Source organism: Paenibacillus konkukensis (assembly GCF_023523925.1).
Lineage (GTDB): Bacteria > Bacillota > Bacilli > Paenibacillales > NBRC-103111 > Paenibacillus_S > Paenibacillus_S doosanensis.
Genome location: NZ_CP027059.1, coordinates 7865979 through 7923032 on the forward strand (window position 1 = coordinate 7865979; position 57054 = coordinate 7923032).

The window sequence follows — 57054 nt, forward strand, 5'->3', positions numbered from 1 at the left end:
GTGCTTAACAATCATGGGTTATACCTCTATAAATACTTGGATCATCAATGGACGGACGAATACCGACGACCGTTTATAGTACAAGTCGACGGACAGATTGCCGGCTTTGTTTTAATGATTCTGGATGTACCAAAGGAATATACGAAATTGAGTTCATCCGAGAAAACACATGTGGTAAGCGACTTCTTTATTATGAGGAAGTACAGGCGCAAAGGTGTCGGCAGAAAGGTAGCGTACTCATTGTTCGAGCAGTTTACCGGCACATGGGAGATCAGGCAAACACTGGCCAACAAGCCTGCATATGCATTTTGGAAACAGGTCATTTCCCAGTATAAGCCAAACAACTCTTACCAAGAGAAAATTTTGCAGGATGAGAAATGGAATGGCCCTGTATTTGTATTTGAAATCTAGAAAGGACGGAAATCCCAATGAAAGCGTTCATCCTATCCGATATTCACAGCAATATTCAATCTTTACGCGCCGTATGGGAACGGGAAAGTGATAGCGATATCATATATTGTACAGGGGATTTGGTCGATTGCGGCCCTTTTCCGGGCGAGGTGATCGATTGGGTACGCAAGCATCAAGTGATTTGTACCAAAGGCAATCATGACGAGAGGATTATCGCGCATTATCATTCACGCATCAAAATGGAAGATTTACCGGACAACAAGGGAAATTGGGCCTACCATAATGCAGGCTGTCTCAATGACGAAGAAATTCGCTTTTTGCAGGAATTGCCCGAATCGGTCGAGTGCCGTATGGATGGCTTTCATTATTGCATGAAGCACCAATTTGGCGAAAAATATGAAACCATCGAAAGCATTCATCAGCTCCGGCATTTCTGGTCGAAACACACCGCGGCAGTCGAAACCCACTCTCAAGCTAAAAGAGTCATATTCGGGCATACCCACTGGCAGGCGGTCCAATATCTTAAAGATGACGAGCTGTGGATGAATCCGGGCAGCACTTCTTATCGCCCCACACGCCAGAAGGAAGACCGTTCGCTGGATGCGCATTATATCACCATCACGGACGGCCAAATCCGTATGAAAAGCGTCGACTATGATGTTACGCCGCTCATCCGGGCTTCCGCAGAGGTTCATTTGCCTTCGTATTGGGGGTGAAAAAAGAGGTGTTTAAAGTGTCCGATGTATACTATCCTCCCCAAGAATCGAATGGCGGGTGGAGAATGAATACAGCAATGGTAGCTTATCTAATGATTTGCCTAAAGATGCGTTTGCACTAAGGGGAGCCGGTCTTAATATTATTCTGATCATCCCAAGTATGGACTTGATTGTTATCAGGACGAGCATGATGAAGCGGTGAACCCGCTGTCTATTTCTCTGGGAAGGAGATTAACGAGTTGGAACCTTTTTTTCAGTTTGATACAGCAGAGAACAGGCAAGCCCTGCTTTCACGTGCAAGAGACGTTGTTCTAACAGCGCTGCGACAGTACGAGCTAGAATGGAATTCCATCCGCTTTATTCAATTGTCAGATACCATTACATACAAAATAGAAACGACTGCATCAAAAAGCTATCTGCTCCGCATTCATTCGGAACGAATGAATAAAGAAGAGATTCGCTCTGAGCTCGTATTTCTCGATGAATTAAAAAACGTACATGGTTTACTTGTCCCTACAGGAATTAAGAGCCTTAATGATTCTGATATACTGGAATGTGCTACCAAAGAAGGCTTTAAAGAACCTCTTGTCACCTTAATGAATTGGGTTGATGGAGAACATTTAAACGGAAAATGTACGGATGATCATCTATATAGTATGGGCGCTATGATGGGCAAACTTCATGTAGCTTCAACTCGTTTCGTTGCGCCTCATGATTTTATGCGACCTCATTGGGGCATCAACAGCCTTAGAACCGACATCCAAAAACTAGAACGATATTATCCAAGATTTTTATCAACCAATGCTTGGAGTCTGTATCAATCAGCTTTTGATAAAATTGCATACCAACTTGAAGTTATGCATCCAACGGATCAGAACTATGGGCTTATTCATGCTGATTTACATACTGGAAACATTGTTTTTAATAACGGACAACCTTATCCGATCGATTTCGGAAGATGCGGCTACGGGTACTTTTTGTACGACATGGCAGGGGCTTTGTTAGAACTTTCCCCGAAACAACGGCAGTTATTTATTCAAGGTTATGAAAGCGTTAAGAGTATAGATGGGGATTATATTTACGAGTTGGAATGTTTTTTCATCATGTTCATGATCGAAAATTACTGTCATCATTGCTCCGATCCCAATGAAACTCCGAATTTGATCCAAGAGCAACAATATGCCCAGGCATATATCCAAGAGTACTTGGACGATAATTCATTTCTGTTCAAGATGGTAGAGCCTATAGAAGTTGACGAAGTTAATAAAGGAGAAACACTATGAAAGATCCAAGAGTTGAACAACTCGCTAAAAATCTTATTGAATATTCAGTTAGGCTGCAACCGGGGGAAAAACTATTAATTGAGCTTGAAGGATTAGAGATTCCTTTGGCTAAAGAGTTGATAAGACAAGCTTATGCTGTCGGTGGAATTCCATTTCTGTTAATCAATAATCATGAATTATTAAGAGAACTACTAATGGGCTGCAATGAAGAACAATTAATAGCAATGGCAACCTACGACTTAACTAGGGTAAAAGAAATGCAGGCTTACATCCTCATCAGAGCCGGAGAGAACATGAATGAATTGAGCGGTGTCTCTCCTGAGAAGATGGCGCTATATCGAAAGCTTTATTCTCAAAAAATCATCGGCAGGCGCTACAACCGTACGAAATGGTGTATACTTCGTTACCCTAACCATGCCATGGCACAGCAAGCTAATATGTCCACTGAAGATTTTGAGGATTTTTATTTTAATGTTTGTAATCTTGATTATTCCAAAATGGATAAGGAAATGGATCATTTAGTGGCGTTGATGGATCAAACGGACAAGGTGAGGATTTCCGGCCCCGGGACAGATGTAACATTCTCAATTAAAAATATGCCTTCGTTCAAAGACGCAGGAATCATGAACCTTCCGGATGGCGAAGTATATACAATGCCGGTTAAAGAATCCGTTAACGGGTACATTTCGTATAATACACCGTCGATTAAAGAAGGGTTTACTTACGATAATATTCGCTTTGAAATACAGAATGGTAAAATTATACATGCTACGGCGAATGATTCGGACCAAATAAATAGATTGCTTGATACGGACCAGGGGGCTAGATATTTTGGGGAATTTGGAATCGGGTTGAACCCCTATATTGAAAAACCAATGAAAGATACTCTATTTGACGAAAAAATATGGGGCAGTTACCACTTAACTCCCGGATGTGTACCTGTAGGATCGCCTGGGAATCAGAATTGGTCAGAATTGCACTGGGATATTGTAAATATTCAGCGATCTGATTTCGGTGGCGGAGAAATATGGTTCGATGATATTCTGATCCGTAAGGACGGATTCTTCATTCCAGAAACATTAGTAGGATTAAACCCGGAAAACCTAAAATGAAGCTTAAGAAGAACGTCAGTTAATACATTCATTCGGAACGATTGACTATTTAAATTATAAGCATTTCCATTATCGTTTAAGGGGATGGAAACCATTGGCTCATAAGCTTGCGGCTGGTGTTGTGATTGTAAAAGATGAAACGGTATTGCTGGTAAAAGATAAGTCCGGCTGGAGTTTGCCGAAAGGGTCGACTGAAATGGGCGAAACATTCCTGAAGACGGCAGAGCGGGAAGCATTTGAGGAAACAGGATTGAAAATAGCCGTTGAAGAAGTTGCTTTTATTACGGAGTATACTTCGGAGAAGTATGGACAATATCTCCATGTTTATTATTCAGGAAGCTTACAATCAGAACAAGGTGAGATGAAAGATCCCGATCTTGATGTGATAGAGGTACGGTTTGTGAATGTAAGGGATTTACGCAATTTCATAAAGTTCCGCCCATGGCTCATACCTTTGGAAAAATGGATTCAAAATAGGGAGTTAAAATACCATTCATTCGATTCAGCCGTTGAAGGATTTTATATTTCTGAAATGAATTGCGAGGATTAGACGATGTCTTTTACGGAACTCAAAGGAAACATTCTTGCTTGCGATGATTGTACAGAAAAGTTCGGGTTTACCCCCGTTCCGATAGTTCATGGAAATGAACGATCTAAAATTATCCAAATCAGCCAAGCCCCTTCGAATAATGTTCATCTCACAAAAAAGCCGTTTAACGATCCTTCGGGAGCGAAGCTGAAATACAAATGGTATCAAATAACCGACGATGTTTTTTACAATGAAGATCATTTTTATATCACTGCATTATCTCATTGCTTTCCCGGTAAAAATGCAAAAGGAGGGGACAATCCTCCACCGTTAGCTTGTGCTCGAAAATGGCTCAGGAAGGAATTGGAAGCCGTTAACAATGAATTATTTGTAATTATCGGATCGAAAGCCGCGAAATTTTTGTTTCCAAATGAAAGTTTTGACGGCCTCGTTTTTAAAAATAATACGTTGAACGATAAACCTGCGATAGTGCTGCCGCATCCTTCGCCGCTGAATAGGAAATGGTTTAAGGATCATCCGCTATTCGAAGAAAAAAGATTACCGGAGATAAGGGAAATCGTCCGAAAAGTTCTTTGGGAAATTTCAGGTTAGCGCTGCGGGCAGGAAATTTTCATTAAAATCAAATTTGCTAAAGATATTGCTGACGGTTAAAGTTATACTGTTCGATACATAGAGACAGAAAGGGAAGGTTACTTTGAAACAAAATAAATATGACGACTTGGGATTTTTTGAGAAATACAGTCAGATGCCTCGCTCGGTCGGCGGCTTGGACGCTGCCGGGGAATGGAGCACCTTTCGGGCATTGATTCCAGATTTGCGCGATAAAAGAGTGCTTGATCTTGGCTGCGGTTTCGGCTGGCATTGCCGTTATGCGCGCGAACACCAGGCTAGGTCGGTTGTAGGCGTCGACCTTTCCGAGAATATGCTGGAACGCGCCAGAACGATGACCGACGATCCGCATATCGAGTATCGGCGCCTTGCGATCGAAGATATCGATTTTGGAGCGGGGGAGTTCGATGTGGTCATCAGCTCTCTTGCGCTCCACTATGTCCAAGACTTCGATAACATCTGCCGTAAAATTTATCATTGCCTCGCAGCGGGAGGAAGCTTCGTGCTCTCGGTTGAGCATCCGATCTTCACCGCGCTGGCGGCGCAAGACTGGTACTACGGCCAACAAGGCGAGAAATTGCATTGGCCTGTCGACGACTACCATAAGGAAGGTCCGCGGCAGGCAAGATTTTTGGAGGATGACGTCATCAAATATCATCGTACCGTTACCAGCTATATCAATACATTAATCGAATCCGGCTTTCAAATCACGAAGCTTTCCGAGCTTCAGCCGACTCAAGAGATGTTAGACCAAAATCCGGCATGGCAAGAAGAAGTGCGGCGGCCGATGTTTTTGCTTATAGCGGTGGTCAAAAATCCATCGGAGAGCGTAAGCAACTAATAGTGACGGCAGTCTAGGACATGTTGATTTGGTCCAAAGCTGCCGTTGTTTGTATACAAGTTTCCCTGAAGAAGATGCGGTTTTGGATAGTTAACGGACTTGAACAGATATGATCGGAGGGACGACGATGGAGCAAAGATTACAAGGTCATATAGCGGTGGTTACGGGGGCCAGCCGACGAGAGGGGATAGGGACAGCTATTTGCCGAAGTTTGGCGAGTGCGGGGGCTGATATTTTCTTTACCGTTTGGCGGGAATACGATGATTCTATGCCTTGGGGCTCGGAGCGGGAATGGGCTGGTTTATTGCGCAACGAGATTCAAGCGATGGGACGACGCTGCGAAAGCATCGAAATCGATTTATCGGATGCGAATGCTCCGGCCCGCTTGCTCGATTCCGTTTCGGAGAAGCTGGGCTCTCCGACGATTCTTGTCAATAATGCCACTCATGATGCGAGTAACGGGTATATGAACGTTGACGCAAAATCTTTTGACAAACATTATGAAGTGAATGTGAGAGCTACTTGTCTTCTTTGCGTTGAATTTGCCCGCCGTTTTAAGAAAGAGAATTGCAAAGCAGGACGCATCGTCAATCTCACATCCGGTCAAGAGCAAGGTCCAATGATCGGATCTTTGGAGTATGTAGCGACGAAAGGCGCCATATCGGCTTTTACCCGTTCCTTGGCTCCGGAAATCGCTTCGCTGGGCATAACGGTGAATGCGGTTAATCCGGGACCTACCGATACGGGATGGATGACGGACTCCATTAAGCAGCATCTTTTGCCGCGGTTTCCCACGGGACGAATAGGTTTGCCGGAGGATACCGCCCGCTTAATTACGTTTCTTGCCAGCGATGAAGCCGAGTGGATTACAGGTCAAGTTATACACTCTGAGGGCGGATTTATTCGAGCATAGTATTTTTTCGATAGATCTTACATTTTACCGGGAATTGGGGTAAACTAATAAGATGACTAAGAAATGGAGTTGAACCATGAGCAACGAAGAAGTTATTTTAACGGAAGAGGGACTGGCCCAAATCGAGGAGGAGCTCCACGAGCTGAAAACGGTCAAACGCAAGGAGTTGTCGGAGAGACTGAAGGTGGCGATCAGCTACGGAGATCTCAGAGAGAACAGCGAGTATCACTCGGCCAAGGACGATCAAGCCTTTATGGAGACTCGCATCCTGACGTTGGAGCGTATGCTGAAGAATGCCAGAGTCGTGGCGTCAAGCGAATTAAATCTGAGTCAAGTCGGAGTGGGCTCTGTCGTGACTCTCAATGATATCGAGTTTGCCGAGAAGATCGAATACCGGATCGTCGGACCGGCCGAAGCTAATGTAGATGAGAACAAGATTTCTTACGAAAGCCCGCTGGGCAAAGAGTTGATGGGTAAAAAAGTCGGCGATAAGATCAAGGTAAATGCGCCTGTGGGCGTATTGCAGTACGAATTGCTTGAGATCAAGGCGAATTAACGGCGTAAGACGAACATTAAGATAAAGACACCCGCTGGGGTGTCTTTTTTTCGCCGCTTTAAGTTAACTTTGGGAGCGGATGTCTTCATAAAGTGCTTCCAGTACATAGCGAATGTCCGGGTCCTCTTCCGTTTTCAGTTGCTCGGTTACTGCCGGCAGTATGCTGTGCCCAAGCTCCAGAAGGAGCTCGTAAGCTTGGTAGCCCGTTCTCCAAAAGGGGAATAGACTAAAATCACTGAATTCCCCGCCGCTGATGGATGACATCCAGTATTGGTATTGTTCTTCTATCGATTTTTCTTTTACCGAGTCGATCCGCTGTTTCAGCGCGTCATCTTTTTCTTTTAAAAGAGGCATTGCTTCATATAGCCGGTCGGTTGGAACGCATTTTCTGATTAAGGAGCCGAGCGTTAAGTAATCCCCGCCGTCTCCGTCGGCTGAAGATACATAGGCTATGAAGTTGTCCGTTCGATTCAGCCCTTGGAAATCATCCTGTAAACGTCTGATGACCTCCATAGCGATCATATAGAGCTGAGAGTCGACTATGCTTTTGTCGAATATGTAAGGGGTATCGATTCGTAAATTATACGGTTGTTCAAGACTGACACAGTAATAAACGTTTAATATGTTTTCTAATGGTTCAGGTATCCCGTCGTACATAAACGAGTAGTCGCCCTCGGAAAATTGATAATCATGATAAATTTGTTCCATAGTACGATTTCGTTCGGGGTAGTTGCTCCGGCTTTTATCGTAAGCGGCTTGTACGCTTTTGTGTAGTTCGGCTAAATTATTCATGTAGACGATAAAGCCGCCGTGAGTGGCGTCCGTATAGATGGAAAAGGTGTAAACGTCCCGATTATTTTCGGTTTCGGAAAATTCGCGAATGCAATCCAGGCAAAAATGATAGAGCAGGTCCTCGATTTCTTTTGAACTGACGAATCTTCCTCGATAATTGACGATATCATCCGTTTCCACTATTTGCTGGTCTGGCAGGCACACCCAAAACCGTCCCTGACCGTCGTAACCTCTTCTCCCGTTAATAAGTCTTCCAATATGAATGTCGTAAGAACTCAAATCCGTCACATCCTCTAGTATAATGATGATCAGCTGCGTTGCCGAAATCCATCACCCATTATAGACAATATGTCCGTATGAAACCAATGGTGCTTCTGTATCATTTTTCCTGTTTAAAGATATGAGGTCACCCCGCATACCCCGGATAGCTCCGAAAACCAGTTTATGTTAAAATATGTCTAACGACATGCAAAAGGTGGATGGGCCCGGATGAATAACTACGCTAATGTAATGGGCATTCAGTTCCCGAAACATACGCTTGACCGCACGGTGGAAATCCTTAACGAAGTGGTAGAACGGAGGCCGCCGGAATTGTTCCATGTGATCACCGTCAATCCGGAAATCACTATGGCCTGCCGGAAGGACGCCGAGCTGCGCGCCATCGTTGAGGAAGCCGGGCTGATTACGGCCGACGGCATCGGCATTGTGATGGTATCCCGTGTCCGCGGCGGGAATCTACCTGAACGGGTGACCGGTTACGATACATTAATAAGACTGCTGGAATCCGGTAATCGGAAGCGGTGGTCGTTCTATATTTTGGGAGCGGACGCGGCCGTAAACGAACGGGCATGCGAGGTGATTGCGGAGCGCTATTCGTCGCTGTGTATCGCTGGGAACCACCACGGATTTTTCAAGCAGGATGAGGAAGAACGGATTGTGGAAGAGATCGCTTCGCTTGCGCCTGACATCCTAATTGTAGCGCTGGGGGCTCCGTACGCCGAAAGATGGATTTACAAGCATAAATCCAGATTGAATGCAGCGATTGCCATCGGCGTCGGAGGCAGTCTGGACGTCATCGCCGGGAAAGTGAAGGAAACGCCGGAAAGCTGGAAGAAGCTGAACGTCGAATGGCTGTACCGGTTGATCCAGCAGCCGGCCAGATGGAGGCGTCAGCTGATTTTGCCGAAGTTCGCTATCAGGGCGTTATTGTTCAGGGAGCGGCAATAAAGCGCTGGTGAAAAAAGAGCGGAAGGGCCATTTGAATCCGGAAAAGCGGTAGCGTTCGCCTTTGAAAACAGCGATCGGAAGATCAGATGGGTACCGAAGCGGACTTTTTCACCACCCTTCAAAAGCGCCCGTCATTCGGGAGATTTGGGAAACCAAGCCGTTTCGGCTTGCGAAAGAGCTGTTCTTAGGGTTAAAAACACCTTGAGAACGGCTCTTTTTTCTATGCCCAAATGGTTCGTTAACAGCGGTTAGGGGATGCGGTGCCTTGCCGGTCCGAAAATGGATGATGAATGACGGATTGACGGATACCGGAAAGTAAGATATGATGATCTAGTAATTTAGTAAATGAGTAATTTAGTGATTAAGTCCGTCGGCACCCGATAAATAACCAATTCATCTATATAGAAAGAAGGAAACGATATGAAAATACCTACGAGTTTGAAGCATAAGCCCGTCGTCGTGTCGGAAAATTATGAGCAGGTGGACGGTCGGCTCGCCGGCAGCACGGATGCGAAAGGACTTTCCTTGGGATTGGCTCAGTGGAACGACAGAGGGAAGGTCGATATTTCTGCCAAAGTATGGAGATACACGGGGGAAAAATGGTCCAGACAGTCCGAGGAGCTGCCGCTTCATCGCGTGCTGGATTTATCTATTCTCATCTGCCGGACGGTATCGCATTTCCGCGAAGCTTACCGGTACGAGCATCTATACGATCCGCAGCAGCCTGTGATCGACCGGATCGGCCTGCAAGGGGACGCCATGACGGTAGCGGTCTGCACGGATAATGACAAAATCAACGAAGATATTAAGCTGTTCAATCAGGCGCTCAGCGACGACGACGAGATGATCGGGGAACGTCTGCGCACGTTGTCCCGAATTTTAAAGGATATGGGATATTAAGGCTCGCTAGGGGCTTCGGCATAAGTATGCTAATAAGATGTGTTTTGAGGTGAAATATTATGAATGATCGTGAATCCTATCTATTATCCCCTGCAAGATCGTTGACGGAAGAAGAGCGCAAGCTCGTTTGGAAAATGCCGCAATCGCATCAAGTCAGCGAAGAGGAGCGGCGGATTTGTCAAGAAATTAAGCGCAATTGGGACCGCGGGGAATTGAAGATCGCCAATGTTTTGCTGGAGGGCGACGCGGGTTCCGGCAAAACGCAGCTCGCCAAAGCGTTGTCCGCCCATTTCGGGCTGCCGTACACGAAGGTGACTTGTTTTGCCGATATGGACAAATCGGATATTATCGGGGCGATCTTGCCGGTCGTTTCATCCGAGCGATTGGAGAAGCTGGAGCCGGAGGATCGGGCCGCGCTCAAGGCGCTGTACGAAAGCGACGGCTTGCAAAGCGCTGCGGAGCTGCTAATGAACGCGTTGGGGGTGACGCGCGATGTCGCCGCGCTCAAGCTGAAGCAGCTCTTGAAGCTTGCCTCGGAACAATCCGACGGAGAGCCGGTGGAGTACCGGTTTTATCCTTCCGAGATCGTCAGAGCTTTCAAGCAAGGGTATTTGCTGGAAATTCAGGAACCGAACGTGATTCGGGACGCCGCCGTGCTGATGGCGCTGAATTCCGCGTTAGAGCTGGACGGAAGCATCAATCTTCCTACTGAAGTCATTCATCGCCACCCGGATTTCATAGCGGTCATTACGGCCAACCGCAGCTATGCCGGGGCAAGGCCGCTTAACGAAGCGCTCCGTGACAGAGTTCAGCATACGGAGAAGATGGACCTGCCGGTCAAAGAAGTGATGATCGAACGGGCGGCGGCCAAAACCGGTTATGGCGACCGCGAAGTGCTGGACGTTCTGGCGGATATTATCATTAGTTTGGACAAAACCGCCCGGGCTAATGCAATGAAAGGCGTAGCCGGGATGCGCTCGTATTTTTATTGGGCCGACGCGGTCGCCGCAGGCGCTGCGCCGAGGCAATCGCTCTATCATAAAGTCATTTATAAAATTACCACCGATTCCGAAGAAATCAGATTGCTGGAAGAAGCCCTCGAAGCCCGCGGTTTGCTGGCGGCGCTGGAGGAAGCTTCGCAGCAGGTAAAAAAAAACGAAACGGCGAAGCCGTAGAAATCCGAACATGGGGGAGCATCGAGCCTATCGATGAGAACCGTGAAGATAAGGACGACGAACAGGGCATTCGGCTAAAAAAATCGGCGGATAGCGACGACGGCGGCGGAGAACCGGGTGAGCCATCCGACCGCATGGAAAGCTGGGACACGGGAGAGAACGGTTCTCCCGTCATTCACGAGGCTAACCCTGAGCCGATGGCGGCCGAGGCGCGGCGGCAGGAGAAGGAGTTCCGCAAACAACTGAACCGCTTCGCCAGAGACATCGTGTCCGATTCGATTCATAAAGGAGTCAAGCTGATCGTTCACCGCCCGGAATACGATGCGGACAATCAGCGGGAATACGTCCGTTTAAGCTCGGAGCTGCTGCCCATCGTGCGGGAGATTGCCCGAAAGACGCTTCCGCTGCTGGAGCATGAGTCCGCTTCCGAATTTGCGAGAAATCACTACTACGGCGCCAAATTTCAAGCGGATAGCGTCGCTTACCGCGACTTCCGGTATTTTGCCAAGAAACGTCCGCCTGCGGAAACCCCTTCTCTGGCCGTCGGCTTAAGAATCGACGAATCGGCCTCGATGGCGGCCTTTGGGAGACTGGAGGCAGCCAAGCGGGCGGTCATCGCCGTATATGAATTTTGCCGGATGTGCGATATTCCGGTGCTGATCTACGGCGATACGGCCGACGTCTCCCGTTTGGAGCAGATGGCGGTCTATGCCTATGCCGATTTGGAGAAGCCTGACCCGAGCGACCGCTTCCGGCTGACGGGCATTCGGGCCCGAAGCAACAACCGCGACGGTATGGCGCTAAGAATTATGGGGGAACGGCTGGCCGCTTCGCCGAAGCAGACCAAGCTGCTGATTAGCATTAGCGACGGCCAGCCCAAGGCGATGGAAGACTATACCGGAAGCCGCGCCGTTCAAGACATGCGCCAGACGATAGCCGAATATGAACGCAAAGGCGTCTCCTTCTTAGCGGCCGCAATCGGCCAGGACAAGGAGGTCATCAGCGGCATTTACGGGGAGGAGCGGTTTCTGGATATTACCGATCTCCATGAATTCCCTGCGAAGCTGGTTCGCATGATCGCCCGCTATTTGCGCTGACGCCAACAGATCAAGGCCGCTCTTATGAGGAGCGGCTTTTTTCTCATGCGATCCGCAGCCGGACGAGCGGCCTGCCGAAATCCTCGGCCTTCGCCCGACGGTTTGTACCGCAAAACGGCAATATGGCTTATAATAACAATCATAACGAAAGCGTTCACATGCGCGTCATCAGTCTTGACAAGCGAGGCTTGACGGGACGGGAGAGAGGACGGGAAACTATGTTTTATTCGCTAAAAAACCGCTTGATCGCTTTTTTCGTCATCCTGCTGGTCGTTTCCTTCGGCACGATGTTCTATTTGCTCTTTCAAGAATCGCGGTCGATGATCCGCTCCTATATCGAATCGTCGGCATTGGAAAAAATGGACGAGTACGGCTCCTTCGTGCATATGGCGCTATCGCAAATGTATGACTTGTCTTCCGTAGTGTTCAACAGCGAGACGACGAAAAAATGGGACAGCGCTTTATCCGATCCTTCTCTGCCGGAAGGCGAGAAGATGCTCGCTAACATTGCGATGAGCCTGTTTCTGACGCAAACGACGAACAACTATTCTATCGCTTCTTCCGTCTCCATTTACCGCAAGGACGGCACCCGCGTCGGCGACGGCAATGAGGTATCGGCGAACATCGAATTTCAGGATGAGGGCTGGTACCGGAAATTCGTCAATGAAGGCGATCATTGGGAATCGGCTCACTCCGATCCGGTGGAGGCGCTGCGTTCCCGGCCGTATCAGGTGCTCAGCCTGATGCTGCCGATCGGCACGTTCGAGCCTACCTTGGCAAAAAGCGTGCTCAAGGTCAATGTGAGCTCCGATTATTTCCTGGAACCGCTGAACCGGATTCATCTTGGAGAGAACGGTACGATCTTCCTCGTCGATCAGGACGGACGCCCGATTCTGTCGCAAGAGGCCGAGTATGACGCTAATCCGAATCTGGCACCGAATGTAGCGCTGGCGCGTTCGGCAGCGGAAAGCCAAGGCGTTCTGTATGTGCAAAACGCGCGGGGGACGACCGATATTCTCGTTTACAAAAAGCTGCAGATGAATAACTGGATGCTGGTCGGACTCGTGCCGGAGAAGGATTTGTTCTTGAAGCTGTTCAAGCTGCGCGACAGCAGCCTGCTCGTCTCCGCGCTGCTGCTCCTCTTCGCCATTATCGGGGCGTCTTGGATTTCCTACGGGATTACGAAGCCGCTGTCGCGGCTCGCCTCTGCGATGCGGCATGTGTGGGCCAGCTTCGTTAACGGCAGCTATGCGCTGGGCGTATCAACATCTGCAAGCGGGAAGGTAACCGGGCCTTGGGTTCACGAAGCGCAGCCGCTTTATCAGGACGACGGCGGCCACGGCATGCTGTTCCGCACCTTCGACGGCCGGTTGATGCTGACGATTCATACGCCCAATCGTACGCCGGACGAACGGCCTATTTTTCTGGAGGTGGAGGATGCGGGCGGGAAGCTTCGCGTTAAGGGAGAGTATTGTGGATTAGAAGCTTGAAAAGCTGGGCGAGAAATTATCCTGAATTTCGAAAGTACTGCGCATTAAAAACATAAAAAGGGCTCCAAATCTTTGGTAGAATGGTGTTTGTCCAGGACAACATCACCCAAAGAGAGGAGCACCTTTTAGGTGAAGTCTACCACACCGGTCAGCAAAATCAAGAGCGAATTTTCGCTGCAGAACGCCACGAGTTTCGGCGGCGTCAAAATCTTTTTGGCCTATCTCGAAAAAATCAAGCTCGCCGAGGCCATGCAGCGCCTTTCCGGCGGCAAAGCGCACAACGCCATTTTTCCTGTTCATCGCATCCTGCTCTATCTAATGGTTGGCTGGATGCTGGGCTGCGGGCGTATTTTTCATTTCCGCAAGTTACAGCACGATGTGTTGCTTTGTCGTTTTCTGGGAGGCCGTCTGCCGCATCACAGTTTGCTGTACAAGGAGCTCGCGCGTCTGGGCAGATCCTGCCCGCAGCTCCCGACGGAACTGCGCAAGCTGAATATGGAAATCATTCATCTCTGCTTGCCGTCCAAGCCAATCCTTGATCTGGACTCCTCGGTGGAGACGGTATACGGGGAGCAGGCCGGCGCGGCCAAAGGCATCAATCCGCATAAGCCCGGACGAAACAGCTACCATCCGTTGCTGGCTTTTGAAGGGCAAACCCACTTGAATCTGAATGCGAGGCTTCGCCCCGGCAACACGCATTCTTCAACCGACGCAATCGACTTTTTGCAGCAAACCTTCGCACTGCTCGGCGAGCGCCAAGTGGCGTACGCCCGGTTCGACAAAGGCTTTGGCGGCGAGGATTTCTACCAACTGTGGGAAGGCCGCAAGATCGGTTACGTCGGCAAAATGAAATGGACCAAACGCCTCGCAAGCGACGTGGCGGCTTGTCGCTACTGGACGCGCTATGTCGACGAGGACTGGATCATCGAGGGCATCACTTTGATTTACAAAGCTACGTCCTGGAAAAAGCCCCGTCGCGTAGCGGTCATTCGTAAGACGCAAGTCTGCGAAGACGGTCAAGGCCGCATCGTATTCGACGAGGACTGGCAGTATGAAGCGATTGTAACCAACCTGGAGTGGGAACCAATTGACCTATGGCGCTTTTACAACCAGCGTTGCTGCATGGAAAATTACATCAAAGAGGCGAAAGACGGTTTTTCCATGGACCGGATCGCGACCAGTGATTTTGAAGCGAATGAAGTCGATCTGCTGATCAAGTTGCTGGCCTACAATTTGTTCGAACGCTTTAAGCGCGATTGTTGCGAACCGATGCATCAGGGTTATACGATTGCAAGATTCCGACTGGAGTTCTTTCATTGCGCGGCGACGCTTGTTCGGCATAGTCGCGCGGTCGTGCTCAAGCTGATCAAGGATTTCGACGGTCGTCATGCATGGAAACGAATCGAAGCCAAAGTGGTTCAATTGGAGTGACGGCTTCCAACATTTCACATGGAAAACAACAATGCCCCTTTCTGGGGAGGGGGGAGTTATCCCCATGTGGATATTGGTTTCAAAATTTCGCTGGTCCCACTCCCACTTATTCACAGTTGTTGATCCGCTCCTGGATGATCGCCACCGCATTCTTATGCGCTTTCGAAATTCAGGATTATTTCATAAAAAGGGCTGCTTCCAAGTAAATTTGGAAACATCCCTTTTTTGATTCATTCTCAAATCAAGGAAGATTTGACATCATTGCAGGTAAAATGTAATAATAAACCCATCGACTACAAATGTAGTCAAAAGAAGGAGGATGGATATGAGCAACATCCCTCGCATTTCTGAATCAGAATTGGAAATTATGAGGATCTTATGGGCAAAAACGCCTTGCACTGCAAATGATGTAATTGAGGAACTGAATAAGACATGGAAACCTAACACAGTGAAAACATTTATTAGCAGGCTTGTAAAGAAAAATGTAGTCAGTTTTAAAGAGGATGGGCGCTCCTATTATTACTATCCTTTAGTAAGTGAAGAGGAGTACTTAAGGACGGAAAGCGAGTCGTTCTTGAAACGTATTTATGGAGGGGCTCTAAAGCCGATGTTAGTTAACTTTATTCGAGATGACGAAACATTGTCCTCAGAGGATATTGCAGAGCTTAAAAGGCTTCTTGATAAAAAAGAATAATTATTTTGAATTCTCATTAGGAAGGATAGGTGAATGTGACAGACATATTGACTTTTTTTCAGTGGGTGTTATCTACTTCTGTAATGGCTACGGTGTTAGTAGGGTTGATTTTGTTGATGAAGCTGTCCCTGAAGGGTAAATTAAGTCCGAAATGGCATTACATGCTTTGGCTTCTCCTGATCATAAGGTTAATCCTGCCTTGGTCACCGGAGAGCTCGTTCAGTGTATTTAATCTTCTGACATTTACCAATAAACAGGAGTCGAATTTTAATTTCCAAAGTATGGATTTTGCTAAATCTCTGGAAGATAGCGTGCCGGAAGAAATAAAACCGTACGAAACGGATCGGCATATGGACAGTCAACCGAGTAGCGATAAAGCGGATTTAGCCGACATTCACGGTTCAACAAGCTATTTGTCTCTATTCCTCCAATGTTCTGCTTTAGTTTGGCTTATGGGAATTCTGATATTGAGTGCCAAGGTATTTCTTGCGAATCGCAAATTTGAGCTAACTATGCGAAATGAAACAAAAAAGATCAACTCTGAAATCGAAAAAACGTACAATATATGCAAAAAGATTTTATTTATCAAAGCGTCGATCCCGATAGTTTTATCAGACAAAGTTTCTAGTCCGACGTTATGGGGAATCCTTCACCCTAAAATCATCATACCAAAATCAGCTGTAAGCAAGCTTACTTCCGATGAATTACGCTATATTCTCCTTCATGAATTAATTCATCTCAAACGAAAGGATATAGCGATCAATTGGATCATGAATGCACTGCTCATTCTACATTGGTTTAACCCTGTTCTTTGGTATGCGTATTCCCGTATGCGTGAAGACCAGGAGATAGCATGCGATGCAGTAGTGCTGAATTGCATCGAACGGAATGAATCCGAAGAGTACGCCAGAACTATTATTAAGCTGATGGAGCATATCTCACAACCTCTTCAATTCCCGGGACTGGCACGTATTTCCGGAAGCAAAAAACAGCTTAGAAGGAGGATAATCATGATCAAACTGTTTAAAAAAAATACTTTTAAACTATCGCTGCTTGGGGTGGCGGTTGCTGCGCTTTTAAGTGTTGTAGCTTTAACGAATGCGAAAGGGGAATCATTAGAGGCATCTCAATTTTCCGAAGAATCAACAGCTATCAGTAAAGATATGGTTGTGAAAATGCTGGGAAGTTCTTTAGATCATTTTACAACGGTGAAGGGGAAGTTCATTGATTCGGCAAGTAAGGAAAAGAGTGCTGTCGAGTTTCAAGTTCGTGAAGGGGAGCAGCCTGCAAGTTATTTAAAAAGCGGGGCCCATGAGGTCATATTTACGAATGGATATTTGATTAATAAAATTAATGGAAAATATGAGACATTGACTTATATCGGCCCTCCGCCGCAAACTCCTGATGAAAAGAAGCTTCCAAAAACGGAGCAGCCACCAAGACGAGATCCGGCAAATTCGGGAATTGCCGAAACGATTGTCGTTCCGGAGCAACAAGCATCGGAATTTCTCAAAGTTTCTGATCTTTGGCAAATAATTGGCGAGGGTTCGCTATTGGGAAGACCGGTAATTCAAATTAGCGGAGATTTGCCTAGTGAGCTCCAAAGTAAATATGATGCGGAAAAATTTACGATGTGGATTGATAAGGAAACAGGTATGTTGTTAAAAAGAGAGCTATACAACCGTAACGGGGAAGTAACAAGTGATTTGACGGTATTGGAGATTGCTATAAACCCTAAATTAGATGAGAGTCTATTTTATATCTCTAAAACAGACTTTGAGGAGCTGTATGGGAAAAGAAAGTAATTCCTAAGTACGTTTGCCCTAAAAAGTCAAGAGTGTGGCAAAAGTCTGCCACACTCTTATTTACTATTAAACCTGAATTTCGAAAGCGCATAAGAATGCGGTGGCGATCATCCAGGAGCGGATCAACAACTGTGAATAAGTGGGAGTGGGACCAGCGAAATTTTGAAACCAATATCCACATGGGGATAACTCCCCCCTCCCCAGAAAAGGGGCATTGTTGTTTTCCATGTGAAATGTTGGAAGCCGTCACTCCAATTGAACCACTTTGGCTTCGATTCGTTTCCATGCATGACGACCGTCGAAATCCTTGATCAGCTTGAGCACGACCGCGCGACTATGCCGAACAAGCGTCGCCGCGCAATGAAAGAACTCCAGTCGGAATCTTGCAATCGTATAACCCTGATGCATCGGTTCGCAACAATCGCGCTTAAAGCGTTCGAACAAATTGTAGGCCAGCAACTTGATCAGCAGATCGACTTCATTCGCTTCAAAATCACTGGTCGCGATCCGGTCCATGGAAAAACCGTCTTTCGCCTCTTTGATGTAATTTTCCATGCAGCAACGCTGGTTGTAAAAGCGCCATAGGTCAATTGGTTCCCACTCCAGGTTGGTTACAATCGCTTCATACTGCCAGTCCTCGTCGAATACGATGCGGCCTTGACCGTCTTCGCAGACTTGCGTCTTACGAATGACCGCTACGCGACGGGGCTTTTTCCAGGACGTAGCTTTGTAAATCAAAGTGATGCCCTCGATGATCCAGTCCTCGTCGACATAGCGCGTCCAGTAGCGACAAGCCGCCACGTCGCTTGCGAGGCGTTTGGTCCATTTCATTTTGCCGACGTAACCGATCTTGCGGCCTTCCCACAGTTGGTAGAAATCCTCGCCGCCAAAGCCTTTGTCGAACCGGGCGTACGCCACTTGGCGCTCGCCGAGCAGTGCGAAGGTTTGCTGCAAAAAGTCGATTGCGTCGGTTGAAGAATGCGTGTTGCCGGGGCGAAGCCTCGCATTCAGATTCAAGTGGGTTTGCCCTTCAAAAGCCAGCAACGGATGGTAGCTGTTTCGTCCGGGCTTATGCGGATTGGTGCCTTTGGCCGCGCCGGCCTGCTCCCCGTATACCGTCTCCACCGAGGAGTCCAGATCAAGGATTGGCTTGGACGGCAAGCAGAGATGAATGATTTCCATATTCAGCTTGCGCAGTTCCGTCGGGAGCTGCGGGCAGGATCTGCCCAGACGCGCGAGCTCCTTGTACAGCAAACTGTGATGCGGCAGACGGCCTCCCAGAAAACGACAAAGCAACACATCGTGCTGTAACTTGCGGAAATGAAAAATACGCCCGCAGCCCAGCATCCAGCCAACCATTAGATAGAGCAGGATGCGATGAACAGGAAAAATGGCGTTGTGCGCTTTGCCGCCGGAAAGGCGCTGCATGGCCTCGGCGAGCTTGATTTTTTCGAGATAGGCCAAAAAGATTTTGACGCCGCCGAAACTCGTGGCGTTCTGCAGCGAAAATTCGCTCTTGATTTTGCTGACCGGTGTGGTAGACTTCACCTAAAAGGTGCTCCTCTCTTTGGGTGATGTTGTCCTGGACAAACACCATTCTACCAAAGATTTGGAGCCCTTTTTATGTTTTTAATGCGCAGTACTTTCGAAATTCAGGTTAAAATAATATTTCTACCAAACAGCGTTAAATTTGCCTGTTACATCTGGGTAATTGAAATTTCTTGCACTAACAGCGTAGTACCCTGAAACTGAGAAAGTCGCATAGTCCGTGCTCGTAGGGCTCAAACTTTTAAATTGCATTTCGGTATATTGTGATCCATTTTTTTCATATAAGCTGGCGATTGTCCAGTTCAGGCTATCGATTGGGTGGTCATTATTTCCAGGAATAGTCTCGACACCAAGAGCTCCGGGAGAATAGATATCTACAGATCTCTCACCAAAGTTATAAGTTAGGAAAGACATTGGGCTCACAGTATCCTCACTTTTGGATGTCTTTCTTACAATAAAATTCTCATTTTCTCCAACTATATTTTGCATATTTGCTATCTGAGAAGAAGCTAAAGAAGTACCAAGCTCGGCTGCTTGTTTTTCTAAAATTTCCTTTGGGGTAACAACGATATTAGTAGGATCTACTTTCCACTTATCCCCTTCTAATACTACATCATAAGGAATTACAGGGTATTCTTTACCATTCTCTGTTTTTTTGACTTGAACTTCGTATTCAGAATCATTAATTTTTTGGGTTTTTATAATATCAATTTCAATGTTTCCTTCTTTTAAGTGAGAAGATACATATTTTGTACTATCATCCTGAGAATGAGCCACATTATTAAGATACTTAGCAGAATCTTTTTTATTTAAACTATCAAAAAAATCTTTGACAGTTTGCTCCACTTCTAGTTTAATAGGCTGAATTGATTCAGAGATATTTTGCTCATTTGCTCCAGCGGAGTGTCTTTGAAATGGTGCGGCAGAGACTGGATATACGCTAGCAATTAATGTAGACAATGCAATTGTAGAAATGAGTGCTGTTTTTTTCATGGATTAGCTCCTTTTTCTTATATATTTTTATTACAAAATTTATAATATCACATTTTTTTACTTAATTAACCATTATTTATAAAAAAGAGTAAATTAGTCCCTGATTATTCTTTGTTTGTGAATTATTAATGAATAATATAAGTGCAAATGTACTAATTGCTAGACCTATTTCTAACAACATTAGAAGCTTTTGAGTTTATGCAGTATCTATCGATTTTTATTATCGCCTTCACCCCTCCCCAACAGGTTTCATGTAAGGATAACGGCGGATCATTCGGATGAAATTCATGGCGGGGGCGGACAACGGTTCGTGTTTGCGGGTGCAGATGGCTATCGTGTTTTTTAGATGAATTCCTTCTACATACACCCGGCACAGTTCTCCGCGTTCTACATAGTCTCGCACGACGAGGGAAGAGACGAAGTTCGCGCCGTATCCGGCGACGACCGCCGTGATAGCTTCGTGCAGTCCGTTGAACTGCAGAGAGATCGTGGGCTCCGGCGAGTTGAACGTACGGCAAAGCGACAGCAGCCTCTCTCTCGTCGAGCTGCCTTCCTCGCGCATGACGAACGGTTCTTTCATCATGTCGGTCAAGGAAACCCGCCGATTCGCATATTTGTGGGTCGGGGCGACTACAAACCACAGCTCGTCTTGAAACAGCTCCTCGGTGTGAATCGAATCCGGATAGTTCTCGGGAACGCCGCCGTAGACGGCTATATCGGCTTCGACCTGGAGCAGCTGCTTCATCGCATCGCTCGAATTGGTTGTCGTGATGATCATCTCTACTTGCTCGTACTGCTGCTTAAATTTGGCGATCCAGGCGGGAATTAGAAAATGGGCGGGCAAATAAGTGGCCGCAAGCCGAATGCAGCCCTTCGCTCCGCTTTTGTAATCCCGGGCGAATTGTTCGATCTGCTGCTCTACGGCGAACAGCCGCTTGGCTAATAGGGTTAGCTCTTCTCCGGCATCCGTCAATGCGATCCCTCTGCCTTGCGGTTTGAATAAGGTGAGCTCCAGCTCTTTTTCAAACTTTTTCACTTGTGCGGTAATGGCGGGCTGGCTAATATTCAAAAGCTCCGAAGCGCGGGTTACGCTGCCTGTCGAAGCGATAACATGGAATAATCGCAAAGCATGCAAATTCATATGGAGTCCTCCTCATCCTGTCATGAATTAATCATATATTAAAACTATAATTTGTACAAAATTATATATTATATTTATGATTTGGCTTCGAATATAATGATCTCGTAAGGAAGCCAAATCGAAGGAAGAGGAGAAGTGATATCTATGAATTCGGAAAAGATTTGGGAGCAGGTCGATCATTATATTACGGACCGTCTGATACCGCATGATCCGGTTCTGGAGCAGGCGCTTATATCCAACCAACAAGCCGATTTGCCGGCTTACGATGTGACACCGAACCAAGGAAAGCTGCTGCAGCTGTTCGTTCGGATGCAGGGTGCCAAACGTATTCTGGAAATCGGCACTTTGGGCGGATACAGTACAATCTGGATGGCCGGAGCATTGCCTGCCGACGGGCGTGTCGTCTCGCTGGAGCTGAATCCGCATCATGCCGAGGTGGCGAGGGCCAATCTGGCTTTTGCCGGACTGGAAGACAGGGTCGAGCTTCGCGTCGGAGATGCGCTGGAATCGCTGGATCGGCTCTATGCGGAGGGGGAAGCGCCGTTCGATTTGATTTTTATCGACGCCGACAAGCCGAGTAATCCGTCGTATTTGCAGTGGGCGCTGCGCTTCTCCCGCCCGGGGACGGTCATTGTCGGAGATAATGTGATCCGCGACGGGGAAGTGATCGACAAGCATAGCACCGACCCCCGCATCCAAGGGGTGCGAACGTTTTTCGATATGCTGGCCGACGAACCGAGGATTTCGGCTACGGCGATTCAAACGGTGGGCAGCAAAGGCTATGACGGTTTTATGATCGGGATCGTTAACGGCTGACCGCTTTTTGCAGCTTGCCAGCGGCGTTAAGAACATAGGAGATAACGGTTCGACATCATATCATCATATATTCCAGCTAATGGTTGCCGTGCAGGCAGCCATTTTTTGTTGTTTAGGAAATGATGCGCAGCCATATCCTGTGGAAATCCGGGGTCTCCCCCGAAAGGAAAGTCTACCCATAGAACGATCCCAGAGGAATGGTTAGACGCCGATCCAGCTTAGGCTGGATGCGGACGGAATAAGCTTCAGAGCATCACGTCACTACCCTGGAAATTACTCTTGGTACCCCATTTCCATTGTCTGTGGTGCCGCGTAGCGGCATGGATGGCTTTTGGGGATTTGTTCCTGTCGGGTTAAGGACGGGCGAGAACGGATCGTGAAATGTATGGATACAGGATTTGTTCAAGAGTCAGGCAAGCTCTGCGGGGAGCCTGCTTCAAGGGGAAAGAGGCTGCATGGCACAGCGCATCGCTCAATGAACCTATGGGCCAACATTTGCGCTACGAATAAGCAAGTCTACTCTATTGCCAAAACTATGGTACTATATACATAGGGCTTGCTGAACGACCAAAAAATCCAGTAACGACAAGGGTTTGATGCGCATTTCGTCGAATTCATATGCAAGGAAATCGTTTCAAAACGATGAAAAACCGTGCACATGGAGGATGACGATCATGTACCAACCGTACGCCCATGAGGAAAACCAGTTGTTGCTGCCGAGCGAGTTTTTCTTGCCATTCGGTGGCCGTCTAAATCCGGATAATCGCTGGATCAAGCTCGCACAGATGATCCCGTGGGCGCAGGTGGAGCACAAGTATGCAATGTCATTCAAGAAATCGTTCCGCGGCCAAAAGGCGATTTCGGTTCGGATGGCGCTGGGTGCCTTGATCATCCAGGAAAGACTGCAACAGTCCGATCGAGAGACGGTCGAGACGATCATCGAGAACCCGTATCTCCAATACTTCCTCGGCTTGGCGGGCTATCAGGATCGGCCGCCGTTTCATCATTCACTGATGACTCATTTCCGTAAGCGCCTCGGCGAAAAAGTGATCGCGGAAGTGAACGAATGGATCGCTGTAGAAGCTGCGAAGGCAGAACAGCAAGATGATGACGACGACATGAAGCCCTCGGCTTCCGGCGGTCGAGGCGGAAAGTGCAAACGCTCGAAGGCGGACCCTAACCAAGGAACGCTGCTGCTTGATGCGACCTGTGCGCCCGCCGACATCGCGTACCCGACGGATATCACGCTACTGAACGAGGCCCGCGACAAGCTGGAGACAATCATCGACGTGTTACATGCCCCGCATGTGGGACAACGTCCGAAACCGCGCACGTATCGGGAAAAAGCGCGCCGCTCGTATCTCGCACTCGCCAAGCAGCGCCGAATCGGCTATCGGGCGCTGCGCCGTGGAATCGGTAAGCAACTCGCCTTCATCAAACGCGACCTTCGCATCATTGAAGAATTAGCGAAGATCACGTCGCTCACAGCGCTGAGCAGACGGCAATACAAGCAGCTGCTTGTCATTCAGGAGTTGTATCGACAGCAACGACTGATGTATACGAAGCGAGTCCATCATGTGGAAGATCGCATCGTCAGCATTCATCAACCGCATATTCGTCCGATCGTTCGCGGGAAAGCAAAAGCGAAAGTCGAATTCGGGGCGAAGGTGTCCGTCAGCATGGTGCAGGGGTTCGCCTTCTTGGAACGCCGCCAATGGGACAACTTCAATGAAGGCGTCACCTTGATCGAATCGGTAGAGACGTACAAAGCTCGGTTCGGCGTGTACCCGAAAGAAGTGATGGCCGATCAGATCTACCGAAACCGGGAGAACCGCGCGTACTGTAAGGAGCGCGGCGTACGGCTCAGCGGACCTCCGCTCGGCCGACCTTCGAAGCAGGCGGACACGGCGGAGATGAAACGAATCGCCAAGCTGGATGCAGGCGAGCGCAATGCGATCGAAGGCAAGTTTGGCGAAGGAAAACGAAAATATGGGTTGAATCGAATCCGGGCGCGACTCGAGCAAACGAGCGGGGCCGTCATCGCCCTGCAGTTCCTCGTGATGAACCTAGAGCGCCGCTTGCGGCTTCTTTTCGTCTTCATGTTCAACATTATGCTGAATCGTATCGGCTACATTAGATTTGCTCTGTAAAGTTTCGTTCAGCAAGCCCTACATAAATATATAGATTAAGGAAGTGAACCGATGTCTTTTTCCATAATGAGCGCATTTTCTCAAATTATGTTTGTTTTGTACGCCTTATTTCTGCTGCTCGGGCTGTACTGCTTGTATTTATTTATCAAGCTGGCGACTAAAGGCATTGCGGCGCTGGATATTTATCTCGATGAAAAACGGAATGGAAGGCGGCCATGAACGGCCGTCATCCCGCGTTGTCCGATCGGGCTCTAAGATGGGCTGCCGATGCCCTACACCCTGAGGCGGAGGTGCTGTCGGTTCAACAGCTTCACGGCGGGATTTCTTCGTTAGTCCATGGGATAGAGCTAAGCTTCGGGGGGGCGAGGCGGCATGTCGTGCTGCGGCAGTTCGATAACGAGGAGTGGGTGCGGGAGCAGCCCGATCTCGCGCTTCGCGAAGCGGAGAGCTTGCTCCGGGCATCGCAGGCCGAAGGCGTGCAGACGCCGAGGCTTGTCGCCCGCGACGCAACCGGAAACGGCTGCGGCAGACCGGCGGTGCTGATGACGATGCTGGAAGGAAGCGTCGTCCTGGAACCGGCCGATACCGGCTGCTGGGTGGACGGCATGGCCGAAGCGCTGGCGCGGGTTCACAAGATCGAAGCCGGCGATTTCCGGTGGACGTTCGCCCCATATTGCGACGTTTCCTCTCTGGATACGTCGTCATGGTCGGCTATCCCCGACCAATGGCAGTCGGCGGCCGATTGGTTGGCACAATCCCGGCCTTCCTTCACGCCGCGCTTCATTCACCGGGATTATCATCCGGCTAATATACTATGGGATAACGGAGCAGTAAGCGGCATTGTCGATTGGGTTAACGGCTGCGTCGGCCCCGCCGGCATCGATGTCGGCCACTGCCGCGTGAATTTGGCCCAATTGCATGATGTAGAGACGGCGGACGCATTGTTGTCCTCATACCGGCGTTACGCCGGAGCGTCCTTCGATTACGACCCGTATTGGGACCTGGTCGCCATGATCGACTTCGCTTATTGGCCGCCGGAGGTATATGCCGGTTGGACGGCTCTAGGCGTCAGCGGCTTAACGAGAGAGATGATGTGCGAGCGGCTGGATCGTTACTTATTGAGCTTATTGGATCGCATTTCGCTGCATGATGGCGGAAGGAGGGGGTAAAGATGTATGCGCTCGGGAACAAGAACGGAAGAAGAACTGCACAGCAAGCTGGAGGAATTGACGAAACAAGTGGCCGAATTGAAAACATAAGGGAACGCTTAATAGCGTTGCCCAGGGCTTAACGGGAGAGAGGAATGGGAAGTATGGCGGCGCATAACGGAACGGTATTAGTGGCAAGTGTTTCGATCATTCAAGACGGCAAGATGCTCGTGATCCGGGAAGGCAAGCCTGCCGTAAGGTACCAATGGAATTTGCCGTCCGGAAGAATCGAACCGGGAGAAGACATTCCGGATGCCGCCCGCAGAGAAGCGAAGGAAGAGACAGGGTATGAGGTCGAGCTGACGGGTACGACGGGTATTTACCATTTTCAGGCGGCTTCCGGCGCGTATGTGATTTTATTCCATTTTACCGGTGAAATCATCGGCGGCTCTTTGCAGCTGGAAGAGGGGATGCTCGATTGCAAATGGATAACGGCTGCGGATTTGCTTGCTTCGGATTGCCGCGGATATCGCGAGCCTGCATTAATGAAGCAACTATGCGAAAGCCTTCTTCATGGAAAAATGCATTCATTGGATCTGTATTATCCTGTCATCAGGCAGGCTTAGCGGGGAGGCTCTCACATTTCGTTCAAACGGATCGGCCGCTCGATTTCGGCGTAATTTTCTTCAATATCTCTTGTAATGGATTCTAGAATATGCAGCGCTTCCTTCTGCTTCTGTTCATCCGCGATCGCTCGAATCAATGTTTGAAGATGATCGAGCCTTGTTTTGGTGACGAATCTCATTCTATCATCCCTTTGCTTTGTTGAGAGAGGCTGTGCGCCTTTCCGTACTATATCATTCGAATCGGACAAGCTCTTTGAGGGCCGGTTTCCTTGCGGAAGCCGGTCTTTTTGCCGTCGAATTCAATAATGGCTCATGGAACGCAGACAACCCGAATAAATTGAGTATAGGGACGGCCCGCGCAGCTCGCGTCAACACCCTTGGGGCGGAAGCGAAGGAGAGGTGTCACGACCATGAAACGAAACGTCATTATCGGTTTGCCGGCTTACAATGAAGGCCGCGTCTTGCCCGCTTTATTGGCAAAGCTGGAGGCGCTGAGACCGCTGCTGGACGATTCGATGCTCATCCTTGTCGTCGATGACGGGAGCACGGATCATACGGATGCGATTTTGCGGCAGTATTCCCATTATAACCCAGACATGGACTACATAACCCATACGATCAACCGCGGCTTGGGCGAAGCGGTCAATTCGCTGCTGCAGTATGCGGTATTCCGCTATGATCCCTCAGATATTCTCATTACGCTGGATGCGGACAATACGCATAGTCCCGGCATCATTCCCGATTTGATCGGCAAGCTTGTCGGCGAAGAGCTGGATGTGGTCATCGCTTCGCGTTTTGCTTCCGGCGGCCGCGAAGTCGGTTTGGCGCTGCACCGCAAGCTGCTGAGCCGGGGGGCGAGGCTGTTCTTCAGGCTGTTTTTTCCAATTGCGAATGTAAGCGACTACTCCAGCGGCTTTCGCTGCTACAGCATCGGTTTCCTGCAGAGAGCGATGACTCATTATGAGGGAAGCATCATTACGAGCGGCGGCTTCGAATGCATGGCCGAGATGATGGCGCGATTCAGTCAAATCGGCGTGAAGGCGGGGGAATATCCGCTCGTTCTCCAATACGATCTGAAGGAAACGAAGAGCAAGATGCGAATCGGCAGAACGATTCTCGGCTACTTGCGCTTACTTGGCAAAGTGAAGTTCCAAAAAAAATGGAGTAAAGGACATACGGTATGAAAATTTGGATGTTGATCGTCGCCTCGGTGCTGCTCGGTTCCGTAGGACAGGTTATATTAAAGCTCGGAGCGGGCAGATTAGGATCGTTCGGATTAACGGTTCAAACGATGCCTGCGGACATGGTTCGTTTGGCCAAAACGCCCGAAATTTGGATGGGCCTGCTGTTGTTCGGGGCAAGCTTTCTGCTCTGGGTCAAGGTGCTGACGCGAGCGGAGCTTAGCTACGCTTATCCGATGGCAGGGCTTGGCTATGTCAACGTAGCTCTGTTGTCTTACTTTTTATTCGGGGAAACGTTCACGTGGAATAAGCTGCTCGGCATAGCCATTATTGTGCTCGGCATTATGGTCATTAACAAGTGAGGGGGGAGAAGCCATTTCCGCCGAAAAAATGTCCCGCGTTAGCCGCGCGGTCGTTACTATACTGCTGCTTGCCTTCATTACGGCTATTCGCCTGCCTTACATCGCGAATTCTCCTTATGAATACGATTCGTGGCGGCAATCCGATACGGAATCGATCGCCTTGAATTTTATCGAGCACCGTATGAACATCTTTTTCCCGCAGCTTAATTACGACGGGCCGCTGCCGAACTACGTTCAGCTGGAATTTCAAATGACGACCTGGCTGATCGCTTGGCTGTATCGCTGGTTCGGGCATGACTATGCATTGGCGCGGGCGGTGCCTATCGGTTTTTTTGTCATGTCGGCGTATTTTTTGCTGCTTATTGCCAGGAGGTATGTTACGGATCGCACGGCATGGACGGCGGTGCTGCTCTACGGCATCATGCCGGTGACGATCCTGTATTCCAGAGCGATTATGCCGGAATCGGCGGCGCTGTGCTGTATGCTGGGAGCGTATTGGCTGTTCGTCAAAGGAGTGGAAGAGAGCAAACGGGGGCTGGTCGTGCTGTCGGGAGTATTCATGGCGCTGGCCATTGCGGAGAAAATCCCCGCCGTGTTCACAGGCATCCCGCTGATTGCCGTCGCAGTTCAAGCATACAAGCATCGTTTGTTTGTCCGTACGGAGCTATGGATTTTTGCAGCTATTGCGCTGGGGCTCCCGTTCCTTTATTTTCAGTGGTTAAGCACGGTGGCGGAATTTCCGTTTGTGACGGGTATCGCAACGAAGCATATTTGGCCACATTTGCTGGAAAGCTTCCGCTCGAACGAGGCGCTGGAATTTTTCCGTACGAATCTGCCCAGCACGTTCACTTGGTGCGGCATCGGATTATTCGTCATCGGGCTGTTATGCTTGGACTGGCGTCGGCATTGGTCTCTCGGCGTATGGGCGATCGCTATGCTGCTGGAGCTTGCCGTCATCGTGGCGACGATCCGGTTCGACTATTATTTGATTCTGACCGCTCCGGTAGCGGCGCTGCTCGGGGCGCAGGCGCTGGCGCGCATCGGCCGGTGGCGGGTAGGGAAGGCTGCCGCCGCCGCGGTCATTTTGGCGATAGGCTGCCAGAGCTATGCGATTGCCGTCCCTTTATTGCAGGGGCAGCAGACCGTGCTTATGCAGCAGGCCGCATGGGTTCAAAGGTATACGCCCAAGAATGCGCTGGTAGTCGTGGGTACGGACGATCCGTCATTGCTTAATGCCAGCCGCCGCATCGGCTGGAGAACGGGCTCATTGTTGCCCGACGATCCCGTGAAGGAACTGAATGCATTCATCGCGGACGGGGCGCGTTACTTTATTCCGCTACAAGGTCATATTGACGGAGACGACGGAAGGCTCGCCGCCTACTTGAACGAACGATTTCAACGCATTGAAATTCCGGGAGGCTACTCGATCTATAAGCTGCAGTAGCATAGTTGGAAAAAAGAGGGATTGGCGGGCGGAGGTAGAACATGTAAGGACGGGCTTCTCTGAAAGTCCGGTGAAAAAGTGGCCGGAGAGCCGATAGAGCGTTGGAACAGCATGAGCGGTCGCCTTTGCAGATGGATTTTCACCGCTTCAGCGATTCAATATGGAAAAAATTACCATAGACCACGGGCCACGAATCAATCGCCACACCCTCTAAGAAAGGGGGCTTAGCGTGGAAGATTCGGCTGCTTTTCAGCTGGAGGATCATATGCAGGTTCGGCAAATATCGCTCGGCGCGATGATTTTTTTCCTATGAACGGATAATCTGGCGAAGAAGCGGGGGGATGACCAATGGATAAGGACAAGCTGTTTCTAATTACGGAGCTGGAAGGGTTTGCGCCCGAAATCGGCCGGCTGGTCTCCATGATGAATTATGCGAGATATACGACATTGGCTACGGTGCAGGGGTTGTCGATGCGGCAGCTGGATTATGTGCATGATGCGAACAGCAATTCGATCGGAGATCTTCTGCTTCATATGGCTGCGGTAGAGCTGGGGTATCAGCTGGAAACATTTTACGGCCGCGAACCGAACGCAGAGGAAATCGAGAAATGGCAAGCTCCGTTTGATCTGGGAGATTTGGGACGCGAACAGATTCGGGGCAAAGAGCTGGAGTACTATCTCCATGAACTTAGCGAAATGCGCAAGGTGACATTGGAGGAGTTCAGACGTAGGGACGACAGCTGGCTCTACGAGGAGACGCCGTTCTGGCGAGATAAGCCGGCCAACAATTATTTCAAATGGTTTCATGTGTTCGAGGATGAAATAAACCATCGGGGGCAAATCCGGTGGCTGCGTCAAAGGGCCATACAATATGAACCGGAATAGGGGGGGCGTTGCCATGAACGCGATTCGCGCGGTGGTGCTGGATTTGGACGGCACGCTTCTGAATTCGGCAAAAGAAGTATCGGCGCGCAGCAGAAGGGCGGTGTTGGACTGCTGCGCCCGCGGATATGCTATCATCATCGCCACGGCCCGGCCGCCTCGCTCCGTCCGTGAGCTGTTGCCCCGCGAGCTGCAGCAGCTCGGTTATTGGATCTGTTATAACGGCGGAGTGGTGACCGATCGCGGCGCGGTTCCGCTGCATGTCGCATATATTCCGAACGATACCGTTCAATCCGTTTACCGGTATATGGAACTTCATGATAGAGGCAGTTATGTAACCTTCGAATCCGGCGATGAGATGTGGAGCTTCAGGGAGCTAAATGAAGGCGAAGAGAAAACGCTGGGCATTCCGGCAAGCGCTCCCAAACCGAGGGTGATGACGGAAGGGCATATGGCGGAGCGGCCTATAACGAAGCTGCTGATTTCTAACGGGAACGGTATCTATGAAGCGCTCGTCGGACAGTTCGGTTCGGAAGTGAATATGATCTTGACGGATAACCGGCAGCTGATCCAAATTATGCCCGTTTCCGTATCGAAGGCATACGGTTTGCGTATCGTGCTGGATCGGCTCGGAATTACCGCGGATCAGGCGATGGCGTTCGGTGACGATTACAATGATCTGGCGCTGTTCGAGCATTGCGGCTATCCGGTTGCGGTGGGCAACGCCGTCCGCGAGCTGCAAGCCGTCGCCCGTACGGTGACATTAACGAACGACGAAGACGGGGTTGCCGCCGTGCTGGAGCAGCTACCGGGACTAAGCGGTCTGTGTACCCCGGCGGGTTAACCGCAGACGTGTCATGCTGTGTTCGTGGCCTGCGGTCGATAGCGATTTAAGCGGGAAAAATCCGCCTACAAAGGCGTACGCTGACGTTTTTTCCAGATTCAATGACCCCTCCGCTCGTAATTCATCATGCTTCTGGTGCTCTGCCAGGACCCCCGGAAACTGCTGCTCGGCTCTCGCCGCATCTCATTGTCGACCCGTCATTCAAGCGCGTTTCGTTATCCTTGGATGGGGACGGCCTCACAGTCCGGTCGTTACCGAAATTCTGCGAGGTCCGCGCGCTTCCCGGTTGTTTTCGTCCGTTTCCGGCGGCAGCGGGATTGCCGTTAACCTCGCAATGTCTAAAGCATCCGATTGCTGCCCATAATGGATAGTAATACATAATGACTCATAGACAGACGGGAGGAACGGCCGATGCTATCCGTACACTGGAGACTGGCTGAGCTGTGGACGCTTCAACAAAAACGCAAGTTAACCGAGGATGAGGAGTCGGAAATGACGGCATGCTTGCATTACAATGCGATCTACGCGAGGAAGCTGTCCGGCTTGTACAATTTGTCGCTTGCTGCTTCCATGATCAACGACGCCGAATGGCAGCATGAAATTTGTCAACGGATCGAGAAGCTGGAAAGCCAAGGGGTATCCCCCGAATTTAAATAGACTTAATCACAACCGTACGCCGAACGCTCCGGACCGACTTGACTATGATAGCGGGAAAAACGTACAATCAAAATAAAAGGATCCCAAATCATGGAAGAAGGGGCTGATACGGTGAAGAAGACCGTCATTCAGTCGGTGATATTCTCGGTTATCGTCACCGTCTGCTACTATGCGGTACATATCGGAGCAGGCATGTACCAAACCATGACGTATGTTCCCGATATCGTGACGCGATATGAATCCGCTCATACGCTGCAAAGCGAGGTTTCCTTCGGCGTCTCGTCTTCGCTAACGGAAGCGCAGCGGGTTTTGCTGCTGGCGGCCGGGAGTATGCTGGTGTTTGCGGGAGGCAAACTGCTGTATCTTCGTATCAAAATGAGATAACCCCCGCGATATAAGTGGGGGTTATTTTGCCCGGACCTATCTGCCTTTCAGTTCATTTAAAATAGTTCTGAATGGGAATCGGCGGAACGACCAAGCAGTTCCTTTACAATGATACATGTCTAAAATTCTTTCACATCACAAGTTTGGAATGCCAGAACATTTATACAATTTCCCGGTATAGATGCTCTACATCCTTCAGCAGACCAGGTATCCAAGTCTCTGATTCAGGGATTATATCCGTACCTCCGTAAACAAGCCAACGCAATGTCTTAATCAGCCAACATAAACCGCCTGTTCGCAATTGCCAGTTCAGATGATCCATTTGAAGATCAGTTACTTCAAGGTATGCTGAAATCATTTCTTCTCTTGATAGATTACTCCAAGCGCGCGCTTCCGTAATCAAGCAATATAGGTCACCAAGATGAGGACTTAGATATGCTATGGACCAATCAATCGGCATTATCCCATTGTCTTGAATCAAAAGGTTCTTTGCATGATAATCATGATGCACTATTGAGGTTGGTACCATTCGATACAGTCTTTCTAAATGACGAGGCAACACCTTCTTGAGCTTCAATAAAACTTTGGTTTCTGCTAATTTTTTCGATTTCAACAGATCATTAAGCAGTTCCAGGAAGGTTTCCATTGAAACGGAGTAAGTGTCAATGACCTTCTTAGGGAGCCTTTCTAAGCTCGCAGTTGCGCTCACTCTTAGTCTTGCCAGTTCCCTTGACGCCTCAAGAAAATGAGCAGGTTGCGGTTGCTGTTCCAAATTGTTATCACCCGCATCCTCCATGATCATTACTCCGCTGTCCCTCAATTGAACAAATTCAAAAATCTGCGGGGCTTTGATTTGTAAAGGATGCACTAAATTTCGGTAAATCCCGGCCTCTCCCGCCATCTCATTCCCGCCCCATTTAATTATGCGTGTTTCACCTGTTGCGAACGTAACTCTGTAGACTTCTGAAAGAGCCCATTTCCTTAATAGAGTCCATTCTGCAACCTCATTCAGCAACGGAATCTTTGAACAATAATCTGAAAAACGTGTTGGAATCATTCCAGCAGTCCTCCCGCATCTTATTCTTACGATACACATTCTTACATATATGGTGAAAAAGATATAGACTTATAATTCTCCGTTTGGTACGATGTTGAATAAGGTCTTGGAAAATTTCAGGACTCTTTTTTATTTTTACGTAAACAGTGAAGGTCATACCGCAACGGATGGCCTTCAACTTGTCGGTTACAATAGCGAATCGATTTTGTTGATATGTTTCCGAAGGATACCTCTATATTGCGATACAAGTATTCCTTGACTGGAATATTCCTTTTGGGGTATATTTTGAACAGGGTTATACGGAGAAATGGAGGAATGGATATGACAGTGAATTCGGAAGGCAAGGAATTAGTTATAACACGTGTACTCCATGCGCCGCGCGAGCTTGTATTCAAAGCATGGTCCGAGGTCGAGCATTTGAAGCGATGGTGGGGACCGAAAGGATTTGAAATAAGTGTTGCGCAATTGGATTTCCGTCCGGGCGGTTTTTTCCACTACAACATGCAATCTCCTGATGGTAATCAAATGTGGGGTAAAGCTGGAAATACGCAATGCGGTAACCTTTAGCGAAAATAACGGTATTACCACTATGACCTTGCGCAGTGGGCCGATTAACGCAACCGAGGAAGAGAGAAGCTTTTTTGAAGGCATGCTCGAATCAATGCAGGAGGGCTTCGGAGGAACTTTCGATCAGCTCGAAGAATATTTGGCTATGCAGCATTGAAGCGGTAAAGAGTATTGTCACAGAACTCTAAAAGGACATATCCCCGGAGGCCAGGGTTACCGAAAGAGCAGGAGAGCGATATGACCGAAACAAGGATTGAAGAGCTTGCTAAATAAGAGACCCGTAAGTTTTTTCCGGGGTCAGATATACGCAGAGATGAGACGGTAAGAGAGCTTCTTGCAGAGATCTGAAAAATATGTTCGAATCCTGATTCAGCTTTTACCATGACATGATACAATTTATTCACCGAGGAGAGGTCATTATCGACTTCTCTTTCTTTTTGGACGGAAACAGTTATAAATAGCCCGCGAACTCAAGCGTAGTGATGGCGACTATCGGACGGCCTTTGCAAGCTACCAAAGTAAAATTACATATTTTGTCACGGAGTGTCATACCCTCGCTCTGACAACGATGAAAGATATGATCTTGGATTCCGGCTTTAAACTGAAATTTTTTCAACTTATGCTTCGTTTCCCTAGCATACTGTGGGCTTCCATGAAGGGCAGTGTTAAAACGTTCAATGCAAAAGTAGCGTACATAAGTGACGCTGATTCGAACTATTTTACGACACAAACAAGGCGTTTGCCGCTACTAGGTCAAGTGTCCCTACATAAGCTGATGAGAAAGGATTATGCCATGGACAGGGACGGTGTAAAGTGGATGACACAAAATCGGAAAAAGACAGGCACACGATTAACCGGAAGAATCGTATTTCCAGGCAATCCGTCATATAATGCGGCCAGAATGGAGTACAATAGGCGTTTTTCCAAGTTTCCAAAAGTCATTGTTTTTTGCAGACGAACTCAGGATGTGATCAACGCAGTCAAATGGGCTCGTGAGCATGGCGTACGGCTGCGAGCGCGCAGCGGGCGGCACAGCTATGAAGGCTTTTCGACCGTAAACGGCGGTATTATTATCGATGTAAGCGAGATGAATAAGATTAAGGTGGATCGGAAAAATAGGGTGGCCCTCGTACAGACGGGAAATCCACTTGCCCGTGTGTACAAAAAGCTGTGGGATAAGCGTGTAGCACTTCCGGCTGGGACTGCGCCCGACGTAGGCTTAGCCGGGCTTACCCTGGGAGGCGGCATTGGACTGCTGTCCCGCAAATATGGACTTACGTGCGATAACTTGAAGCAAGTGAAAATGGTCGTAGCCTCGGGACGGTATGGGGCAAAGACGATTGTGGCAAACAGGAGGAAACATGCCGATTTATTGTGGGCATCACGAGGTGGCGGGGGAGGAAACTTTGGCATTGCTACAGCCTATACTTTTCGGGTTAGACCGATTTCAACGGTTTCTATATACAGCGTCACCTGGAAATGGGGCGATTTGGAGAAGGTGTTACCGGTTTGGCAGCGCTGGGCCCCGTCTGTCACGAACCGCTTAACCTCAACCATCGAGGTGGCTGCCAAGCAGGTGGGAACAATTGAATCTACCGGGCAATTGCTCGGCAGTGCTAAGGAGCTGCGTCGATTGATTAAACCCCTCTTGCGAGCAGGCACTCCAGTGAAGGTGCTAGTGAAGACGGTGCCTTTTATTGAAGCAACCCAATTTTTTGCCGAATCGGACCTGAATTTAGAGCCGAAATTTAAAATAAGCGGGGCTTACGGGTTCCGCCCTTTGCCTCGTGAAGGAGTACGAATTATACGCGACTTTTTGTCCAAAGCGCCCAACAGGCATTCTACCGTGTGGAGTCAAAGCTTAGGTGGTGCAGGAAGCGCGGTGAGCCTGGTATCGCCTACTGCAACGGCTTATCCTCATCGGAAAGCTGAGACCATCTACGAACTGTCGGCACGCTGGAGGAACAACGGGGAGCAGAGGCGGAATATTCAGTGGGTGAAAAGGTTCCGCAGAGCGTTACGTCCCTTTGTTAAGGGGGATTATGTGAACTTTCCCGATGTGCAGATTAAGAACTGGCCCAAGGCGTATTATGGCGTGAACTTTGGCAGGCTGAAGCAGGTGAAACGAAAGTATGATCCTCATAATGTGTTTCGTTTTGCTCAGAGTATTCCAGTGGGGAAACGGGGCAGAAAAGGATAATACTCGCACCAGTAGTTGAAGCGACGGGGCTGACGGCGGCACTCCCTTGTGGTGATCCCTGCCATAAGTGACGGCGGAATTTTAGGTGAGAAACCCGCAGGAGTCTGCGTTGACTATTGCTAATACGTTGCTCGACGCTTTCAGAAGAGGCAGCGCAAAATCTCTTGGCAAAGCCTCGGTTGCTAAGCGCCGAGCTTCGGTCATGGCATGGTGGTTCTCTAGAAGGGTGGTGAAAAAGTCCGCTGCGGCGTCCATTTGATCCTCCAATCGCTGTTGAAGACGGATTCTTTGGATTGTTTTTTCGTTTTTCTGTGGAGAGAATCCGTGTTCAAAGGCGAACGCTTACGCTTTTCCAGATTCACCAGGCTTCTAGGAGTCTGTCCGACGGAGTTACTTTTGTAGGTCCCTTCGGAGTAAGACTCGGTTTTCAAATGATTTTTCATCACGATTTGAGTATAATCACTGTGTCTTTCTTTGCCTTTGTGGGAGTTACGCCGCTTTTTTACGTTTTTGGGCAGACCTCTCCCGTTTATACACCGTGGATGGTTTGGGATATCTGGCAGAATGAAGCTTTCTTAAATTATAGCTTAAAGCCAAAAGGACGAACTCACCCTCAACCTTATCTTCGCCACGGAGGTGAAACTGACGAAAGCCCTGACATTCTTTCATTTGCCCCCACGCGGGTTCCACGATGGCTTTACGTAACCGGTAAATGTCTTTACCGGCATCGCTTTGCACTTTGGTTCTCATGGCTTCTCGGATCGGATCGCCTTCATTGCGTTTGACCCTTCGTTTACCGGATCCGGACTTAACGCAGTCCTTTTGAAACGGGCAGGTCAGGCAGGCATCGCTCATATACACCCATTGAGTCGCTTTTTGAGGATCCTTTTCATAGTATGTGTACTTGTGGATCAGCGTTTGTCCCGCTGGGCACACATAGGTATCCGTTTCCGGGATATACGTAAAGTTGGTTTTATCGTACGGATTCCCGTGCGGCTTGTTTTCACGGGTTGCCGCGATGTAGGCGTCGGTCTCGGCCTTCGTCGCCGCCTGAATGTTGTCCGCACTAAAGTACCCTGCGTCCGCACTCACTTTCTCGGGCACCTTTCCCGTTATGTTGCGGATGGAACCGAGCACCGGCTGGAATTGGTGTTGGTCGCTGCTGCTAGGGTTCATCTGCAGTCCGACGATGAATCCCTGATCCGCATCTACGGCAATTTGCGGATTATATCCTTGGATGACGCCTTGGGTTTTCGTATCCATGATTTGGGAATCTGGATCGGTAAAGTTGAATTGATCTTTGTCCGGTGTCTTCGATTCCTCTACCGGTTTGCGAGTTTCCAACTGTCTGAGCGCCTCTCTGATTTTTTCAAGTCGGGATTGGCGATTGGTCACCGATTCCGGCAACAGCGAAAGGGGCTCTTCGTTCTCTTGGTCGTCTATCTGGCCGGCTTGCTCGAGAGCTTCGCGGATTTCCTTTTCCAGACGCTCGATTTCCTGGTTCATCCGATCTCGCGACATCGACTTATGCTTCGATGCATGGGCTTTCAGCTTCGAACCATCGATGCTGACATGACCGAGGGACACGTACCCTAGCTGTATGGCGATGTGTACCACTTGTTTGAAAAGTCCCGGTAATGATTCGAGGTGATCCTTTCGAAAATCGCTGAGCGTACGGAAATCCGGTCGATGGCCGCCACATAGCCAACGAAAAGGAATATTTTCATCCATAGCCTGACGAAGGGTCCGGGAGGTGAACACACCCGTAGCATAGCCATAGAACCATAACTTCAAAAGCATGGCGGGGTGATAGGCTTCTTCTCCGCGATGGGAATACCGATTTGTCATGACCGTGAGATCCAACTGATCCACGATGTCGCTAACAAGCCGCACTAAATGATCTTCAGGGATCCAATCGCTCAAATACATCGGAAACAATTCACCTTGTTCCGTGGAGTAAGATTTAAATTTTGCCATAAACCACACACCCTTTTTTACCAGATAAACAGATTACAGTTAAGTTTCGCGACGAAACTATGCTTTTCCTGTTTCGTCGGACAGACTCCTAGGCCGTGTTTGTTTGTAATTTGCTCGCTTTGGTTGGGCCGGCCCTTACCCTTGGTGATCAAGTCGCGAAGGCTGCCGCTTATGTAGATGCCCCAGGAGTCCGTACAGACGGCGTAGCACTCGTACTCGGGAACGAGGCCTATGTGCGTAAAACGAACTTCCGTTTTGCCGTCTTTCTTGTCGATTTCAAAGACAATGTCGGTATCCTTCCACTCGTTCTTGTCTTTTACGAAGTTAAAGTAGTTGTCTGTAATGTGCCAAACGACCTTTTTACCTGGAACAAGCTCGGTGATTTGGATGGTGCAGCGGTGAATATCTTGATAGTGGTGCTTAAATTCACCGAGTTCGTCGGTAGTGCCCTCAATTTCCTCTGACCACCATCCGCGGACGTTATTGATGGCAGCGAAGACTTCTTCAGGGCTTTGGTCTACCATAAAAAAAGTGCTGTAACTTTGATTCATACAAATCATCTCCCTACGTTCATTGTTGATTACACATTGAGTATAAATTATGTACTTGTAAAACACAAGTACAAGCTTGCAAAATGCAAGCACGATTTGTGTAATCATTCTCATGAAAAGCGCCGGGGTATAACAAGTAATTGAAATTTTACACAGATTCAAAAAGTTTAAAAAGACTATGGCAAAAAATTTTATATCATAATATGCTTTTCTTAGACATCGATGTACTTATATTTAAAAGGTGAAAAAGTATGAATAAAAGAATTGCAGATTTCGAAAGTCTTATTACAACCGACTACGGTAATATTGCTGGTATTGTGGTACTGCACGGCGGCGAAAAGGTATATGAAGGCTATTTTGACGGCTACACCGCCGACGATACCGTCCATATTGCATCGGTGACAAAAAGTGTTGTTTCTGCGCTGATTGGTATTGCCATTGATAAAGGCTATATTAAAAGCATAGATCAGAAAGTATTGGATTTTTTTCCCGACTACAAGGTCAAACGCGGCGAGAAGACGATACAGAATGTTACAATAAAAAATATGCTGACAATGACCGCACCGTATAAGTACAAGTCGGAGCCATATACAAAGGTTTATACAAGTGATGATTGGACTAAAGCTGCGCTGGACTTGTTGGGTGGTAAGGGCGGTCTTGGAGGGTTCAAGTATTCCACCATCGGCATACAGGTTATGTCGGGAATTCTCGCTAATGCAACAGGCCAACCGGTACGTGATTTTGCCACAGAAAATTTGTTTGAACCACTTGGCATCAAAACACCCCATAATACGATTATCCATTGCAAAGAGGAGTATTTTGCTTTCATTAAGGATAAATATGCTCGTGGTTGGGTGATAGATCCGAAAGGCACGAACACCGCCGGTTGGGGACTTACCTTAACGCCACGGGATATGACAAAAATTGGACAGCTATACTTAAATGGAGGCTTGTGGAACGGCAAGCAAATTCTATCCTCAAAATGGATTGAGGACAGCACCAAAGAAAACAGCCGAAGGGGAGAGTTGCCGTACGGTTATTTGTGGTGGATTATGGACAACAAGGGACATCGTTGTTACGCAGCTTTGGGTGATGGCGGAAATACGATTTTTGTAAATCTCGACAAGAAAATCGTAGTTGCAATCGCTTCACGATTTATGCGACGTGCGAAGAACAGAATTGAATTGATTGAAAAACATATTATACCGTTATTTATTAACAATAATCAGTGAGACAAAAAATTTTACAGTAAGGACTTCTTCCAAATTTAGAGAGTAAATAAAAAAATTCTTGTAATGTAGAAATCGGAATAGCGGATACGTCATTATAGTGAAACCAAATTCCAATTTAAAAGGAGGAGTTTTTGTATGAATTACACTTTGATGTTTTACGAGAGCCAGGAGGACTTTGCGGCCAGAACGGACCCAGCGCGACAACAACAATACTTGGCAGGCTGGACGCACTATGTGCATGCTTTGCGGCAGGCTGGAATTGTTGTGTTCGGTTCGGGGCTCTATGCTCCTGAGACAGCTGCTACAATGAAGCGGCGCAGCGGTGAGATGGCGGTTCAGGACGGACCGTTTCCCGAGACGAAAGAGCAGCTCGGCGGGATTTTCGTGATTGATGTTCCAGACTTTGACACTGCATTAGAGTGGGCTGCTCGAGGGCCTGTCGATACGGTTGAGGTCAGACAGAACATTCCCACGTTGAAGTGATCATTTCTATGGAAACGAATCAGGTCATTGAAAAAACGGCACGTGATGCTTATGGTCGATTGCTTTCTTATTTGGCTGTACATTGGCGGGATCTGCAGGCTGTTGAGGATGCTATTGGAGATGCTTTTCTCGCCGCGCTAGAAACTTGGCCCAAGGTCGGCGTTCCGGATAAGCCTGAAGCATGGCTAATTACGGCCGCCCGAAGGAGGCTTATCGATCGTGCCCGCCGTACTCGGATTTCCGAAAGTGCGCTGCCGACTCTCCTTGTCATGTCCGAGGATACACAGCGTCTGACTTCTTCAAGCGCTGCTTTTCCGGATGAACGCCTAAGGATGATGTTTCTTTGCACTCATCCGGCAATTGATCCTGTGATGCGCACGCCACTTATGTTGCAGACAGTGCTTGGGATCGATGCAGCCCGAATTGCGGCTGCATTCATCATTAAGCCCTCTACTATGAGCCAGCGTCTTACTCGAGTCAAAGCAAAAATCCGTGCCGAACGCCTTATTTTTGAAATGCCTGATGCAGAAGAGATTCCGAATCGCCTCGATTCCGTTTTGGAAGCTACCTATGCTGCTTACGGGAGCGGGTGGGGAGAGGCAGCTATTGCGGATTCGTCTCGTAAGAGATTGGAGGAGGAGGCAATCTATCTGGGAAAGCTGCTTCTCCAATTCGCTCCCCGCGAGCCGGAGGTTTACGGTCTGTTGGCGCTCATGCTGCACTGTGAGGCACGCCGTGAGGCCCGATATGATGACGAGGGGAACTATGTTCCCCTCTCTGAGCAAAAATGTTCGCGATGGAATCAAAGCTTGATCATGGAAGCGGAGCGTTATCTGCATAACGCTTCGCAAGCCGGTGGAATCGGTCGCTTTCAACTCATGGCCGCGATTCAATCGGTGCATGCTCAGCGTTTATGGACCGGGCGTATCGAGTGGGAGGCGATTGCTCAGTTGTACGAGGGGCTCATTTGCATGTACCCGTCGCTGGGCGCATTAGTCGGCCGAGCCGCCGCGGTCGCGGAGGCTTACGGAGCGGAACGGGGCATTACCTTGCTGGAAGCTATTCCATCTGAAAAAGTGGTGAATTACCAGCCTTATTGGGCGCTTGCCGGACATTTGTACAAGCGGATGAATCGAATAGAAGATGCTCGTTCTGCTTATAGCCATGCTATCGGACTAAGCACAGACGTTTCTGTTCGACAATTTCTAAGCCGCCAAGCTTCAGCGAAATCCATCGGCATCGATAAAAAGATCTCCGGAAGTGCCTTAAACTTGCCGTTACAATAGCGAATCGATTTTTTGATATGCCTAGGAGGTTTAAGAGAGAAGCTTTTTTGAAGGCATGTTCGAATCCATGCAGGAGAGCTTCGGAGGAACTTTCGATCAGCTTGAGGAATATTTGGCAGACCATTCTTAACCGGGATTCGTACGGTGAGCCGTATCGCGACTTCCAATTTTCGAAAAAAACTTAGCGAGGTTGGGAAGCTTCTATGCCGCGCATGGTCTTGGGATGTGTAGAGTATATGAGGAATCGCGTACAGTGGATGGAATCACTTCGGAAAGGAGGATGTAATTATGTACTTTCATGGTTATAGAAAAATTTGTTGAGGAGTTAGGATTTCAAACATTTTTCACTAGCCCTGTTGAATACCCGGCCCTTCAACATCCCCATCCTGGTTTGGATTGTGATGCAAGAACGTCCATAGGCTGATTTAGACAAAGAGCCATCCGCCGCAGGATGGTCTTAAAGCTTGCCGTTACAGACGGTGTAATTGGCGCGGGTCATCTTTTTATTAAAGGTATATTTGAGCATCAATGCGACGCAAAGAATAAAACCCAACAGCACGGAAGCTGCAGCAAGTCCTGAAACTTCAAAGTGGGGAAGACGGCAGCGCAAACAGCCCGGGAAACGGGCTGCACGAAAGCACATATTTTACCGCTTAGATCGGCTTACCCCCTCCGTCCTCGTTTGCGCTTCCCAATCGCCTCGGTGACGACGAAAGCGAGCTCTTCGTTCCCGTACAAAGAAAGCACGCCGAGTACCGTGTCATCCGGCACTTCTCCGGCTTCTTCTTTGGGCACGGTCAATTCCATCGCCTGCTTTAACGCTTCGTTCGCCTCCTGATCAGGATAAGCTTCGGCATACAGAGCGACCGGGTCGAGCCCGTTATTTACGCACCATTGAGCGAAGACAAGGATCATCATCTGCTCATCGCGCTGGTACCCTCGAATAAATTGTTCTTCCATTTCGTTGCGATTCATTGAAAAATCTCCTTCTAGACGGTAAGATAGGTTCATTATAGCGAAAGTTCAGGGGGATTCACAATGATTACGAATGAAAAAATAAAAGCGACCGAAGTGCAGCTGACCGGCTTGAACGGTGAAGATCTTGGGGTCGTCCCTACGGCGGAGGCGCTGGCTATGGCCAAAAAGCTGAAGGTGGATTTGGTATGCACTTCGCTGATGAGCAGTCCTCCGCCGTGCAAGCTGATGGGAGCGGGAGCCGCGAAGCAGGAAGCACAGCAAGCCCGCAGGCAGGAGGCCAAGGAGAACTGCGCTCCGAAAGTGAAGGAGATTCGGCTGACCCCTCACATTGAGGAGCATGATTACGATACGAAGCGGAGCCAGGCGGAGCGAATACTGAAGTCCGGCGATGCCGTCATGCTGGTCGTGCGGATTCAAGGCAAGGAAGGAGCTCAGGCGAAGGAGCTGCTGGAGCGTCTGATCCGGGACTTAAGCGGCGAAGGGAGCAAGAAGACAGGCATCCAGCTTAGCGGGAAACAGGCGGCCGTGCAATTGGACCCGCTGCAATAAATATGAGCTCAAGCCTTGTCTCAGGGATTTTACATGAGGCAAGGCTTTTTTTGGGTTGAACTTGGAGGGCTGTCTAAGGCAAAGAACCCGAGAGCCAACATTGGCCCCAATGGCAGCTTCGGCCGTTCAAGTTGTAACTTGGATGGTTGGATGCGGATCATCTGAATTAAGCGATATTTTCCCGTGACTTTACAGTATACTGTGGTAGTCTGGAAGGAAATGGGGGGGATCGCATTGAATCAGCCGCTTGGTTTTGCCACCGAGTCGTTAAAACTCCGGATGTTTACAGAGGATGATTATGACAAGCTGTTCGCGTTAACGAGACAGACGGAGATTACCGATCTGCTGCCGGATTGGAAGATGACGGAGGAACAGCTGCAGCGCTTTTTGAAGTTTGTTATACGTTCTTATAATACGTTTCAAGCGTCCGATGTGCGGATTTTATTGGCGATGGAAGAGAAGATGAGCGGAGACCTTATCGGCTGGTGCGGCGTTTTTCCGAATGACAAGCTGAAGGTGACTGACAGAGAGATCGCTTATGCGATTTCCAAAGACTTCCGAAACCGCGGATACGCGACAGAGGCGGTTCAAGGGATGGCGGCGTTCATTTGGGGCTGCACGGAGCTTGAGGAGATCGTTGCGATTGTGAAACCGTTCAATAAAGCGTCGCGTAGAGTATTGGAGAAATCCGGTTTTGAACGATTGGATCGGCGCCGGTTGTCCGATGGCCGCGACTATGATTATTTTAAATCGGGACGTCCGTGTGTCCCCAACTGTAAGATTTTGTGATACGATGGATAGAAGGTTATCTCCATGCAAAGGAGAATAAGGAGAGGAGCATAACGATGTGGACACGAAGTGAACTAAAGAGCAGGGCCAAACGGGTGCTCGGCAGAACCTACTGGAAGGCGTTTGTCGTCAGCCTGCTGCTGGCTTTTGTTACGGGGGGAGTGCCCAGTTATTCCTTTAACTCGACGATCGGGGGAGAAGGTCGAAACGGGGCGAGCGCTTCGGCGAGCTGGCCGAATATGGGAAGCGAGTTCAGCGGCGAATTCGGAGGGGCGCTGCTGGCGATCATAGCGATAGCCGTCATTATCGGATTTCTCGTGCTACTGGGCGTGCTGGCGTTCCGCATTTTTTTGAGCGCGCCGCTCGAGGTGGGCTCCCAGCAATATTTTAAGCAGGCGGCTCTGGAAGATGCTAATATGAGCTATATAGGCTACGCCTTTGGCGAAGGAAGATATATCAATATTGTCAAAGGGATGCTGTGGAGACTGTTTTTGAACTTTTTATGGTATTTGTTGCTGATTATTCCCGGCATCGTCAAATCGTACGCCTACAGCATGACGCCGTTTATTTTGGCGGATAATCCGGGAATCGGCACCAAGCGAGCGGTTGAGCTTAGCAATCAGATGACGCAAGGGCATAAATGGAGAATGTTCGTCCTCGACCTCTCGTTCATCGGATGGTATCTGCTCGGCACGCTTGCGTTCTTCGTCGGCGTGTTGTTCGTTCTGCCGTATGTCAATGCCGTCAAGGCGGAGCTGTACCTCGACTTGCGGGAACAGGCGGTCCACGACGGCAGGAGCAGCAGAGCCGAGTTAAACATGCTGTGATGCGAAAAGGAGAGAGATTCGGACTATGATGACGCTGAGATGGAAAGGGATCGTGCTGCTCGCGGCCGTCCTGCTGCTCGGCGGATGCAGAGGGGGCGAAGCGGCGGGAGGGAAGCTTCCGCCGAAGGAGGTGCAGCCCCCGTCCTCTTCGGAGGCGCCGGCGCCTCAGACCCTGGAGGAGGAGCTGCGGCAGGATACGGTCAAGAGCGTGCAAGTGGCGCAAATTCCGATGGGGGAGATAAGGCGGCTGCCGCTGCTGGCGGACCGTCCGGATGACAAGCCTATTATCGCCAAGCTGGCGGAATGGCTGCGCAGCGCAGCCCCGGGCGAGCCCGCGGCGGTCGACGAGAAACGGTATAGCGAAGTCCGTCCGCACGTTCAAGTGGGGATAGAATGGGCCGACGGACGGTCGGCTATTTTGGAGCCGGTATGCACGATGGAACTTGCAACGAACTTGACGGATTGCCACGAGCAAGAGGGGTTCGTGCGCCTGTATCGCGGCGGAGCCGCCGAGCCGGAGACGATCGTATCGCCGGAGCTGGCCGGTTGGCTTAACCGCGACTACCGCTATGAGACCGTCGGCGTGCTGAACGATCCCAATCCCCGTGCGGAGGGAGTATCTGCGCAGGGAACGCTGCGGCTGGTGCCCGCTTCGGAGGAGCGGGTGCAGCAGCTCGGAGCTCCGAGCTGTATCGGACGGGAGGACGATTACCGTATCGCGGGAAGCTATGACCTGACGTTTCAGCCGGCTGGCGGAGAGTCGGCTGCGGTCCGCCATTTTGACGATTTATCCCTCATTCGCCCGGATTTGCAGCCTTTTGCTATGAAAAGGGTTTCATTCGGTTCGTTCGAAGCGTTTGCATTCATTCCTGCCTATGCGGACTGCCACGGCATTGAATTTTATTTGTTCGGCGTCAAGGACGGACAGGCTTTTCCTTTCTCGTTTCAAATCGACGGAGCCGTCCGCCCGACGTTCGACATTGGGCCTGGACGCGATTTTGCCGTCGCAGACGGCCGGTTGCTCGTAGAAGGCGGAATATCCGCGGGTATGGATTACCCGATCCGCTATACGTTTCAGCCGGATTTGCAGGCCCGAACGATGCAGCTTGTCCGCCAGGAGGAGATTAAGCCGTAACCGGAATCGCGCCCGCGCATTTCATAAAGTACAAGGATACCCGCATAAATAATTAGGAGGTGGGGGCGCAAACGGCCCAATATGCTCTGGGGAGTTGATTCGGAATGCTGCAGAAGGTTGCCCGGATGGGAAAAGACGTCAAATACGCGGCCGTATCCGTTTTGTCCGTCATTGCGGTCATTGTGCTGCATCTGATTCATTTTTTATCGGCTCCGGTCATGATGGGGGCGATGGAGATGCAGGGCCATCAGCATGGGGCGCACGGCGCGACGCCGCAGACGATTTTGTTCACGATAGCGCTGCTTGCCGTCAACGGTGCGGGCATGTATTTTGCCGTGCGGCAGCTGCATATGGCCTGGAAGCAGAGAAGAAGAGGCTGGCATACGTATATGTGCTGCACGATTTCGACCGCTGTGCTGATCATCGGCGTATATACGATCGTCTCCTGATATAAGATAAGATCGCAATGCAATGTCTCCAGGGCTGCCCAGGCAGTCTTGTTTGCATTTTGCCGGATGGGGAATATATGTTCCTATTGATTCGGCGCATAAATCATAATAAGATATCGACAGGAGATGATCAGATGAATAAAGGTTCTTTATCTTTTCAAACGGTCAGACGCAAGCAAATCGTCGATGAAGTCGTCGAACAGCTGCAGCGCAAAATTTCGCTCGGCGAGCTGACGCCGGGCATGCAGATTCCTACGGAGCCGGAGCTGATGAGCCAGTTTGCAGTCGGCAGATCGACGATCCGCGAAGCGGTGCGCGTGCTCGTTCATGCCGGATTGCTGGAGAAGAAGCAGGGCCAAGGAACGTTCGTGTGCGGGCAGAAGCCGATCCAGGAGCCGCTCGATTACAGGCTTAGGCGTGCGGAAATTCTTGAGGTGTACGAGGTGCGGCGCATGCTGGAATTAGAGGCGGCCAAGCTCGCAGCCGAGCGGCGCGACGACGAAGACTTGAAGACGATGCGGCAGTATCTCGACCAGCGCCAGGCGGCATTGGACCGCAATGACGTCAAAGGTTATCTGGACGCCGATGTCGCTTATCACAGCGCCGTAGCGACGGCGACCAAGAACGCGGTGCTTGCCGATCTGTACCACAGCTTCACCGACGTCATGAGGTCGGCATTGGAAATTTTGGTCAGCGACCCGGAGTACAAGGGTCATTTTACGCTGCAGCATGAGAAAATCTACGAAGCGATCAGAGACCGGGACGTACATGCCGCTGAAAAATACAGTATTCAGCATTTGGACGAAACCAGTCTGGATTTGAAAAGGCTCGTTAATGAACAGTAATCTGTTCTGCTCAAGCAATCATCCGGAGGATTCGATGCGGGACGGCGATGTTAGAGTGGCTAGGCTGAGAAGCGGACACTCTTTTCATAGCTATAAACATCTGATGATAGGATGAATACTAACCAGAGACGGGCTGCCGGAAAGCAGGGTTTATTTTTTTAAGAAAATTCATCAGATGATAAGATGTAAAACAAAGATTCGGATCGGAGTGAGAACCAATATGAGTCAAGCTGGCACAAGTCAGGCTTCCGTCATCATGCGCCAATCCTCGGCTACGATGTACCCCATATTATTAGCAATCAGCATCGTCCATCTATTGAACGACGCCATCCAATCGATCATCCCGGCCATGTTTCCGGTGCTGCGGGACTCTCTGAGCTTAAGCTTCGCGCAGATCGGCTGGATCGGGTTTACGCTGAACATGACGGCGTCCGTCATCCAGCCGGCGATCGGTCTGTACACGGATGCGCGCCCTAAGCCTTATCTGCTGCCTATCGGCATGCTGTTTTCGCTGGCCGGCGTCATCGGCCTGGCGTTCGCGCCTTCGTTTGTCTGGCTGCTCGTTTTCGTCGTGCTGGTCGGCATCGGTTCCGCCGTGCTGCATCCGGAATCTTCCCGGGTCGCCCATCTGGCTGCCGGCTCGCGCAAAGGGCTGGCTCAGTCGATCTTCCAGCTGGGGGGCAATACGGGGCAGGCGCTCGCTCCGGTATTGGCGGCGCTGATCTTCATTCCGCTCGGTCAAAAAAGCATGCTGTGGTTCACTTTGGCCGCCGGGGCAGCCATCATAGTGCAAATTTCGGTATCCCGCTGGTACGGGAATCATCTAAGCGTAAGCAGGCGGCAGAGCAGCGTGGGGCAGGCGGACGTCAGAAAAGTTGCGTTATCCCGCGGTACGGTAGCGTTGGCGTTAACCGTGCTGGTGTTTATGTTATTTTCCAAATTCGTTTATATGGCGAGCATGACCGGGTATTATGCTTTTTACCTGATGGACCGATTTCATATGACGACGGAGCATGCGCAATATTATTTGTTCGCGCTCCTTATTGCGGGCATGGTCGGGACGTTTGTCGGAGGGCCGCTGGCCGACCGTTTCGGCCGCCGCAACATGATCTGGTTCTCCATACTGGGAACGGCGCCGTTCTCGCTGCTGCTGCCTTACGCCGGGCCGTTATGGTCGCTGATCTTGTGCGTTCTCATCGGCTTGATTCTGTTGTCGGGCTTCTCGGTTATCGTCGTGTACGCCCAAGAGCTGCTTCCCGGCAAAGTGGGCACGATTGCAGGCTTGTTCTTTGGCCTTGCTTTTGGACTCGGAGGCATCGGCTCCGCGCTTCTCGGCTATTTGGCGGACTGGGCGGGGATGGAAATCGTGATCAAGGTCAGCGCCTTCCTGCCGCTGCTCGGCTTGCTTGCCGCCTTGCTGCCTTCCGACGCTATCCTCGCAGGGAAACGTCCGGAGCGCAAATAACCGGAGTCCCGTAAAGCCCGCCGCAGGCAAGCGGAGCCTTTCCTTCATTCGTCTGATCATCTCCGGTTTCACAAGCGAAATCTCGATCCGGTTGGGTCAAAAGCCTATCCTTCCGACCCGATGTGGTTTATAATAGGATTCGGCGCCTTGCTTTGAACGCCAAATTTCGGAAAATGGGCGGATCACCGGAATGCAGAACAAGAACGTTATCATTTTGGCTATCTTTTACGCATTTATTTATATGAGCACCGGCTCCTTCTCCTCCTATATCGGCGTCTATTTCACGGAGAAGGGGATCGGGCATACGGAGATCGGCATCTTGACCTCTATCGGGGCGGTCGTGGGGCTGTTCGCTCAACCCGTGTGGGGGCTGGCCGGAGACCGGTCGAGGACGAAGAACAAGGTGCTGATGGTCTGTACGCTGCTGGCGGGGCTGACCGTATGGCTTGTGCCGTGGGCGGGAACGATGTTTTTGCCGCTGCTGATCGCCATGGCCTTGTTCAGCTTGTTCCAGATTGCGATTAACCCGTTAAGCGATGCGATTACTTTGGAATTGTCTTCCCGGGGCGTCGTCCGCTTCTCGACTATCCGCACCTTCGGTTCGATCGGTTATGCGGTCATTTCGATCGCCGCGGGCTGGCTGTTCGCCGAGCATATCGATACGATCTTTCTGGTGACCTCCGGCATTATGCTGGGCTGTTTTCTGCTTTCCTTGGGCATCCCGCAGGTAGCCGGCCATCAGAGCGGCAAGAACAAGGTGAAGCTCGTCGAAATTTTCAAAAGCAAACCGCTGATCGCGCTCTACGCATATACGCTTGTTTTATCTACGACGATGGGATTTCTATGGTCGTTTCAAGCCATATACAGCAAAGAGCAGGGAATCGGCATGGAGGTTATCGGGATCGGGCTGGCCATAGGCTCGTTCACGCAGTTTCCGTTTATGATCTTTTTTCAGCGCATTTACGATCGGTTCGGCATCCGCAATATTTTGCTGATATCCGGATTGATCCACACGGTGAGATGGTGCTTGTATGCGATGACGCTGACGCCGTTCACGTACTTGCTCAGCTGGATTCTTCACGGCGGCACGTACATCATGTTTTACATGTGTCTGGCGGAATACGTCAACCGGCATGTGCGGAAGGAATTGAAGGCGACCGGACAAATGCTCAATTCCGTCATTCAGCTGAGCATCGGCAAAATTATCGGCGGCATGCTGGGAGGATTGTATGCGGCCCGGTTCGGCTTCCAAAACTCGTTCGTCACGCTGGCGCTGATCGGCGCCGTAGCTACGGCGGGATTTTATATAGCCTGCCGGGTTTTTCGGATATTTCCCGGCAGCAGCAAGCTGGGAGCAGGAACCGGCAGCGATACCGCAAGCTTGTCGGAATGATGGATTCAATGCGGACGTCCGCGCGTCCGCGATTGTACCCGTTCAAGGACGAACGGGTTTTTGCTGCGTTTGAAACGATGCGAAGCTGTGAGCAACGGGCAACCGGGCGGGGCTTGTACAGAGCACGAGGCCGCATCCGCAGCTTATTCACAATACTAAACGGCGAATAAGTTGTTTAGCTGATATTTGCTATAATTTAGTTTATTTTTAATTGACAATGCACAAAACGCGATGTTATCATAAATATCGACCGAGAAATAATAGCGCTTACATTTTGCTTTGCTTATTGTTTTAGCTAAATTCTGACGCGTTTTACTAAATGCTGCAAGGCTGCAACGACAACCAAAGCACGGCGAAAAGGGGAGATGTAGCGTGAGGAAAAAGCATCGGGGAATTCCGGTTATGGTGATGTCCGGTTTATTGGCTATGGCGCTTGGCGGGTGCGGCGGCGGCACCTCTTCCGAATCCGGCGCAGAGGGGAAATCTTCCCAAGAAGCCGGCGGTTCCTCCAAAGGGCCGAGCGACAAGCCGGTCGAGTTGACCGTCTATTCGGCTCCCGGCGACTCCGAGGAGTCGTGGAACGAACGGTTCGGCGATCCGATCAGAAAGAAATTTCCTAATATCTCGTTCAAATTCATCAACCCCCGCAATAACGACGCCCAGAAGCTGCCCAATCTGATCGTAGCGGGAACGACGATCGATTTGTACTACGAGTCGATCGGAGGTTTCTTCGTCAATGTGCCTCAGTACAATCTGCAGTACGATCTGACGCCGCTGATCAAACAAAACAACATCGATCTGGATTCCTTCGAACCGACCTTGATCGAGGCGATGAAGAATAATTCCGGCGGGCAAATTTGGGGGCTGCCCGTCAATAATAACAATATGGTGATGTATTATAACAAGGATATTTTCGATCGTTTCGGCGTTGCCTACCCGAAGGACGGGATGACCTGGGATGAAGCGATAGAGATGTCCCAGCAGTTCAATAAGACCGAGGAAGGGAGAAAGTACGCGGGGCTGGCGGTATCTCCGAATCACATTATCCGGATGAACCCGTTCTCGCTGCCGGTTGTCGATGCCAAAACGAACAAATCGACGTTCGCCGACGAGAAATGGAAGACGCTGCTGCAGACGATGTTCGTGCGCCCGGCGGCCAGCGAAGGATATAAGGACAAAATCCGCTCGTTGGGCAATAAGCTGCCTTATGCGACGGAATTTACCCGGACGCAGGATTTGGCGATGTACGTGCATCAATCCAATCTTCCGTTCATCGACTCCACGTACCAGACGACCAATTTCGATATGGTCTCGTTTCCGACCTTCAAGGACATGCCGGGCATCGGCTCGCAGGCTTACCCGACGTACTTCGCGATTCCGGCAAACAGCGAGCATAAGGAAGAAGCGTTCCAAGCGATTCAATACTTGGTATCCGGCGAATATCAGATGGAATATTCCAAGAAGGGCGTCATGCCGGTATTGAAGGATGAAAGCTATAAGAAGGTGTTTGCGACGGAGACAAGGTATACGAACGTCAACTTCGCCGCTGTATTCCGCAATCAATTCGCTCCTATTCCTAATAAAACAAACTATGACGGCATTGCCGAAGGAGCGCTGACCTCGCAGCTTATCGATCTGTCCTTGAACAATACCGATCTGAACTCGGTGCTCAGAAAGGCCGAGGAAGACGCCAACAATAAGATCGAAACCGAGAAAGCGAAGAAATAGAGGCTCGCTCGACGAGAGACGATACATAGATAACGGCCCGTTCCGGTCAGGACGGGTTTTTTTATTGTTTAGGAAATGATGCGCAGCCATATCCTGAGAAAAACCGGGGGCTCCCCCGAAAGGAATGTCTAACCATAGAACGATCCCAGCGGAATGGTTAGACGCCGATCCAGCTGAAGCTGGATGCGGACGGAATAAGCTTCAGAGCATCACGTCACTTTTGGGGGATTTGTTCCATTGGTTCCCCCACAAGCAAGCTGAATCAGCTTCCAAGCTCAGGCGCCCGCTTTGCGGGGTTATTTTGTGGCGGTCGAGGCTCGTTGGCATAGGGCGATGACTAGCAGGAGCAGCGGATAGATCAATTGGATCGTGAAGGAATAAAAGGGAGCCGTCGTAGAGAAAAACATGGACAGTTGCTGCAAATTGGGGGAGACCCACATCGCGCAAAAGAGGCTGAGCAATCCGAGCGGAGCGACAAGCGGCCGATAATCGGGCAGATTCAGCCACTGTGCGGTGCCGATGGCCAAGGCGTAGAACCATAACGAGATTTGGATAAAACCTCCCAATATCCATGTCATCAAGATGACGACGTCCAGATGCTCTATAAAGTCGGCTACGCTAATGAACGAAGCGGCGACATAAACCGGGAAGATGTAGGACGCGGTGAGATTGCCGAATACGAACAAGCTGGCAATACTGCAAAATACCATCGTCAGCATCATCGCCAGAACGGCCAGCATTCCCCATTTCAAGCCCCGGGCCGATTCTTTGTTGAACGGATACAGGAAGGTAATCAGAAAAAACTCGATGAACCAGGTATGCGGGACGACGGAGCCTTTCAGGGAGGGGCCGATTCCCTTTTCCATTAAAGGAAGAATGTGGCGAGCGTCCATGTCCGGTATAAGCATTAAAAAAATGCTGACAAAGATAATAACGATAAACGGAAAAAACACTTTCGTGCAGCGGGCCAGCACCTCCAGCCCTCCCCGGACGGAAAAAATGCAAACAAAAATTAAACTCCCCATAATGACGAGGATCGGCGTTCTCGACAAAAACGATTCGACTAAAAATTCTCCGTATTCCCGGGTAATAAGTCCGATGCCGTGCAGTAAGAAAAACAAGACGAAAAACCCTCCCGCTTTGCCGATCACCCGTCCGGCGATTTTATCTCCATACTGAATGATGGATTCATGAGGGTACAGACTGTGCAGCTTCCAAGTAATATAGATGATGACAAAACCGCTTACGGAGCCCCAGACTGGGGAGAGCCACATGTCCCGTCCGGCTTCTTTGGCCGTAATGGCGGGCACCATCAAGGTCGCCGTAGCTCCGATCATGAAATACATCAGCATTCCGAGCTGAACTGCGGATATTTTGCCGTTCTCGATCATTCCGTTTCCCCTTCCTCTGCCCATTCCCAGTAAACGATAAAATAAGTGCCGGACAGGCAGCGCGAAGTCCTGGCTGTCCTCTATGCATTGTTGCCGGAAATATCCGGCTGTAAACCCTGCCGTCCGGGAAATGGGGAGGAGCGTGTTATAGCAATGGAAACTCTTTACAAACGATACGGTCCCCCTTATAATAGGTTCAAACAGTCCAGTGGGGGGGTTATCGTTATGAACCGGCGTTCATTCATTCTTATTCATAGCTATAACCATCATCATAGGTAGGCGTTTGTACAGCGGACATTCTTCGCAGGTACAAACGCTTATTGGCGTTCTGCCTGCGGACTAGAGGTTGAAGAGTCATGCGGGTATTCGATATCCGTATGGCTCTTTTTGTTTTTTTAAAATCGAAAAGGAGGCAATGTGCATGCAAAGTATTATCTACCGGCTGCCGGAGCAAAAAGAACTTCTTATGGAGAAATACAAGACTCATAAAACATTGTTCGGCAGAGAAGTGCTAAGCGGGATTTTGAACATTTTCGATGAGGTGGCTTCCCATGGCGATGAAGCGATTCTGGAGCTGACGAAGCGTTATGACGGCGTGGAGATAACAGAGCTTATGCTGACGGACGGTTATATTGCCGACTGCGTGGCATCCTTAACTCCGACGCTCCGAAGCGCCGTCGAGCGGGCAATCCGCAACGTGCGAGAGGTGAACACGGTCCTGCTGCCGCAATCCTGGAGCAGGGAAATCCGGCCGGGCACGATCGTCGGAGAAACCGTAAGCCCGCTGGAATCGGTGGGGATATGGATTCCGGCGAGGAAAGGGCCGCTGCTCTCGACCGCCGTCATGCTGGTAGCGGCGGCCAAGACTGCGGGAGTGAAGCGGATCATCGTCGGCATGCCGCCGCTTCAGGACGGCTGCGGCGATCCGGGGACGGTAGCGGCGGCCAGGCTGGCCGGGGCGGATCAATTCGTGATCGGCAACGGAGTGGCCGTCATTGCCGGATTCGCCCAAGGCACCGCCGCGATCCCCGAAGTAGACGGGATCTTCGGTCCCGGCCCCGGCGGCATCGCTGCGGCGATGAGCGTAGCGATGACCTACGGCAAGCGGAGCGCCCTCGGCATCGGGCCGACCGAGTCGGTCATACTGGCGGACGATACCGCCGATCCGGTGAGGCTAGCCTATGATCTCCTCAACGAAGGGGAACACGGTCCCGACTCGTCCTCCATTCTGGTGACGACTTCATCCCGTGTGGCCCGGGAAACGGAGACGGCTCTTTGGAGATGTATAGGAGAGGTTGAAGAGGGGAGACGGCAAAACGTGCGGCAGGTGTTCGGCCCCGGCGGCAAAGGAGCGATCATTGTTGCGACGGACACCGACCAGGCTTGCGATTGGGTCAACTGGTTCGCTCCGGAGCACTTGATGGTTGTATGCGCCAAGGAAACGGAAGCCCGCGTGTTAAGCAAGATTGCGAATGCGGGAGAAGTTTTGATCGGCCAATATACGCCGTTCTCCGCAGCCAATTACGGAATCGGCATTACCGCCGTACTGCCGACGAATCATTTTGCCAGGGCCTACTCCGGGGTCACGTCCAAGGATATGGTCAAATATACAACCGTAGGTCAACTAAGCAGGGACGCGCTCGCGGATATCGCGCCGGTCATCCGCGAGCTGAGCGCCTACGAGCAGCTGCCGTGCCACAGGAGAGCGGCGGATATTAGGCTGGCGGATCGCGGCTGAGCAGGCGGAAACCACGAAGCGAGGCGATGCGGTTCGTTCTTAAGGGACATTCCCCTGCATGGAACCGTTCCGGAACCCGATGTCTCGCCTCAGGCCGCGGCAAGCTCTATTTTACAATAACAATCAATAACGGCAGAACGATGAACGAGGCGAGCGTCGTCCATAGTATGCATTTGGTGACGACTTGGGGAGCCGCTTGGAACCGTTCGGCCAGTATGCCCGCATTAACGGCCGCAGGCATCGAGGCGAGAATGAGCAGCACCGAGAACAGCATGCCCTGGACATGCAGCATCGTCAGTACCAGACAGGCGATGAGCGGGGACAATATCAGCCTCACGGTCATGCCCGCCCAGAACGCTTTTTGCACGCCGGGGTCGAAAACCGTCTTCTTCACACTTGCCATCTGCGCGCCGAGAATCGCCAGCACGACCGGCGAATACGCTTCCGCGATCATGGCGATGCCTTTTTGCACCCCTGCGGGAAAATGAATGTCGAGGGAGCGGACGATGACGGCGGCGATAGCGGCGTATATCGCGGGCAGCGAGAACACGGATCGAATCGCTTGTTTAATGGAGAATTGCGAGCGCGCCGCGAAATAGATGCCGATCGTATTAACGATGATCATTTGGGCGATCACATAGACCGAGGCTTTGTCCAATCCGAGCTTGCCGAAGGCCAGCAGCACGAGCGGCAGCCCGTAATTGACGCTGTTCGTGAAGGTGGATACGAGCGTCAATCCGGCCGTCTCCGAGGCGGACAGCTTGAGCAATCTGCCGATCAGATTCGCGACGGCCCACAGCATAATCAGATTGACGATCGATACGCCGAAGGTCGTGTATACCTCGCTGAAGGAAATTTCGGCGGTCGTCAGCGTCTGATAAATAATGGCGGGGCTCAAATAGTATAAATACAGCGTGAGCAGAGGTTTGGTTTCCAAGTTTTTGTATTTGGCCAACAGAGCTCCGACAATAACGGGAATCGATAAGGGTACGATCACTTGAAACAGAGTGGTTAGGACGGATTGAATCATGCAGACGGATTCCTTTCATTCAGATAGGGTTATGTTCATTTATCCACTCTACAGCAAACCCGGCTTTTCGTCTAAGAGGGAAAATCTATCATTTCCATAGTTATCCCCTATCAATGCGACATCCGTTATTGCCGGAATCGGCGGACCGTGATAGAATCGAATTCGGCCCAATCGGCGGGCCTGACATGCCGATCGCGGTTCGAGACCATCCCGCGTGATCAAAACTAAGGGGAAATTTGTCTATGTTCAATTTTATTTGGGGCGTTGCTTTTGTCATCGTCAACTTCGGCCTGTTCCTGCTCAGCTACCGGCTGTTCGGGCGCAAGGGGCTGTATGCGTGGGTCGGCTTCGCGACCGTGCTGGCGAACATTCAGGTCATCAAAACCATTGAAATGTTCGGCATTGTCATGACGCTCGGCAATTCCATCTATGCGTCGATCTATATGACGACGGACCTGCTCAACGAGAAGTACGGAGCGAAGGCGGCCAAACAAGCCGTATGGTTCGGCTTCTTCACGCTGTTCGCCTCGGCGATCATCATGCAAATGGTGCTCGTCTTCGTGCCGCAAGAAGGAGATATTTCCCAGGAAGCGCTCCGGACGATCTTCGGGCTGGCGCCGCAAATCGCGCTGGGAAGCTTGTCCGCCTACTTCGTCAGCCAATTTCTCGATGTGCGCGTATTCAGCGCTCTGAAGAAGCGGTATCCCGCTTACAATCAGTTTTGGCTGCGTATTAACGGCAGCATAGGGCTTAGCCAGTTCGTCGATTCGCTCGTCTTTTGCTCTATCGCCTTTTACAAGGTATATCCGCTGAACGTCTGGGTGCAAATCCTGCTAACCACGTATGTGCTGAAATTCGTCATTTCGGCAGCCGGTACGCCGGTGCTGTACTGGGCGCGTTCATTCCGGTTCCGGGAAGAAGAGCAAGACTAACTGCCCGTGCGGAAGGGTGGCTTTATATGGTCTGAAGCTCCTTCCGCAGGATGGCGATCAGCTTTTCGGCGGCCGAGCTCAGCGGCGAACCGCTCGGCTTGCGCAGCAGGCCGGTGACGAGTGCCGTAGCTCCATAAACGGCTCTATTAATATAGTAGGATTTTTTTCAAGGCTCGCGTTCATGGTTATGAATGCGGGCTTTTAGGGTTGTCTAAATTCGTTTTGGAGTTGTTTTGGGTTTCCAGAAAATAGCATTGTTGCTATAATGGATGGTATTAGCCTGTGCGGCCGCGAGAGGATTAGAAGTGCGGCGATCCAAGCGCCGGTATAAGAACTGTGCAGAGGGAGCGTATGTATGATCATTAGGAGCGAAACAGCTGACGATTACAAGGAAGTCTATAACCTGAATTACGAAGCGTTTGGCCGGAGGCATGATGAAGCCGAGTTAGTCGAACGGATACGGCAATCGGAGGAATTCGTGCCTGAATTGTCGATTGTAGCGGAATTGGACGGCAAGCTTGCCGGTCATGTATTGCTGAGCAAAGCCGCAGTATTCAACGAGAACGGTAAGAGGCAAGAGGTGATTGTTTTGGCGCCGATAGCCGTCAGACCGGATATGCAGAAAAAAGGCGTAGGCTCGCAGCTCATAACCGAAGGCTTGAAACGAAGCCGAG

General features: G+C 50.0%; 59 protein-coding genes (1 of these 59 cut by a window edge). 47 read left to right on the top strand and 12 right to left on the bottom strand.

All coding sequences use genetic code 11. From position 1 onward, the window contains the following. The first annotated feature begins 36 nt into the window (after positions 1-36). From SK3146_RS34430 to greA, 9 genes are all read left to right on the top strand, one after another. Positions 37-411 (top strand): GNAT family N-acetyltransferase, encoded by a 375-nt coding sequence (locus SK3146_RS34430; protein WP_249863030.1) that lies wholly within the window; start codon positions 37-39, stop codon positions 409-411. A 17-nt stretch (positions 412-428) separates the two neighbouring features. Then, entirely contained in the window at positions 429-1127 is a 699-nt protein-coding gene (locus SK3146_RS34435; protein ID WP_249863031.1) for a metallophosphoesterase family protein, read from the top strand. 239 nt (positions 1128-1366) lie between these two features. Beyond that, positions 1367-2410, top strand: a complete 1044-nt coding sequence (locus tag SK3146_RS34440; protein ID WP_249863032.1) for a phosphotransferase enzyme family protein — start codon at positions 1367-1369, stop codon at positions 2408-2410. After that, complete coding sequence (locus SK3146_RS34445) at positions 2407-3522, top strand: aminopeptidase (RefSeq protein ID WP_249863033.1); 1116 nt, start codon at positions 2407-2409, stop codon at positions 3520-3522. The genes SK3146_RS34440 and SK3146_RS34445 overlap by 4 nt, the downstream gene beginning before the upstream one ends. Positions 3523-3616: 94 nt before the next feature. Continuing rightward, the gene (locus SK3146_RS34450) at positions 3617-4072 is read left to right on the top strand and encodes an NUDIX domain-containing protein (RefSeq protein ID WP_249863034.1); all 456 of its coding nucleotides are present in this window, start codon (positions 3617-3619) and stop codon (positions 4070-4072) included. Between the two features lie 3 nt (positions 4073-4075). Next, positions 4076-4663, top strand: a complete 588-nt coding sequence (locus tag SK3146_RS34455) for a uracil-DNA glycosylase family protein (RefSeq protein ID WP_249863035.1) — start codon at positions 4076-4078, stop codon at positions 4661-4663. 103 nt (positions 4664-4766) lie between these two features. Next, positions 4767-5522 carry a class I SAM-dependent methyltransferase gene (locus SK3146_RS34460; RefSeq protein WP_249863036.1) on the top strand — a complete coding sequence of 252 codons (756 nt, stop codon included), beginning with the start codon at positions 4767-4769 and terminating at the stop codon, positions 5520-5522. 127 nt (positions 5523-5649) lie between these two features. Beyond that, a complete protein-coding gene (locus tag SK3146_RS34465; protein ID WP_249863037.1) occupies positions 5650-6435 on the top strand; it encodes an SDR family oxidoreductase in 786 nt (261 codons plus the stop codon). 76 nt (positions 6436-6511) lie between these two features. Continuing rightward, a complete protein-coding gene (gene greA, locus SK3146_RS34470; RefSeq protein WP_249863038.1) occupies positions 6512-6991 on the top strand; it encodes a transcription elongation factor GreA in 480 nt (159 codons plus the stop codon). 63 nt (positions 6992-7054) lie between these two features. Here the strand turns inward: greA and SK3146_RS34475 are convergent, their stop codons facing one another. After that, positions 7055-8062 carry a DUF4303 domain-containing protein gene (locus SK3146_RS34475; RefSeq protein ID WP_249863039.1) on the bottom strand — a complete coding sequence of 336 codons (1008 nt, stop codon included), beginning with the start codon at positions 8060-8062 and terminating at the stop codon, positions 7055-7057. 210 nt (positions 8063-8272) lie between these two features. Here SK3146_RS34475 and SK3146_RS34480 point away from each other — a divergent pair, with 210 nt between their 5' ends. From SK3146_RS34480 to SK3146_RS34515, 8 genes are all read left to right on the top strand, one after another. Continuing rightward, positions 8273-9010 carry a WecB/TagA/CpsF family glycosyltransferase gene (locus SK3146_RS34480; protein WP_249863040.1) on the top strand — a complete coding sequence of 246 codons (738 nt, stop codon included), beginning with the start codon at positions 8273-8275 and terminating at the stop codon, positions 9008-9010. A gap of 420 nt (positions 9011-9430) precedes the next feature. Continuing rightward, the gene (locus SK3146_RS34485; RefSeq protein ID WP_249863041.1) at positions 9431-9910 is read left to right on the top strand and encodes a DUF6530 family protein; all 480 of its coding nucleotides are present in this window, start codon (positions 9431-9433) and stop codon (positions 9908-9910) included. A 59-nt stretch (positions 9911-9969) separates the two neighbouring features. Next, positions 9970-11085, top strand: coding sequence for an AAA family ATPase (locus tag SK3146_RS34490; protein WP_249863042.1), 1116 nt, complete (start codon positions 9970-9972; stop codon positions 11083-11085). Positions 11086-11219: 134 nt separating this feature from the next. Continuing rightward, complete coding sequence (locus SK3146_RS34495; RefSeq protein WP_249863043.1) at positions 11220-12182, top strand: vWA domain-containing protein; 963 nt, start codon at positions 11220-11222, stop codon at positions 12180-12182. Positions 12183-12400: 218 nt separating this feature from the next. Next, on the top strand, positions 12401-13672 hold the full coding sequence (locus SK3146_RS34500; protein ID WP_249863044.1) for a cache domain-containing protein: 1272 nt from the start codon (positions 12401-12403) through the stop codon (positions 13670-13672). A 129-nt stretch (positions 13673-13801) separates the two neighbouring features. After that, positions 13802-15103: an IS1380 family transposase gene (locus SK3146_RS34505; RefSeq protein ID WP_249860377.1), complete on the top strand. Its 1302-nt coding sequence runs from the start codon at positions 13802-13804 to the stop codon at positions 15101-15103. A gap of 325 nt (positions 15104-15428) precedes the next feature. After that, the gene (locus SK3146_RS34510; protein ID WP_249863045.1) at positions 15429-15797 is read left to right on the top strand and encodes a BlaI/MecI/CopY family transcriptional regulator; all 369 of its coding nucleotides are present in this window, start codon (positions 15429-15431) and stop codon (positions 15795-15797) included. A gap of 29 nt (positions 15798-15826) precedes the next feature. Continuing rightward, positions 15827-17602, top strand: coding sequence for a M56 family metallopeptidase (locus SK3146_RS34515; RefSeq protein WP_249863046.1), 1776 nt, complete (start codon positions 15827-15829; stop codon positions 17600-17602). A gap of 246 nt (positions 17603-17848) precedes the next feature. Here SK3146_RS34515 and SK3146_RS34520 read toward each other — a convergent pair whose 3' ends face one another. From SK3146_RS34520 to SK3146_RS34530, 3 genes are all read right to left on the bottom strand, one after another. After that, positions 17849-19150 carry an IS1380 family transposase gene (locus tag SK3146_RS34520; RefSeq protein WP_024982794.1) on the bottom strand — a complete coding sequence of 434 codons (1302 nt, stop codon included), beginning with the start codon at positions 19148-19150 and terminating at the stop codon, positions 17849-17851. Positions 19151-19273: 123 nt separating this feature from the next. Further along, a complete protein-coding gene (locus tag SK3146_RS34525; protein ID WP_249863047.1) occupies positions 19274-20143 on the bottom strand; it encodes an ATP synthase subunit B family protein in 870 nt (289 codons plus the stop codon). A 229-nt stretch (positions 20144-20372) separates the two neighbouring features. Next, positions 20373-21284 (bottom strand): LysR family transcriptional regulator, encoded by a 912-nt coding sequence (locus tag SK3146_RS34530; RefSeq protein ID WP_249863048.1) that lies wholly within the window; start codon positions 21282-21284, stop codon positions 20373-20375. A 144-nt stretch (positions 21285-21428) separates the two neighbouring features. Between SK3146_RS34530 and SK3146_RS34535 the strand changes: the two genes are divergently transcribed. From SK3146_RS34535 to SK3146_RS34555, 5 genes are all read left to right on the top strand, one after another. After that, the gene (locus SK3146_RS34535; protein WP_249863049.1) at positions 21429-22100 is read left to right on the top strand and encodes an O-methyltransferase; all 672 of its coding nucleotides are present in this window, start codon (positions 21429-21431) and stop codon (positions 22098-22100) included. 674 nt (positions 22101-22774) lie between these two features. After that, on the top strand, positions 22775-24250 hold the full coding sequence (locus SK3146_RS34540; RefSeq protein WP_249862892.1) for an IS5 family transposase: 1476 nt from the start codon (positions 22775-22777) through the stop codon (positions 24248-24250). Between the two features lie 51 nt (positions 24251-24301). After that, positions 24302-24469 carry a hypothetical protein gene (locus SK3146_RS34545; RefSeq protein ID WP_249863050.1) on the top strand — a complete coding sequence of 56 codons (168 nt, stop codon included), beginning with the start codon at positions 24302-24304 and terminating at the stop codon, positions 24467-24469. Next, on the top strand, positions 24466-25419 hold the full coding sequence (locus SK3146_RS34550) for a phosphotransferase family protein (protein WP_249863051.1): 954 nt from the start codon (positions 24466-24468) through the stop codon (positions 25417-25419). Before SK3146_RS34545 ends, SK3146_RS34550 begins: the two co-directional genes overlap by 4 nt. A gap of 134 nt (positions 25420-25553) precedes the next feature. Next, positions 25554-26024 (top strand): NUDIX domain-containing protein, encoded by a 471-nt coding sequence (locus tag SK3146_RS34555; protein ID WP_249863052.1) that lies wholly within the window; start codon positions 25554-25556, stop codon positions 26022-26024. Between the two features lie 11 nt (positions 26025-26035). On the opposite strand, the gene SK3146_RS34560 is transcribed toward SK3146_RS34555, so the two are convergent. After that, the gene (locus SK3146_RS34560) at positions 26036-26203 is read right to left on the bottom strand and encodes a hypothetical protein (protein ID WP_249863053.1); all 168 of its coding nucleotides are present in this window, start codon (positions 26201-26203) and stop codon (positions 26036-26038) included. Positions 26204-26434: 231 nt separating this feature from the next. Between SK3146_RS34560 and SK3146_RS34565 the strand changes: the two genes are divergently transcribed. From SK3146_RS34565 to SK3146_RS34595, 7 genes are all read left to right on the top strand, one after another. Further along, the gene (locus tag SK3146_RS34565) at positions 26435-27208 is read left to right on the top strand and encodes a glycosyltransferase (protein WP_249863054.1); all 774 of its coding nucleotides are present in this window, start codon (positions 26435-26437) and stop codon (positions 27206-27208) included. After that, complete coding sequence (locus tag SK3146_RS34570; protein WP_249863055.1) at positions 27205-27567, top strand: SMR family transporter; 363 nt, start codon at positions 27205-27207, stop codon at positions 27565-27567. The genes SK3146_RS34565 and SK3146_RS34570 overlap by 4 nt, the downstream gene beginning before the upstream one ends. A gap of 28 nt (positions 27568-27595) precedes the next feature. Next, positions 27596-29011 carry an ArnT family glycosyltransferase gene (locus SK3146_RS34575; protein ID WP_249863056.1) on the top strand — a complete coding sequence of 472 codons (1416 nt, stop codon included), beginning with the start codon at positions 27596-27598 and terminating at the stop codon, positions 29009-29011. Positions 29012-29359: 348 nt separating this feature from the next. Next, positions 29360-29896, top strand: a complete 537-nt coding sequence (locus tag SK3146_RS34580) for a DinB family protein (protein ID WP_249863057.1) — start codon at positions 29360-29362, stop codon at positions 29894-29896. A gap of 13 nt (positions 29897-29909) precedes the next feature. Further along, positions 29910-30737, top strand: coding sequence for an HAD family hydrolase (locus SK3146_RS34585; RefSeq protein WP_249863058.1), 828 nt, complete (start codon positions 29910-29912; stop codon positions 30735-30737). Between the two features lie 411 nt (positions 30738-31148). Beyond that, on the top strand, positions 31149-31394 hold the full coding sequence (locus SK3146_RS34590; RefSeq protein ID WP_249863059.1) for a DUF7667 family protein: 246 nt from the start codon (positions 31149-31151) through the stop codon (positions 31392-31394). A gap of 90 nt (positions 31395-31484) precedes the next feature. After that, positions 31485-31778, top strand: a complete 294-nt coding sequence (locus SK3146_RS34595) for a hypothetical protein (protein WP_249863060.1) — start codon at positions 31485-31487, stop codon at positions 31776-31778. 160 nt (positions 31779-31938) lie between these two features. Here SK3146_RS34595 and SK3146_RS34600 read toward each other — a convergent pair whose 3' ends face one another. Further along, positions 31939-32835: a phosphotransferase gene (locus tag SK3146_RS34600; protein WP_249863061.1), complete on the bottom strand. Its 897-nt coding sequence runs from the start codon at positions 32833-32835 to the stop codon at positions 31939-31941. 315 nt (positions 32836-33150) lie between these two features. On the opposite strand from SK3146_RS34600, the gene SK3146_RS35215 reads away from it, so the two are divergent. From SK3146_RS35215 to SK3146_RS34610, 3 genes are all read left to right on the top strand, one after another. Continuing rightward, positions 33151-33402 (top strand): SRPBCC domain-containing protein, encoded by a 252-nt coding sequence (locus tag SK3146_RS35215; protein ID WP_349655179.1) that lies wholly within the window; start codon positions 33151-33153, stop codon positions 33400-33402. Between the two features lie 22 nt (positions 33403-33424). Then, positions 33425-33559, top strand: coding sequence for a hypothetical protein (locus tag SK3146_RS35220; RefSeq protein WP_349655180.1), 135 nt, complete (start codon positions 33425-33427; stop codon positions 33557-33559). A 660-nt stretch (positions 33560-34219) separates the two neighbouring features. After that, a complete protein-coding gene (locus tag SK3146_RS34610; RefSeq protein WP_249866530.1) occupies positions 34220-35602 on the top strand; it encodes an FAD-binding oxidoreductase in 1383 nt (460 codons plus the stop codon). A gap of 81 nt (positions 35603-35683) precedes the next feature. On the opposite strand, the gene SK3146_RS34615 is transcribed toward SK3146_RS34610, so the two are convergent. From SK3146_RS34615 to SK3146_RS34625, 3 genes are all read right to left on the bottom strand, one after another. Beyond that, on the bottom strand, positions 35684-35869 hold the full coding sequence (locus tag SK3146_RS34615) for a hypothetical protein (protein WP_249863062.1): 186 nt from the start codon (positions 35867-35869) through the stop codon (positions 35684-35686). A gap of 222 nt (positions 35870-36091) precedes the next feature. After that, entirely contained in the window at positions 36092-37579 is a 1488-nt protein-coding gene (locus tag SK3146_RS34620) for an IS1182 family transposase (protein WP_249863063.1), read from the bottom strand. Positions 37580-37596: 17 nt separating this feature from the next. Further along, complete coding sequence (locus SK3146_RS34625; RefSeq protein ID WP_249863064.1) at positions 37597-38130, bottom strand: SRPBCC family protein; 534 nt, start codon at positions 38128-38130, stop codon at positions 37597-37599. A 251-nt stretch (positions 38131-38381) separates the two neighbouring features. Between SK3146_RS34625 and SK3146_RS34630 the strand changes: the two genes are divergently transcribed. The 3 genes from SK3146_RS34630 (at position 38382) to SK3146_RS34640 (ending at position 41131) form a co-directional block, all read left to right on the top strand. Further along, on the top strand, positions 38382-39362 hold the full coding sequence (locus SK3146_RS34630) for a serine hydrolase domain-containing protein (protein WP_249863065.1): 981 nt from the start codon (positions 38382-38384) through the stop codon (positions 39360-39362). A gap of 135 nt (positions 39363-39497) precedes the next feature. After that, complete coding sequence (locus SK3146_RS34635) at positions 39498-39845, top strand: YciI family protein (protein ID WP_249863066.1); 348 nt, start codon at positions 39498-39500, stop codon at positions 39843-39845. 8 nt (positions 39846-39853) lie between these two features. Further along, positions 39854-41131 (top strand): RNA polymerase sigma factor, encoded by a 1278-nt coding sequence (locus SK3146_RS34640; protein ID WP_249863067.1) that lies wholly within the window; start codon positions 39854-39856, stop codon positions 41129-41131. Between the two features lie 663 nt (positions 41132-41794). On the opposite strand, the gene SK3146_RS34645 is transcribed toward SK3146_RS34640, so the two are convergent. Continuing rightward, complete coding sequence (locus SK3146_RS34645) at positions 41795-42106, bottom strand: hypothetical protein (protein WP_249863068.1); 312 nt, start codon at positions 42104-42106, stop codon at positions 41795-41797. Between the two features lie 63 nt (positions 42107-42169). Between SK3146_RS34645 and infC the strand changes: the two genes are divergently transcribed. The 9 genes from infC to SK3146_RS34690 all read left to right on the top strand — a co-directional run bounded on the left by infC (position 42170) and on the right by SK3146_RS34690 (position 51289). Then, positions 42170-42658: a translation initiation factor IF-3 gene (gene infC / locus SK3146_RS34650; RefSeq protein ID WP_249863069.1), complete on the top strand. Its 489-nt coding sequence runs from the start codon at positions 42170-42172 to the stop codon at positions 42656-42658. Between the two features lie 183 nt (positions 42659-42841). Further along, positions 42842-43447: a GNAT family N-acetyltransferase gene (locus tag SK3146_RS34655; RefSeq protein ID WP_249863070.1), complete on the top strand. Its 606-nt coding sequence runs from the start codon at positions 42842-42844 to the stop codon at positions 43445-43447. Between the two features lie 56 nt (positions 43448-43503). Continuing rightward, positions 43504-44274 (top strand): DUF975 family protein, encoded by a 771-nt coding sequence (locus SK3146_RS34660; protein ID WP_249863071.1) that lies wholly within the window; start codon positions 43504-43506, stop codon positions 44272-44274. A gap of 25 nt (positions 44275-44299) precedes the next feature. Beyond that, complete coding sequence (locus SK3146_RS34665) at positions 44300-45409, top strand: hypothetical protein (RefSeq protein WP_249863072.1); 1110 nt, start codon at positions 44300-44302, stop codon at positions 45407-45409. Between the two features lie 104 nt (positions 45410-45513). Then, positions 45514-45858, top strand: a complete 345-nt coding sequence (locus SK3146_RS34670) for a hypothetical protein (protein WP_249863073.1) — start codon at positions 45514-45516, stop codon at positions 45856-45858. Positions 45859-45992: 134 nt separating this feature from the next. Then, complete coding sequence (locus SK3146_RS34675; protein WP_249863074.1) at positions 45993-46703, top strand: FadR/GntR family transcriptional regulator; 711 nt, start codon at positions 45993-45995, stop codon at positions 46701-46703. Positions 46704-46959: 256 nt separating this feature from the next. After that, the gene (locus SK3146_RS34680; protein WP_283942856.1) at positions 46960-48168 is read left to right on the top strand and encodes an MFS transporter; all 1209 of its coding nucleotides are present in this window, start codon (positions 46960-46962) and stop codon (positions 48166-48168) included. A gap of 190 nt (positions 48169-48358) precedes the next feature. Continuing rightward, the gene (locus SK3146_RS34685) at positions 48359-49561 is read left to right on the top strand and encodes an MFS transporter (RefSeq protein WP_249863075.1); all 1203 of its coding nucleotides are present in this window, start codon (positions 48359-48361) and stop codon (positions 49559-49561) included. 372 nt (positions 49562-49933) lie between these two features. Then, positions 49934-51289: an ABC transporter substrate-binding protein gene (locus tag SK3146_RS34690; RefSeq protein WP_249863076.1), complete on the top strand. Its 1356-nt coding sequence runs from the start codon at positions 49934-49936 to the stop codon at positions 51287-51289. 296 nt (positions 51290-51585) lie between these two features. On the opposite strand, the gene SK3146_RS34695 is transcribed toward SK3146_RS34690, so the two are convergent. Then, positions 51586-52680, bottom strand: a complete 1095-nt coding sequence (locus tag SK3146_RS34695) for a GerAB/ArcD/ProY family transporter (protein ID WP_249863077.1) — start codon at positions 52678-52680, stop codon at positions 51586-51588. Between the two features lie 421 nt (positions 52681-53101). Here SK3146_RS34695 and hisD point away from each other — a divergent pair, with 421 nt between their 5' ends. Then, entirely contained in the window at positions 53102-54418 is a 1317-nt protein-coding gene (gene hisD / locus SK3146_RS34700) for a histidinol dehydrogenase (RefSeq protein WP_249863078.1), read from the top strand. A 106-nt stretch (positions 54419-54524) separates the two neighbouring features. On the opposite strand, the gene SK3146_RS34705 is transcribed toward hisD, so the two are convergent. Then, complete coding sequence (locus tag SK3146_RS34705) at positions 54525-55448, bottom strand: AEC family transporter (RefSeq protein WP_249863079.1); 924 nt, start codon at positions 55446-55448, stop codon at positions 54525-54527. Between the two features lie 242 nt (positions 55449-55690). Here SK3146_RS34705 and SK3146_RS34710 point away from each other — a divergent pair, with 242 nt between their 5' ends. Together SK3146_RS34710 and SK3146_RS34715 are read left to right on the top strand one after the other, a co-directional pair. Then, positions 55691-56380, top strand: coding sequence for a queuosine precursor transporter (locus SK3146_RS34710; RefSeq protein ID WP_249863080.1), 690 nt, complete (start codon positions 55691-55693; stop codon positions 56378-56380). A gap of 355 nt (positions 56381-56735) precedes the next feature. After that, on the top strand, positions 56736-57054 hold the 5' portion of the coding sequence (locus SK3146_RS34715) for a GNAT family N-acetyltransferase (protein WP_249863081.1). Its footprint extends 200 nt past the window's final position; the window shows 319 of its 519 coding nt (coding positions 1-319); the start codon lies at positions 56736-56738; its stop codon lies beyond the right edge, outside the window.

What these genes read in the sequence shown, in the direction of transcription:
- SK3146_RS34435 (WP_249863031.1), top strand. Translation starts at nt 429, where the DNA reads ATGAAAGCGTTCATCCTATCCGATATTCACAGCAATATTCAATCTTTA.
- SK3146_RS34445 (WP_249863033.1), top strand. Translation starts at nt 2,407, where the DNA reads ATGAAAGATCCAAGAGTTGAACAACTCGCTAAAAATCTTATTGAATAT.
- SK3146_RS34455 (WP_249863035.1), top strand. Translation starts at nt 4,076, where the DNA reads ATGTCTTTTACGGAACTCAAAGGAAACATTCTTGCTTGCGATGATTGT.
- SK3146_RS34465 (WP_249863037.1), top strand. Translation starts at nt 5,650, where the DNA reads ATGGAGCAAAGATTACAAGGTCATATAGCGGTGGTTACGGGGGCCAGC.
- greA (WP_249863038.1), top strand. Translation starts at nt 6,512, where the DNA reads ATGAGCAACGAAGAAGTTATTTTAACGGAAGAGGGACTGGCCCAAATC.
- SK3146_RS34480 (WP_249863040.1), top strand. Translation starts at nt 8,273, where the DNA reads ATGAATAACTACGCTAATGTAATGGGCATTCAGTTCCCGAAACATACG.
- SK3146_RS34485 (WP_249863041.1), top strand. Translation starts at nt 9,431, where the DNA reads ATGAAAATACCTACGAGTTTGAAGCATAAGCCCGTCGTCGTGTCGGAA.
- SK3146_RS34490 (WP_249863042.1), top strand. Translation starts at nt 9,970, where the DNA reads ATGAATGATCGTGAATCCTATCTATTATCCCCTGCAAGATCGTTGACG.
- SK3146_RS34495 (WP_249863043.1), top strand. Translation starts at nt 11,220, where the DNA reads ATGGAAAGCTGGGACACGGGAGAGAACGGTTCTCCCGTCATTCACGAG.
- SK3146_RS34500 (WP_249863044.1), top strand. Translation starts at nt 12,401, where the DNA reads ATGTTTTATTCGCTAAAAAACCGCTTGATCGCTTTTTTCGTCATCCTG.
- SK3146_RS34510 (WP_249863045.1), top strand. Translation starts at nt 15,429, where the DNA reads ATGAGCAACATCCCTCGCATTTCTGAATCAGAATTGGAAATTATGAGG.
- SK3146_RS34525 (WP_249863047.1), bottom strand. Translation starts at nt 20,143, where the DNA reads ATGAAAAAAACAGCACTCATTTCTACAATTGCATTGTCTACATTAATT.
- SK3146_RS34530 (WP_249863048.1), bottom strand. Translation starts at nt 21,284, where the DNA reads ATGAATTTGCATGCTTTGCGATTATTCCATGTTATCGCTTCGACAGGC.
- SK3146_RS34535 (WP_249863049.1), top strand. Translation starts at nt 21,429, where the DNA reads ATGAATTCGGAAAAGATTTGGGAGCAGGTCGATCATTATATTACGGAC.
- SK3146_RS34540 (WP_249862892.1), top strand. Translation starts at nt 22,775, where the DNA reads ATGTACCAACCGTACGCCCATGAGGAAAACCAGTTGTTGCTGCCGAGC.
- SK3146_RS34545 (WP_249863050.1), top strand. Translation starts at nt 24,302, where the DNA reads ATGTCTTTTTCCATAATGAGCGCATTTTCTCAAATTATGTTTGTTTTG.
- SK3146_RS34550 (WP_249863051.1), top strand. Translation starts at nt 24,466, where the DNA reads ATGAACGGCCGTCATCCCGCGTTGTCCGATCGGGCTCTAAGATGGGCT.
- SK3146_RS34555 (WP_249863052.1), top strand. Translation starts at nt 25,554, where the DNA reads ATGGGAAGTATGGCGGCGCATAACGGAACGGTATTAGTGGCAAGTGTT.
- SK3146_RS34560 (WP_249863053.1), bottom strand. Translation starts at nt 26,203, where the DNA reads ATGAGATTCGTCACCAAAACAAGGCTCGATCATCTTCAAACATTGATT.
- SK3146_RS34565 (WP_249863054.1), top strand. Translation starts at nt 26,435, where the DNA reads ATGAAACGAAACGTCATTATCGGTTTGCCGGCTTACAATGAAGGCCGC.
- SK3146_RS34570 (WP_249863055.1), top strand. Translation starts at nt 27,205, where the DNA reads ATGAAAATTTGGATGTTGATCGTCGCCTCGGTGCTGCTCGGTTCCGTA.
- SK3146_RS34575 (WP_249863056.1), top strand. Translation starts at nt 27,596, where the DNA reads ATGTCCCGCGTTAGCCGCGCGGTCGTTACTATACTGCTGCTTGCCTTC.
- SK3146_RS34580 (WP_249863057.1), top strand. Translation starts at nt 29,360, where the DNA reads ATGGATAAGGACAAGCTGTTTCTAATTACGGAGCTGGAAGGGTTTGCG.
- SK3146_RS34585 (WP_249863058.1), top strand. Translation starts at nt 29,910, where the DNA reads ATGAACGCGATTCGCGCGGTGGTGCTGGATTTGGACGGCACGCTTCTG.
- SK3146_RS34590 (WP_249863059.1), top strand. Translation starts at nt 31,149, where the DNA reads ATGCTATCCGTACACTGGAGACTGGCTGAGCTGTGGACGCTTCAACAA.
- SK3146_RS34595 (WP_249863060.1), top strand. Translation starts at nt 31,485, where the DNA reads ATGGAAGAAGGGGCTGATACGGTGAAGAAGACCGTCATTCAGTCGGTG.
- SK3146_RS34600 (WP_249863061.1), bottom strand. Translation starts at nt 32,835, where the DNA reads ATGATTCCAACACGTTTTTCAGATTATTGTTCAAAGATTCCGTTGCTG.
- SK3146_RS35215 (WP_349655179.1), top strand. Translation starts at nt 33,151, where the DNA reads ATGGATATGACAGTGAATTCGGAAGGCAAGGAATTAGTTATAACACGT.
- SK3146_RS35220 (WP_349655180.1), top strand. Translation starts at nt 33,425, where the DNA reads ATGACCTTGCGCAGTGGGCCGATTAACGCAACCGAGGAAGAGAGAAGC.
- SK3146_RS34610 (WP_249866530.1), top strand. Translation starts at nt 34,220, where the DNA reads ATGACACAAAATCGGAAAAAGACAGGCACACGATTAACCGGAAGAATC.
- SK3146_RS34620 (WP_249863063.1), bottom strand. Translation starts at nt 37,579, where the DNA reads ATGGCAAAATTTAAATCTTACTCCACGGAACAAGGTGAATTGTTTCCG.
- SK3146_RS34625 (WP_249863064.1), bottom strand. Translation starts at nt 38,130, where the DNA reads ATGAATCAAAGTTACAGCACTTTTTTTATGGTAGACCAAAGCCCTGAA.
- SK3146_RS34630 (WP_249863065.1), top strand. Translation starts at nt 38,382, where the DNA reads ATGAATAAAAGAATTGCAGATTTCGAAAGTCTTATTACAACCGACTAC.
- SK3146_RS34635 (WP_249863066.1), top strand. Translation starts at nt 39,498, where the DNA reads ATGAATTACACTTTGATGTTTTACGAGAGCCAGGAGGACTTTGCGGCC.
- SK3146_RS34640 (WP_249863067.1), top strand. Translation starts at nt 39,854, where the DNA reads ATGGAAACGAATCAGGTCATTGAAAAAACGGCACGTGATGCTTATGGT.
- SK3146_RS34645 (WP_249863068.1), bottom strand. Translation starts at nt 42,106, where the DNA reads ATGAATCGCAACGAAATGGAAGAACAATTTATTCGAGGGTACCAGCGC.
- infC (WP_249863069.1), top strand. Translation starts at nt 42,170, where the DNA reads ATGATTACGAATGAAAAAATAAAAGCGACCGAAGTGCAGCTGACCGGC.
- SK3146_RS34660 (WP_249863071.1), top strand. Translation starts at nt 43,504, where the DNA reads ATGTGGACACGAAGTGAACTAAAGAGCAGGGCCAAACGGGTGCTCGGC.
- SK3146_RS34665 (WP_249863072.1), top strand. Translation starts at nt 44,300, where the DNA reads ATGATGACGCTGAGATGGAAAGGGATCGTGCTGCTCGCGGCCGTCCTG.
- SK3146_RS34670 (WP_249863073.1), top strand. Translation starts at nt 45,514, where the DNA reads ATGCTGCAGAAGGTTGCCCGGATGGGAAAAGACGTCAAATACGCGGCC.
- SK3146_RS34675 (WP_249863074.1), top strand. Translation starts at nt 45,993, where the DNA reads ATGAATAAAGGTTCTTTATCTTTTCAAACGGTCAGACGCAAGCAAATC.
- SK3146_RS34680 (WP_283942856.1), top strand. Translation starts at nt 46,960, where the DNA reads ATGCGCCAATCCTCGGCTACGATGTACCCCATATTATTAGCAATCAGC.
- SK3146_RS34685 (WP_249863075.1), top strand. Translation starts at nt 48,359, where the DNA reads ATGCAGAACAAGAACGTTATCATTTTGGCTATCTTTTACGCATTTATT.
- SK3146_RS34695 (WP_249863077.1), bottom strand. Translation starts at nt 52,680, where the DNA reads ATGATCGAGAACGGCAAAATATCCGCAGTTCAGCTCGGAATGCTGATG.
- hisD (WP_249863078.1), top strand. Translation starts at nt 53,102, where the DNA reads ATGCAAAGTATTATCTACCGGCTGCCGGAGCAAAAAGAACTTCTTATG.
- SK3146_RS34705 (WP_249863079.1), bottom strand. Translation starts at nt 55,448, where the DNA reads ATGATTCAATCCGTCCTAACCACTCTGTTTCAAGTGATCGTACCCTTA.
- SK3146_RS34710 (WP_249863080.1), top strand. Translation starts at nt 55,691, where the DNA reads ATGTTCAATTTTATTTGGGGCGTTGCTTTTGTCATCGTCAACTTCGGC.